Here is a 57,671-nt window from a genome sequence, read left to right as displayed (position 1 = left end):
AAATCTGGGGTAAATTGAATCCGATGAAAATCTCCCTCTACACCCTCACACAATGCTTTGACTGCGCGGGTCTTTGCAAGGCCAGGAGGACCCTCTACAAGCAGGTGTCCATCGGCAATGAGCGCGATGAGTAAATTCTCAGTTAGTGTCGGCTGTCCGAGAATAACGGTATTTAGGTATTCGCGTAGTGCGTGAAATCGGCTCAAAGGCATGATGGTACTCAATTTATTATGTATAGATACTATGGACAATCTCTATGGTAAATAATTCCATTGGGTTTTGGCTAGTGTTAAAAAACAAACAAGTGTTTAAAACTTTTCATTTAAAAGTTAGAATCAGATCACACTTTAATGGTCAGACCTGTTTGTCGAATATTAGACAGGTTTCTCAGGGATATAATAAAGCGAGCAACTTCAATGGTTAGCGACGCAGAACAAGAGGGTGGAAAATGAGTAAAAGACAGCAAGTCACTAACGCTAGAGGCGAACGAATCGCGATTGTATCGGGATTACGGACGCCATTTGCTAAACAAGCCACCGCATTTCATGGCGTATCAGCGTTAGATATGGGCAAAATGGTTGTTAATGAACTAATTTCACGTTCAGAACTTGATCCCAAGTTAATTGAACAACTGGTATATGGTCAGGTTGTGTTAATGCCAGCTGCGCCCAATATCGCACGTGAAATCGTTTTAGGCACTGGCATGGATGTGAGTACCGATGCCTATAGTGTGACTCGCGCCTGTGCGACCAGCTTTCAGTCAACGGTCAACGTTGCCGAGTCAATCATGACTGGCAATATGGAGATCGGTATTGCTGGTGGAGCAGACTCTTCTTCTGTTGTACCCATTGGTGTTTCGAGAAAGCTCGCACATGCACTCGTGGACCTTAATAAAGCGCGTACCTTTAGTCAGAAACTGTCTATTTTTCGCCGTTTAGGCTTGAAAGATTTGCTTCCTGTACCGCCTGCTGTCGCAGAATTTTCGACGGGATTGTCAATGGGGCAAACGGCTGAGCAGATGGCGAAGACCTATAACATTAGCCGTGCAGATCAAGACGCATTGGCACATCGCTCGCATACATTAGCGACCGAAACGTGGAACGCTGGCAAACTGGCCCAAGAGGTTATGACTGCCCATGTGCCTCCTTATAAAGGATTTATTGACCGCGATAATAATATCCGTGAAAACTCTACGCTTGAGTCTTACGCAAAATTACGTCCAGCATTTGACCGTAAACACGGCTCAGTGACGGCAGCAACGAGCACGCCATTAACTGATGGTGCATCTGCAGTATTGCTTATGAGCGAAGGCAGAGCCAAGGCCTTGGGTTATACGCCTATTGGTTACATAAAGAGTTATGCGTTTACTGCGATTGATGTGTGGGAAGACATGCTAATGGGCCCATCTTACGCGACGCCAATGGCGTTACAGCGTGCAGGAATGGAGCTAGAAGACCTTACACTTATTGAGATGCATGAAGCATTTGCTGCCCAAACATTAGCCAACATGCAGATGTTCGGCTCGAAGAAATTCGCCGCAGAAAAGCTAGGTCGTAACCGTGCTATTGGTGACATTGATATGAGTAAATTTAATGTATTGGGTGGTTCTTTAGCTTATGGACATCCCTTTGCAGCAACAGGTACGCGACTTATTACCCAAGTTTGTCATGAACTTAAACGCCGTGGTGGCGGAACGGGTCTCGCAACAGCATGTGCTGCGGGTGGTTTAGGTGCTGCAATGATAGTTGAAGTGGAGTAACTCAAATGGAAAAGACATTTAATTTAGATCGTCGAGAAGACGGTATTGCCATTCTGACGATGGATGTGCCAGGCGAGACAATGAACACGCTACGTAGTGAATTTGGCCCAGAGATCAGCGAAATACTTGCTGAGATCAAAGCTGACAAAAGTATCAAGGGCTTAGTACTTGTCTCAGGCAAAAAAGACTCTTTTGTGGCGGGTGCCGATATCTCTATGTTGGCTGCGTGTGAAACGGCGATGGATGCGAAGTTGCTCTCTCAGCAAGGGCATGTGGTCTTTAATGAGCTAGAAAATTTAAATATACCCGTTGTTGCAGCAATAAACGGTGCTTGTTTGGGCGGTGGTTTAGAGCTTGCGCTAGCATGTCATCAACGAGTCTGTAGCCTCAATGGCAAAACGATGATGGGCGTACCTGAAGTACAGCTTGGTTTGCTTCCTGGGGGCGGTGGTACTCAGCGATTACCGCGTTTAGTCGGGATCACTACCGCCTTGGATATGATGCTTACAGGTAAGCAAATTCGACCTAAGCAGGCATTGAAAATGGGCTTGGTTGATGATGTTGTTCCTGAGTCAATTTTGATGCGCACTGCAATTGAGATGGCATTAGCGGGCAAACGTTCTGCGAAAAAGAAAAAGCAGTCATTGATTAATAAAGTGCTTGAAGGCACTAGCGTTGGTCGTAATATTATTTTTGACCAAGCTGGCAAGCAAGTCGCTAAGAAGACACAAGGTAATTATCCTGCGCCTGCAAAGATCATTGATTGTGTTCGTCAAGGTATGACTAAAGGTTTAATCAAGGGACTAGAGGTGGAAGCAAGCCACTTTTCAGATCTGGTTATGTCTAACGAGTCTGCAGCGCTTAGAAGTATTTTCTTTGCCACTACTGAGATGAAAAAAGAGACCGGCGCGGGTGATGTTAAACCACGTAAAGTAAAAAAAGCGATGATACTGGGTGGCGGTCTAATGGGTGGCGGTATTGCTTCGGTTACAACAACCAAAGCAAAAATTCCAGCTCGAGTAAAAGATATCAGCGAAACCGGTTTGAGCAATGCATTGTCTTATGCTTATAAATTGCTGGATAAAGGGGTTAAGCGTCGTCATATGACACCAGCTGCTCGCGACAACTTAATGGCATTGATGACCACAACGACTGAATATAAAGGTATTAAAGATGCCGATATCGTTGTTGAGGCCGTATTTGAAGATCTTGCTCTTAAACATCAGATGGTGAAAGATGTTGAACGAGAGTGCGGTGAAAACACTATTTTCGCTTCCAACACCTCATCTTTGCCTATTGCTCAAATTGCGGAAGCTGCAAGTCGACCTGAGAATGTTATCGGTCTGCACTATTTCTCTCCGGTAGAAAAAATGCCATTAGTCGAAGTGATTGCACATAAGAAGACTTCTGCTGAGACGATAGCAACCACCGTTGCGTTTGCGCGTAAACAGGGTAAAACCCCCATTGTTGTGCAAGACGGCGCTGGCTTTTACGTCAACCGAATATTGGCGCTTTACATGAATGAAGCTGCGCAGCTGCTATTAGAAGGGCAGAGTGTAGAGCATTTAGATAAGGCTCTGGTTAAGTTTGGTTTTCCCGTCGGTCCAATGACGTTACTCGATGAAGTCGGTATTGATGTTGGCGCTAAGATTTCCCCTATATTGGAAGCAGAACTCGGCGAGCGCTTTAAAGCACCTGCCGCGTTTGATAAGTTATTAGCCGATGATAGAAAGGGCCGTAAAAATGGCAAAGGTTTCTATCAATACGGTAGTAAAAAGAAATCTAAAGAGGTCGACAGTAGCGTATATACCGTGCTTGGTTTAACGCCAGCTCAAAATAATGATGCTAATGAAGTGGCGCAACGATGCGTCGTGCAGATGCTGAACGAAGCGGTTAGGTGTTTAGATGAAGGGATAATCGCTTCAGCTCGTGATGGCGATATAGGCGCTATATTTGGGATCGGTTTCCCACCATTCTTAGGCGGTCCTTTCCATTATATTGACACTCTAGGTCCTGCTAAACTCGTTGAAATTCTATCGGCTTACCAATCTAGATTTGGCGACCGATTTGAACCAGCAGAGAGACTGAAACAGATGGCAAGCGAACAGAGTTTCTTTTTCAAGTAAGTTTTAAAAAGCGTCAAAAAATTAACAAGGCGGCTACATTTGGCCGCTTTGTTTTACTTCAGTGACAATAAATTGACTAAAAAACACTCACCCCTCTGCTGGTTTGACTATATAATAGGTGCCGAAATAGATATTCAGGTATGGACGCTGACTTATTTGATGTGGGGTGTAGGTAAGTGGTATTCACAATCGTATTGGTATTAGTTTTTTCAGGTTTGTTGTTAGGCTATACAGCGTTTAAAGCCGGGTTACCTGTCAAACGATGGGCTTTTGCTGGGGTTTTGTTTGGCCCTGCCGCTTATCCTTTGTTTAATTCGCATAAGCAACTGGCATACAAAAAAGCCATGGGGAAACAATCTTTTTGGTTAGAGATTTGAATTTTTAGAATCTGTATCTTATACAGAGAAACTAAAAAGGAGCATAAGCTCCTTTTTTTGTCTGTGTAATTTTAGATTCTTGTATCTAAAACTAGCTCCACCAACCTTTTGCGGTAACGATTTCCAAATGCAGTAGCCCTTCAGGAAGCTGTATTTTTTTACGTGAAGGCTTTTTTAGCCCTAACATCTGCATCAAAGAAATAAGCATGGTCGTTCTCCTTAGGCGTTAAACGGGGTGTACTAGTTCCACCAACCTTTAGCTGGAATGACTTCAAGATGATTTAACCCTTCTGGAAGTTTAACTTTCTTACGAACAGGTTTGCCCAATCCAAGTGCTTGCATTAATAAATCAAACATAATTATTCCCCTTTTATGCCGCTGCTTGGTTAATGAACTTAATATGTGGAACGCCAGCTGTTAGTAGCGGCTTAAACTTAATATGTGGAACGCCAGCAGTTTGTAGCGGCTTGAACTTAATATGTGGAACACCTGCTGTTTGTAGTGGCTTAAACTTAATATGTGGGACACCCGCTGTTTGTAGCGGCTTAAACTTAATGTGTGGAACGCCCGCAGTTTGTAGCGGCTTAAACTTAATATGTGGAACGCCCGCAGTTTGTAGCGGCAAACTTAATATGTGGAACGCCCGCAGTTTAGCGGCTTAAACTTAATGTGTGGAACGCCCGCTGTTTGTAGCGGCTTAAACTTAATATGTGGAACGCCGCAGTTTGTAGCGGCTTAAACTTAATATGTGGAACGCCCGCTGTTTGTAGCGGCTTAAACTTAATATGTGGAACGCCCGCAGTTTGTAGCGGCTTAAACTAATGTGTGGAACGCCCGCTGTTTGTAGCGGCTTAAACTTATGTGGAACGCCCGCAGTTTGTAGCGGCTTAAACTTAATATGTGGAACGCCCGCAGTTTGTAGCGGCTAAACTTAATGTGGAACGCCCGCAGTTTGTAGCGGCTTAAACTTAATATGTGGAACGCCCGCAGTTTGTAGCGGCTTAAACTTAATGTGTGGAACGCCCGCAGTTTGTAGCGGCTTAAACTTAATATGTGGAACGCCCGCTGTTTGTAGCGGCTTAAACTTAATGTGTGGAACGCCCGCTGTTTGTAGCGGCTTAAACTTAATGTGTGGAACGCCCGCAGTTTGTAGCGGCTTAAACTTAATATGTGGAACGCCAACAAGAGTAATAGCTTGCTCTTTATATAGCAGATAGTCCTTATCGTATTTTGTCACAAGGGTGTGGCTTGACGCCATCGCTGGAAGTGAACATGCGAATGCAACAGAAGCAACTAATCCATTAATTATCTTTTTCATTTTAAACCTTTTCATAGTTTCAGTCTTTTTGACTATTGAAAAGGTTATTGCAGATGTCGTGCCAATGTTCTAATTGTTGTTGAGTTTAAGTATTGTTTAGGGATATGGCTTTTAATGGGTTTGAGTTTGTATCATTTCGTAGCAGGGTTGTGAATTCAGATTCTGTTACTGCTTTACTAAATATGTAACCTTGGATCTCTTCACATTTGAGTGCTCGAAGAATACTCAGTTGAGACGCTTCTTCAACCCCTTCACCAACCACTGAAAGCCCCATGTTATGGGCGATAGTGATGATTGAATCGACCATTTTTAAATCGCGGTCGGATTTGTCGATATCATCGACAAATGCTTTATCAATTTTCAAGGTATTAATCGGGAATCGTTTTAAATATGATAGTGATGAGTAGCCTGTACCAAAATCATCTAAGGCTAAACTAACACCCATTTTTGATAACTGTTGCATTACTTTTATCGCTTTTTCTGGCTCACTAATCACGGTGCCTTCCGTTATTTCAAGCTCCAAATTGGCAGCGGGGAGTTGAGTGAGACGTAAAATTGACTCTATACGCTGTTGAAGATCGGGTAACGCGAATTGCTTTGATGATAAATTAACGGCTACGCGACCATTAAATAGTCCTAATGAGCGCCATTTTTGCGCAGCAAAACAAGCTTTCTTTAATACAATATCACCAATCTCAACGATAAGGCCGTTCTCTTCAGCTAATGGAATAAAGCTGTTTGGTGGTATTAGTCCATGTTGTGGATGATTTAGTCTAACAAGGGCTTCCATGCCTGCCATATGACCAGTCTTTAAATCGACTTTAGGCTGGTAGTAGACTTCAAATAAATCATCTTTTATAGCTTCACGGATCAGGTTTTCAACTTCGAGTTGTCTAATAGCATTCTTGTTTAGTGATTCTGAATAGAACTGGTAACGGTTTCCGCCGCCTGATTTTGCGTGATACATAGCAATATCCGCTTTTCGAAGTAATGCTTGCTCGTTTTGATCATCTTCAGGGTACAACACAATGCCGATACTGACGCCAACCACGACTTTTTCTGCTGACAGTTGAAACGAAGTTTCAAATGCGTGGATGACTGTCTTGGCGATAACAGCACTTACACCTATATCGGGATTCTTATCTATCAATATAGCGAATTCGTCACCGCCTAAACGGTAAATACTGGTGTGGTCGGGTACAGCGGCTTGTATTCGCTCGGAAACTAATATGAGTAGTTCGTCCCCAACTTGATGACCCAATGAATCGTTAATCTTTTTAAAATTATCCAAATCCAAAACCATCAAAGTATGGTGGGAATCTCTTTTAACTAAGTTACCCAGCGTGACCATCAGGTTGGAGCGGTTCGGAAGGTTAGTCAACAGATCGTTATTGGTCAGTTTTCTGAGCTCTTCCTCTTGTTGTTTTCTGCGACTGACATCTGAGAATACACCGACATAATGCGATAGCTCACCTTGTTCGTCATATATCGCATCAACGGTCAGTTCCATCAAGAAGCTAGTACCGTTGCCTCTGGCTGATTCGACTTCGTTACTCCAACGACCCTGTTGTTTTAAGATAGAGCGGATTTGCTCTGAGTAACTGTCGGGGTATAAGTCAAAGTTGAATAGGGTACCAATGAAGTCCTTCTTGCTTAGCATTGATAGATCGCAGCAAGCTTCGTTAACCTCTACGAAATTGAAATCACTATCTAAGATGAACATACCTTCAGAGATATTTTGAATCGCTCGTTCAAATAAGCGAAGTTGTTCTTCAGCTTGTTTGAAGTTATTAATATTCTTAATCGTTCCTGTCATTCGCAGTGCATTATCATTCTCATCGCGTTCAACAATCTTAGCGCGGTCTAAAATCCATACCCAGTCGTCAGATTTACCTTTGACGCGATATGCTGCCTCAAAATGATCGGTTTCACCATAGAAGTGTTTGTTTAGCGCATCACGGACGCGAGTTTGATCCATCGGATGGATATTACTCTCTTCCCCCTTTTGTCCTGAGCGTTGTCCATCTCTTGGGAACTCTAGCGATCCCCAGATATTAGAGCGATAGATTTGACCCGTTTCAATATCCCAATCCCACATCTCATCGCCACTGCCCCAGAGTGATAGTTTTAAGCGCTCTTCACTTTTGGCTATCTGTCTTTGAATCTCACGTCGTTTTAGGGATATTTTAATTATGGTTATCGACATTAATAGGGCAACAGTAAAATAGATTATCTTTGCTGGGAGTGATAACCACCAAGGGGGGGTTATCTCAATAAGTAAGTTTTTCTCTGCGCCTTGTTTACCAGAGATAGGATCAATAGCATAAACTGAAAACTCGTAATCACCGGGAGATAAATTGGTATAAGTTGCTGAGTTTATGCCTTTTGAATTGATCAATGCATCAGAAAGGCCTCGCATCTGGTAGATGTAATTAATATCTTGCAATGGGCTGTTAGGGCTGTTAAAAGTGAGTGTAAATGGGTAGTCAGAGTACTTAAGCTTGATTTTTTCAGTTTTACCAATTTGGTTTTTAAGTATATTTCCACTAGGGCTTTCTGGGATGTTAAAAATCGAAAGTTCATTTAATGTGACAGTTGGTGATTTGTGATTAGATAAGTAATCGTTTAACGTACTTAATGAGATTAGACTTACTCCAGAAATACCACCAATATAAATATTATCATTTTTCTTTAAAATAGCATGAGTATTATATTCATCTTGAATACCAAGTTCTTGAACTAAAATGTATTGATTGCCATTGTTTTTATTTTTTATAATAACTTCACTAACTGATGACGCGATAACGATGTTTTCATCTTGGGTGATTGAAAATATAGGTTTGTTATTGTTGTAGACTTCTTCTACTGTATTATTGTTTTTAGTTATCTTTTTTAAACTAGAACCAGTACCAAATAGTATATCTCCATCAAAAGTATCAATACTGAGTACCATCTGTTTTGTGTAAAGCGGGGTGACTAAATCATTTGAAAATTTAAACAATCCACCTTGAGTCGCTATCAATAGATTATTATTATATTCCTTAATATCAAACACAGGGTTGCCTTCATCAACAACATATTCTTGCACAAAACCTGTATTGATATCGTATTGTATAACGGTTCCTGAAGTTGAACCAACAAAAATACTTTCACCGTCTTTTTTAGCCTTTGCAATGAAAAACATTCCATCTATTATAGTTGCTATAACACCCGTTGCAGTGTCTAATGAAATTAAACCTTTTGCATTCGCTATATATATAAGATGGCCAATCTTAACTGCTGATTTAGGCCCTTTTACTTTTGAGTCATACTCGGAAATTATATTTAACTGCGAATCATATATGCGAATGATAGGATCGTCCGCTGTGATAATAACTTCAGTGGTGTTGTTGGGTGATATAGACCAAACATTCCCACCATCAATAAATTTCGTTTGAACTAAGTTATTACTATCATCAATGATTAAAAAACCATTGTTTTGATTTGATATAAATGTTTTAGTGCGGCCTCTGATTACTCTTGGGTACTCTAGGTTTTTTTTAGATGACTTTACATTACCTATTAATATTGGCTTTTCAATGTTATCTATATTGAAAATGGAACCATTATTTAAACCTAGATTGTAATCAGGTTTCTTCGAGATACTTGAGTATGCAGGCGTGATAAGTTTGCTTGATAAACCGTTACTGTATTTTAGTACCCCTTTGCTATTGAAAAATAATAAGTCATCATTAATAACTTTCATTGCAATAGTGTCTTTAGTTATTTCCGTTATTCTGTTGGTGACTGAGAATATACTTCCGTGATAATTCCTAATGAACATTTCGTTTTTAAAGAATAAAATATCTTTTATGAAGCCAAAACTTCCAGTGTATTTGTTCTTGATGGATAGTTTTTTATTACTTAGCTCATTTAATATATATATAGAGTTTTCTGTGCTAATAAAAATATTATTGTTATTTTCATATATGGTCCATACAGCTTGATTTAGCTCAAAGCCTAGCTTTATAGAAGAGACTATTTTGTCTTGTATTGGGTCGTATACGGATAAACCTTTATCTGTTCCAATGAACATCGACCCAGATTGACTAATATAAAGACTGCGTATAAAAGCACTGGCCAGCTCGTTTCTCTTTGATGGAAAGTAGTGGCGGAAGGTTTTACCATCGTATCTATTTAGCCCATTAAATGTTCCAACCCAAACGAACCCATCAGCATCCTCAACGATGGATGTAACGTTACTTTGAGATAGTCCTTCAGGTACACCTAGAGAGACAGAGTTTAGCGTGAATGCTAAAGAAGGCTGCATCGACGAGAAGAGCAGGAACAAAAATAGTGTAACTTTTAGCAGTGTCTTAGGCATATTTATTATTTTATTTTTAACCAATGTCTTAAGGCAACAGTATCTAATGCTCACTTTTTCAGAAAGTGACGTCATTGTCAAAAGTCTTCGTGCATTTCGTAGCTAATTATCATTACTCACATCCTTTCAGTATGATATATGTCCACTTTGTGTTTTTTTATTGTCTAAACGGGTTAACTTTAATGTTTCTCCGTTTAGACATTCCGTTTCTCATCGTTTCACTGTTTACCCAATATGCCGCGCTTTAGTAATCAAATTGTTCAGCTTTGAGTTTGAATGCACGGAGATCTAGGATCATATTATCGGACTTTAGCTGCGCTTGATCTTGATGGGACTCACCCGTGCTAAAGAGGACCAGTCGGTCACAATGTTTAGTCCGCATCTTCTTCATTATAAACTTGATTAAATCAGAGCGAGTTAACGTCTTTATTTGCTCTACAACATTTTCCCTTTGGTTAAAGGCATAGTCTTTGTTACCTATGCTAGACCAGTAACGTTGACTGCGCGTTTTAAGATTCGCATCATGTTCCATGACTTGGTTCACAAGGCCGGTTTTAGTTGATTCCCATTGCTCATTGGTGATTTGTAATATTGCATAGGTAAAATCTGCAATGAACTCGTCTATCGCCTGCAATAGAACCTGTGGTCCAGAGTTCGGTGATTGAATATAAAAAATAATACCAGGGTATCGATTCAGAGGCAGATAACCCGTGCCGACCATATAACCCAACTGTTTTTGCGTTCTTAACTCATGAAAAAACGTAGATGACATAGTGTGGTTTAGCAAGCTAAACAGCGCCATATTTTCTGGTGTCGCAGTATCAGATTGGTAGTAGACAATAATGCCACTGTCTTGATGAGAGGCTGAAACTTCTCTCAACAATGTGCCTTTATTTGAGAGGTCGATAAGCTCCCTTGAAGACTCTGAACTTGGGGAGGTGACCAAGGATAAAATTCTATTAAGCTTACAACCTAAGGCCTTAGCTTCACTTTCCAGCCAGTCGCCATAAACCAAACCTTCTAAATGTATTTTTTCATAGAAACTTTTAACATGTGCATGTAAGTCTTCTAACGTGATCTCTTCAAGTAACTCAGCCATCCGAGCGGGTTCAAAACTGCGCTTTTGCAGCGTTACCGTTAAACTGGTAAATAGCTGGGATATTGGCTTAGCTTGAGTATGATTATACCAGCTGCGTAAGATCTGCTTTTTTATCAATTCAAAGCGGTTCTGAGTAAACTTGCGCTCGCGTGCTTTTTCAATAACAAGTGAGAGCAGTGCTTCTTGTTTGCCAGAAAAACCGGTCAAATGTAAGGTGATCCCACCTTGATGAGGATAAATGTTGTAGCTCAGGCCTGCGACCTCTGCTTGATAGGTATACTCGGTGAGGTAATCAAGCAGCATTTCTACATACAGTCGTGTTAATGCAGCATGTTTGGGTGATGCAGCAGCTTGAGCTGAGTCCAAGGAAAGATAGAGATGCCCTTTGGGCACGTTAAATTCATCATCTTTTTTATGCCAAATTCGATAGCCAGGTTCTTGTGATACCACTAGTGGTACTGGCCCGTTACTTTTATCTGTTCTTGCGACGCAATGGTCAATAATGAACGGGTTAGGCGAGGGTAAGGTGAGTTCGGAGCGCACTTTAGGTGCTAACCAACGAGTGATATCTTCCGTGGCAATTTTACGGATCTGATACGGTGAGTGATACCAAGCGGCTTGTTTATCGGTCTCTAACTCAGGAGCAATAAGTTGTAAGCGCATATTAGTCGGAGTCATCATCGCTAATAACTGCTGGGTTTCGATAACATCAAGACCATCCATGCGGTAATCACCAAAAACCACATCTTCAACATCATAATGATGCATGTTGATGCTCAGATGACTTGCCAAATCCAGTGCCTTAACTTGTTCCTGATATTGAAAAGCAACTTTGAGTAAAGCAGCCCTTTCTTTGTATCGCCAGTCGCTTAACCCTGTCTCTCTGATTAAAGTAATGTACTCAAAAGTACAATCAATAACGTCTTTAAGCTTGTTCAACCCTAGATCTGTAAGTTGGATACTAATATTATAATCTTTGAAATTGTAACCGTTTACACCACCGCCAGCCGATAAGTTGTTGGCTAGTCCTCGTTCTTTTAAATAGGAGAGCAAGCTACCTTTGCCTTCGTAACCTAGAAGGTGACTAATAAATGTCAAAGGCTTACGCTTATAAAAGCGTTCAAGCGCAGGCAAAGCAAACGTAATCGCAATTCGTCGCTGTTCTTTGAGAGGAACGATGTTGATTTTTGCTTGTAATTGTTCTGCTAGATAAATTGGGGTATCTGGATATTGAGTAGGTTCTGGATGGTGGGTAATCGCAGCAAAATAAGTGTGAGCAAGCTTGGCCAAATCATCCAAAGAGGTGGGAGCCACAATGCATAATGTCATAATGTTAGCACTGTACTTTTCGTTATAAAAAGCGATTAACTCCTCTCTCAAGTTTTGTTGTTCGCCAGCCAATGTTTCTAGGTTACCCACTGAAAACTTGGAAAAGGGATGAGCCGGGTTAACCGTTTCTTTTTGCACCTGATAGACGCGTCGAATATCGTCTTTTAACTTCATACTGAATTCAGATTCGATAGCATGACGCTCGCGATCAACTAACGCTACATCAAATAATGGTGCGATGAAAAATTGACTAAAACGGTCGAGCGAAGCTTCAAATTGTGCGGCGTTGATGCTATAAAAAAAATTAGTGTGCTCAGTGCCAGTCCAGGCATTATTACTTCCGCCATGCTGGTTGATAAAGGCTGAGTATTCTCCTGAGTCAGGGAATTTTTCAGTACCAAGAAAAAGCATATGTTCAAGAAAATGTGCCATACCAGGACGAGCAACCGGGTCGTCAAAATGACCTACGGCCACAGCCATTGATGCTGCCGCTTCTGTTGACTGGAGGTCTTCAACCAATAATACCGATAACCCATTTTCTAAGGTGATATTACGGTACTTGCGATGGTCATTTGGGCTGGTGATAACTTTTTTGTTTTTTGGCAAAAGCATGGCTCCAATTGATCGAACAGCATCTAACCTAGATACTTACTTTAGTAATCACTTGTCGATAAAGCACGTAAAAAACCAATTTACATCTCTTGGTCGGCTTGTGGGATTGAGTCGATAGGCTAGCGATGTAAATGATTCTAGGTTGCTGTAATAATGTAACTTGCCATTATTTCTACTTATCTTCAAACACAAGATCTCCAAACGGTAAAATAATCTGTCGTTTGGCTGATTTTGGTTCAATTTGATGTTCAATTAACCTTTTGACTCTTTTATGGTTAGTATCTTAAAATCACCACAAGTTATATTCGACTAATTAATAACTAAAAAACGGTATGTTGCTGTTAAGATTCAGACTACAATTAGTTAATAAGAATAAAAAGTTGGGAGTAGCAAAGCGGTATGCAGCTATTTTTAATGCGACATGGTGAAGCGGGCTTTAATGCTCATTCAGATCGAGAACGCACATTAACGGATACTGGTCGCCAGCACACAGGCTTGATGAGTAATTGGCTAGGACAGAGCGTTACTGAGTTTGATTTAGTGCTTGTCAGTCCGTATCTGCGAGCGCAACAAAGTTGGCAAGAAATGCATCAGCATTTTCCTGAACCTCGTCAATGGTTAACATTAGATGAACTGGTACCTTCGGGAGACCCTGCGACAGTTGCGGAAACCGTCCTTGCTTATGCTGAACATTATAAAGCTGAAAATGTATTGGTTTTGGCACATATGCCACTGTTAGGCTATTTGGTGAGTGAGTTGGTACCAGGCTTTGAGCCGCCATTGTTTGCCACTTCAGGTGTTACGCTCATTAATAAGCAAACGACGCAAGCTTCTGTAGAATGGCAATATGCACCTCATATGATCTGCTAGCATCGTTTAGGGTTTAGGAAGGAGTGAGTCCCAAAAGACTCACTTTTTTTGTGTGCGCAGCCTTAGTCTGTATTAATTGCATTGCAAGACTACACTTAACGTCGGTACGGTTGGTCGCCAATATCAATTAACACCAGTAATGCCGCGTCGCCGCCCCATTCTTTAGTCGCTTGATGAAAGGCCTTTATGTGAGGGTGCTGTGCTAACCACATTGGAATATTCTGTTTCAACACCCCCGTACCATGCCCATGCATAATGCAGCAGCAATGGCTTTGCTGTTTAATGCAGGCTTGGATCAAAGCGGCTAGCTCAAGTTTTGCCTCTGATTGGCGTAGACCATGCAAATCCAACAATAGATCTGGCACGTAATCTCCGCGGCGCAGACGTTTTACTTCATAGCTATCAACGTCATCTCTTGCCCACTTCATCGGACCAATTTCGGGCAGTAGTGGTTGATAAGTATCAGAGAAGAAGCTGTCAGCATGTAGCTGTTGCTCTTTTTCCTCAATCACTTTGCGGTCTTTAGGGGCTGATTTAAAGTGGCGTTTGTTTTGCTCAAAAGGTTTCATTCCTTTTGTTTGCTCTGCAAATAGTGCCAAATCATCTTTATCGGTTCTTTTATTCATAAGGGTATTTTATTGAATCCGATGCCATATGAATAGAGTTCAGTTACAATGAGTCGGAATTAAAATGTTGGAGTGAATTTTGGATAAGATTTTTGTTGATGAAGCCGTTACTGAATTAAGAACAATTGGTGATATGTTACGCTGGGGTGTCAGTCGTTTTAATGATGCAAATATTTATTACGGACACGGTACCGACAATGCGTGGGACGAAGCCATTGCTTTGGTTTTTCATGCGTTGCATTTACCAGAAGAGCTCGGCCAACAAGTCATTCACTCTAATCTGACTATTAGCGAAAAACATAAAATTGTTGAACTCATTATTCGCCGTGTCAAAGAGCGTTTACCTGTTCCATATCTAACAAATAAAGTGATGTTTGCGGGTCTAGAATTTTATGTTGATGAGCGGGTATTAGTTCCTCGTTCGCCAATTGCTGAGTTAATCGCTAACCGTTTCAGCCCTTGGTTATATAACAAACAAGTTAATCGCGTAATGGACTTGTGTACAGGCAGTGCGTGCATCGCCATCGCTTGTGCTTACGAATTTGAAAATGCTGAAGTCGATGCGTTAGACATCAGCGAAGATGCCTTAGACGTGGCGCAGATTAATATTGAAACTCTTGGGGTTATGGACCGGGTGTTCCCAATGGAATCTGATCTGTTTTCTGCCATCCCTAAAGGCCCACACTACGACTTAATCGTCTCTAATCCTCCTTATGTTGATGCCGAAGATATCGGTGATATGCCGGATGAATATCATCATGAGCCTGAAATTGGTCTTGCTTCTGGTCGTGACGGTTTAGATCTCACCAAGCGTATCCTTGCCAATGCAGCTGATTATTTGACGGAAGATGGCCTGCTGGTGGTTGAAGTGGGTAATTCAATGGTGCATTTAATCGCGCTATTCCCTGATGTGCCATTCACATGGGTAAGTTTTGAAAATGGCGGAGACGGTGTTTTCATTTTAACGCGTGATCAACTTGTTGAGAATGAATCATTATTTGTTATCTATAAAGATAGTGAATAATAGAAACTAGCCACAATGCTGGTTGTATTGTGGCCATTTAATTTGTGTATCTACTTTTTAGTTGTAGATGCTCGTTTAATTTGCGTAATTGAGGTGTAGAAAGCGGATGTCGGGAAACAGTATTGGTCAAAATTTTGTAGTCACTACATTTGGTGAGAGCCACGGAGTTGCCTTAGGTTGTATTATTGATGGTTGCCCTCCTGGGATTGAGTTAAATGAAGCGGATATGCAGCATGATCTTGACCGCCGTCGCCCAGGGACCTCTCGCTATACCACCGCTCGTCGTGAGGCGGATGAAGTGCGCATTTTATCTGGCGTGTTTGAAGGTCAAACAACGGGGACTTCAATCGGTCTGTTGATTGAAAACACTGATCAGCGCAGTAAAGATTACTCGAATATTAAAGACTTGTTTCGTCCTGGGCACGCCGATTATACCTATCAACAAAAGTATGGTTTAAGAGATTACCGTGGTGGTGGTCGCTCTTCTGCGCGTGAAACAGCAATGCGAGTCGCTGCTGGTGCTGTGGCCAAAAAATACCTAAAGAAAGTTCATGGTATTGAGATAAATGGCTATTTGTCACAACTGGGTCCAATCAAAGCAGAGTCTGTTGATTTTGCCGAAATTGAGAAAAACGCATTCTTCTTCCCTGATGCGTCGAAGCTTGTGGCTTTAGACGAATACATGCGCGATCTTAAAAAAAGTGGTGATTCAATAGGCGCTAAAGTGACGGTGGTCGCCACGGGCGTTCCTGTTGGCTTGGGTGAACCTGTATTTGACCGATTAGACGCTGAAATTGCCCATGCACTCATGGGAATAAATGCTGTCAAAGGTGTTGAGATTGGTGATGGCTTTGAAGTTATCAATCAAAAAGGTTCTGAGCATCGTGATTTAATGTCGCCAGAAGGTTTTGCCTCTAACCATGCGGGTGGCATTTTAGGCGGGATTTCTTCCGGCCAACCTATCGTCGCTCATATTGCGATGAAGCCGACATCAAGCATCAGTGTGCCGGGCGAGAGTATGACTGCCCAAGGTGACATTGCTGAAGTAGTGACCAAAGGTCGACATGATCCTTGTGTGGGCATTCGTGCAGTACCCATCGCAGAAGCAATGTTAGCGATTGTATTAATGGATCACTTACTGCGTCACCGCGCACAAAATATGGATGTGAATAGCAGTACACCTGTCATTGGAATGCGTTAATGTTTCAGCCTAAAAACACAGAGCAGCAATTACGCTGGCTCTGTGCTTGTTATTTCTTTTTCTTCTCTATTCTTGGCGTCATGGTACCTTATTTAGGTGTCTTTTTTGATAGCCGCGGTTTTAATGCTCAAGAGATTGGTTTTTTATTAGCCATCCTCATGGGGACTCGCATTATCGCCCCAAATTTGTGGGCAATAGTGGCTGATAGAACCGGAATGCGCTCTGAGCTAATCAAGATAGGCGCAGGCGCTGCTGCAGTCTCTTACCTCAGTTTTTTCTATGATGGTAGCTTGATGTATCTTGCTATCAGTCTGGCGGTATATACCTTTTTTTGGAACGCTATCCTTGCCCAGTTAGAAGTGATAACACTTGAAACACTGGGGGAGAATACCACCCGTTATGGCGCAATACGGAGTTGGGGCAGTGTTGGCTATATCGTTCTTGTGGTGGGTGGTGGTTTTGCCATCGGTCATTGGGGACCACAGATCCTGCCCTATATTGGTATGGCATTATTTGTCGGTATGCTGGTCAGCGCACTCCCACTACCTGCTAACAGAGCTAAGGTGCAGCGGGATGTTAAACGTCCACCGTTAGTGTTTAATAAAGCCGTTATTTGGTTTCTTATCTCAGCGATGTTATTGCAAATGAGCGCAGGACCTTTCTATGGTTTCTTTGTTCTATATCTCAAGCAAGCGGGATATACCGAAGCCGTTGCGGGTATTTTTGTTGCCTTAGGCGTGGCGGCAGAGATCATTATGTTTATGTATGCGCCGCGACTCCTTGGACGTTTTGGGGTGAAATTTTTACTCTTTATCAGTATTGCGTTAACCGCTGTTCGTTGGTTATTACTTGCGTTTGGGGTCGACAGCTTATTGTGGCTCAGCCTAAGTCAAATATTACATGCGTTCACTTTTGGGTTAACCCACGCCGCTTCAATTCAGTTTGTACATAAGCATTTTGATATCAGTCGGCGTAGCCAAGGGCAGGCGCTCTATGCCAGCTTGAGCTTTGGTGTTGGCGGTGCATTGGGTACTTGGTTATGTGGAATAATATGGGGTGACGGCTCAGGCGCAGTAACAACGTGGATTTTTGCTGCATTCTGCGCCGTGCTTTCAATGATTGCAGTGTTATTTATTCCGTCATCGCAGCGCCCGCCGGCTAGATCGGTCACTACGGCCTAAACAGCTAATGAGTCCGTCTCTAACTGCTTTTAAATGGAGTCAATGAAGTGAGCAGGTTTCGTCTTGGTTTAATTATTAATCCACTTGCGGGTTTAGGTGGCAGTGTTGCTTTAAAAGGCAGCGATGGTGTGGCTGACTTAGCTATCGCTAAAGGCGCAGTCCCTAAATCACAGTTGCGAATGCAACAAGCTCTGCAAGTCATTTTACCCTATAAAAATCAGCTTGAGATCATCACCGCATCAGGTGATATGGGCGAATCGTTAGCCCGTAAAATGGGGTTTAATGTGCGTGTTGTCTATCATGCGCCCGCGCTCACAGCGGCGCAAGATACTCAATTGGTCGTTGAGAAGCTGCTGAGTGAAACACTCGATTTGCTTTTATTTGCAGGGGGGGACGGCACTGCAAGGGATATTTTTGCCATCGCTGACGATAATATCCCAGTGTTAGGTGTGCCCGCTGGGGTGAAGATTCATTCAGGGGTTTACGGGATAACGCCCCATGCATCAGGCGTGGTGGTCAAGATGTTGTTAGAGGGTGAATTAGTCAGCCTGATGTGCGCTGATGTGATGGATATCGATGAAGTTGCCTTTAGAACCGGCGTAGTCAAAGCCAAGCGATTTGGTGAAATGCTGGTTCCCGCTGAGCCGCGTTATGTTCAAGCGGTAAAAATGGGTGGCATAGAAACCGACGAACTCGTGCTGGCCGATATTGCTGCTGAAGCGATTGAACTCATGGAAGATGATGTCATTGTTATAGGCTCTGGCAGCACCGTTGCGGCTGTGATGGAAGAGCTTGGACTCGACAATACCTTATTGGGTGTCGATCTCGTTCAAGCGCGACAATTAGTCGCCAGTGATTTGTCGGCTGATGAATTACTAAAATTAACCGAAAACCAATCAGTTAAGCTATACATTACCCTTATCGGCGGCCAAGGCCACATTTTAGGTCGAGGTAACCAGCAGTTATCCCCCGAGCTAGTAAGACGGGTGGGTAAGAACAATATTGTTATTTTAGCGACAAAAACAAAGTTAAAAGCACTTGAAGGACGACCACTAATTGTGGATAGTGGCGACCCAGAATTAGATAAAGAACTTACAGGCTATTACAAAGTGGTGACCGGCTATCATGATTATGTGATGTATCAGGTTGCGAATCCAGATTTAGTCGAGTAATCACGACTGCAACTACTGAGTCTGTTAACTGTTATTAATTAAATGTTGGAATGATTCCAATAGTTTTGAGTATGTGGAGCCCTCAATGTTAGAGAAGTATGAGCAAACACTTCAGGATTGGATTGAAAGTATTGTTGCTGACGGTGATGATGACGCCTTATTCGCAAGCGGATATCTTCAAGGCCATTTTGCCGTTGTGTTATCGAAGTTAGAAGCCGAACATGATCAAGGTGCACAAGCACTCGAATCTAAAATGGCTGATTGTCTAGCACTTGCTAGAGAAGAGCTCGATGATAACGACTATGCATTGGTTAACGATGCTTGGTTACAGCTAAGCTGCAAGTTAGCGGCTTAACGTGTTAGGTGTTATGCCGTGGTCTTATTGCGGCAGTTAGTTTTTCGATTGAGTGATCAAGTATGAGTAGCAAACGATATAGCGCGATAGGGTTAGTGAATCCTAAAAGTCCAACCAATGTCGGGGGCGTAATGCGCGCTGCAGGATGTTATGAAGCCGAGGATGTTTTTTATACTGGCAAACGTTACCCATTGGCAGCCAGCAACGGCAATTCGCAATATAATACTGATACGCAAGCCGCTAGCGAAATCATAGCGCTAACAGGCGTAGAGTCTTTAATTGATGCTGTAGAGCCTGATGTCAGCATTGTGTGCGTTGATCTTGTAGAGGGGGCAATACCACTGCCTTCATTTGAACATCCAGAAAAAGCGCTTTATATTTTTGGACCAGAAGACGGCACTATTAATCAGCAACTTATCAATAGAGCTGACGCAGTAGTGTATGTGCCGACTGTCGGCTGCATGAACCTAGCGGCTTCAGTTAACGTGCTGCTTTATGACCGACTATCAAAGTCAAAAGCGATGATCATCGGTGATGATTTGATCCGCTCTAGTCGTGACAAAAATAATCGTATTAAAGTTAAGCGTAGTTTCAATTTCCCCAAGTGATTAACGCTTTGAAGCTTACGCGCGCTGCTAAAGGTGCGTAGGTTACAAGACTGCGTCAATTAAAGGCCACTTTAAAAAGTGGCCTTTTTTATTTAGTCAATTGCAGCTTTAGTAAATGTTAATGAGCGTTGCAGGCTGTTTTGGTGAAGTGCTTGCTCTGAAAATAAAAAATTGTGCCGATTACTTAATTGACGTATAGACCATCGCTACTCATATTTACTAGGACCATTTTAATTAAAGGATTGATTCAATGCGACTATTAAGACAACAACAAACCGTATTGCTGGCGCTATTGATAGGACTAGTAGGCTGCTCCTCAGCGCCTCCTTCAATGCAATCGGGGCCTGATGCACAAGTGACTAAAGAGGGCTTGGTTAAAATTGACAACTCGGTGTTAGATATCTCTTTCGCTAGGCCAAATGTCGATTGGAGTCAATATCGAACACTGTATTTTAAACCCGCCACGGTGACTAATGATCATCCGACTGATTATACACAGCCACGTATCGACCGAAGAGCTGATGGGCTTAATGCAACCTACGATCTGCCTGATGAAGCCCTCAAAAGAATGTCCGCTGAATTTGCGACAATGGTTGTCAGTGTGTTCAATGAAGATCAGCCGTTTGAGCTTGTTGATAAAGCAGGACCAGATACCTTAGTCATTGAAGTTGCGGTAACCGATATTCGGCTGAGTGCACCGATAGAGTCTTCAAGACGAAGCTATAACTCAATGGGAAAAACCTATACTCAAAACTCAGGCTCCATGATGTTACTGGCAATGATTAAAGACGGACAGACCGGCGAAGTGTTAGCAAAAGCGGCTGATCGGGCTGAGGGTTTTGACCAGTGGCAACTAAACACCCAAGTATTTAACTGGGGGGATGTTAAAACGGTTTATCGTCGCTGGGTCAATGACTTTAAAAATGCTTTGATGGCAGCAGGGGCTAACTAGCATCGCAACACTGGCAGAGGCTAAATGACATTATTAGAGCCACTGCAGTAGTTTGACCGCAGGTCATTGGAACCATTTAGTCTGAGGGTAACTCACTTTAGCCGCTTTCTTTGTTAGAGCTGTTACTCTTAGCATTCCTGATATGGGTCATTTACTCATTTTTATTAATGCTCTAATTAAATGTCGGCTAATTTAGTGGATCTTCGGTAAAAAATACATCGTTTTTCAGTGCCTTTATTTTTTCCACAAACCAGGCTAGTGCCTTGCCTTTATTCTCTTTTCGCCATGCTGCACACATGTCATGATTTCTGTTGTCAGGTTTTTCCAGCGTTAACGCCACCAATTGTCCGCTCTTTAATTGTTGCTGTATACGATGAACAGGCAAATAGCCGACTCCTAAGCCAAGTAGCTGAACTTCTATTTTTTGGTCAATACTGGGCACCGTAATACGCGGCTGGCCATCGAGTAAGCCTGCTGAACGTGCTGCTAGCTCTCTTGAACTATCTGCAACCACCACTGAGGGATATTTTTTAATCACTGTATTACTTAAAGGTTGTTGCTCTTGGCAAAGAGGGTGATCTTTAGCGACTGCAAAAATAAACTCAATGTCACCTATCGGATGAATATTAAAACTGTTGTCACGAGCAGTGCCCGCAGCACCAATAACGAGATCACATCGCCCCGCACTTAGCGCATCCCAGGTACCACCAAATACCTCTTCAGTGACTTTAATATCTATCCATGGGTGCGAAATCTGAAATTGTGCAATCAGTGAATAGATCGGCTGAAAGTGTAAAATACTATCGACAGCGATGCGTAACTCTAACTCCCAACCACTGGCACTCTGTTTAGCCATGTAGGTGAGTTCATCGGTGGCCTGTAAAATAAGTCGGCCCTGTTCAACAATTAAGTTGCCTACGGCAGTTAATTCCGCCTTGCGTTTACTGCGATCAAACAGCGCAATATCTAAATCCTCTTCAAGCTTATTGACGGTATAAGAGATCGCTGAAGGCACACGAAATAATTCATCGGCGGCAGCTGCAAAACTTTTTTTACGTTCAATGGCATCAAGCACCTTTAATGCATCTAGTGTGATAGGAGAATTCATTAGTTCAATCCTTTTGAATTGGTTGGTCAGTTATTACCGTTATTCATTCTTTTGGCTATTAAATATAATAGCTCCAACATTCAAAAACAATGAACTGAAGAGAATAAAATGTCTACATTACTACTGAATAAATTAACTACATCTAACCCGCACTGGTCATCGTTAGTATTGCGAATTCCAGTCGGTCTTATCTTTATGGCTCACGGTGCACAAAAATTATTCGCTTGGTTTGGTGGATATGGCCTAGAGGGTACGGGTCAGTGGATGGAATCAATTGGATTAGGCCCTGGTTATTTAATGGCATTAATGGCTGGCAGCGCAGAATTTTTTGGTGGGTTACTCCTCATTATCGGCTTGCTAACGCGGCCTACTGCACTTGTTTTAGCGTTTACCATGATCGTTGCTATTTTGACAGTGCATTTAGAAAACGGTTTATTTATGAGCAACAACGGTTACGAATTCGGCTTATCGTTAATTATCATTAGTCTTGCATTAATGTTGCAAGGTGGCGGACGTTTATCACTCGATAATATTATTGCCGACCGCACTCAATAGTATTGCTAATTAATACATCATTATTATACGCCCGGCACAGGGCTCTTTATAAACAGTGGAGTAAATCATGGGTTTAATCGTCAATGGTAAGTGGGTCGATCAATGGTATGACACAGAAAGTAGTAAAGGTGAATTTCAGCGTCAGGAGAGTCGCTTTAGACACACTATTTCAGCTGACGGCCCTTTTAAGCCTGAAGCCGGACGCTATCATCTGTATGTATCGCTGGCATGTCCTTGGGCACACCGCACGCTTATTTTCCGTCAATTAAAACAACTACAAGATATTATTACTGTCAGCGTGGTTAGGCCTGAAATGAGAGAAAATGGTTGGGAGTTTGGCGATGCGGATAGTGAATATACGGATTCACTGTTTGAAAGTGAATTTATGTATGAACTCTATTTAAAAGCTGCACCCGATTATCAAGGCCGCGTAACAGTGCCTGTTTTATGGGACAAACAAACTAATAAAATCGTTAACAACGAATCAAGTGAGATCATACGCATCTTTAATACTGCTTTTAACGACTTAACAGGTAATACAGATGATTATTACCCAGCAGCGTTACATAGTGAAATTGATACGATTAATGAGCGAATTTATCACCAAATAAATAATGGTGTATACCGTGCCGGTTTTGCAACCACTCAAGCGGCTTATGAAGCAGCTTACGATGAACTTTTTACAAGTTTAGACTGGCTCGAGGGGCACCTTGGTGAACACCGTTATTTGGTGGGCGAGTCTTTAACTGAAGCTGATTGGCGTTTATTTACTACCTTGCTTCGTTTTGATGCAGTTTACCATGGCCATTTTAAATGTAACCGTAACCGATTAAGTGAATTTCATAATATTAGCAATTACGTACGAGAGCTTTACCAGTTTGGGTCTGTGGCAGAAACAGTGGATTTGCCTTATACAAAAATTCATTACTACGCGAGCCATGACACCATTAACCCAACGTTGATTGTGCCAAAAGGGCCAGAGTTAGACTTCACTGTCAAGCATGATAGAGAAGCGCTTTCAACAAATAGTCAACGAGGATAACAACATGATTAAACATTACCCTTTTGATGAACTAGGTAAAGCGAGTCATGGTTGGTTAACCTCTAGCCACCACTTTAGTTTTGCAGATTATTACAATCCTGCGCGTATGGGGTTTGGTACGCTGAGAGTGATTAATGATGATTGGGTTAAACCAAACACAGGCTTCCCAACACATGCACACCGTAATATGGAAATTATTAGCTTTATTCGCAGTGGCGCCATCACACATAAAGATAGTAAAGGTAATAAGGGGCTAACACCTGTAGGTGAAGTTCAGGTGATGAGTGCTGGGACTGGCATCAGTCATTCTGAATATAACTTAAGCAAAGAGCCACTGACTTTTTACCAGATTTGGATTGAGCCTAATAAACATAATGTAGAACCTCGATGGGAAAGTAACCTCTATTCTAAGGACGGTGATAATAACGAGCTACCACTAATAGTCTCGGGCTACCCTGAAGATAAAAACGAAGCATTATACATAAACCAACTTGCCCGAATTTATGGGGGGAAACTGAAAAAAGGTGTTCAATATATTCAAAATATTGATCATCAAATGTATGTGTTAGCATCATCCGGGAAAATTAAAGTGAGCGATAACCAAACGTCTATAGTGATGCATAAAGGCGACGGAGCAGAGGTTACGGAGCAAAAGCTAATCACGATTGAGGTACTAGAGGACAGTGAGTTCATTTTGATCGATTCTCCTGCTCATTAAGCTGATTCCGAGAGGTGAGAGCGATCCATTCAGTTCTCAGCAAATTTTATTCAACTTGCTTACCTTTCGCAGCAAGATTTGAATTACTCATCGCTTGTTGTAGCCCTGTCATCGCACCTAATCAGAATCGAGAGGCGTTATACTCAAGGTCATACGAACGTTAAACCTTGAAGCTAAAATACAACTCGTTTTTGTCTAGAAATGTCTGGTACTTTATGACTTAGCTTATGGTTGTTGATGAAGTCTAGATTGTTTAGGGAAGACTGTCTTTCTTCCCAACATAAACATTTTTTCAAATGTTAAACTCGGATCGCAGATAGGCTCATTTATTCTGAGCCGCTCTCTACGGATTTCCCCTTCAACAGTTTACGCATCCACATTCTGTTTGGGTTTAACAGTGCGATGAAGTCAGTGCTTATTGGCATCACTTCTCCACAAATTTGAGCGGCTAGCGCTTCAGCCGCTAAAAGACCTGAACTTAATCCTCTAGAGCCCAATCCGCCTAATAAATAGAGTCCGTTATGAACGGGGGCGGCATTACTTTGCCAAAATTTTCTACTTTCTGGTGTGAGCTGATGTTTATCGTAGAGCGCCATAATGGCCTCTAGATCGGGAACGGGCCCCATCATCGGTGCGTGATCGCGAGTTACCATCCGCACGCCGACTCGGGCGCTGTGCTTGGATATATCGATATCACGATTCCAGTCCTTATTTAAATAACTCTGTTGGATCTTGTGTAAGTTATCAACTTGCTCTTGCGGACTATAATCCAAATTGGCAGCATCTTTGATATAACTGGCGCCTAAACAATGTAGGGCGTCATTCATCGGGGTCATATAGCCATTAGCACACAAAACCGTGCTTAGTTTAGACAATTTTGCTCTCGTTGGCGCATGGCTGACTTGACCTCTAAACCCGGTAACTTGTAGATGCTTAGTCTGTTCAAACCGAGTGAGTGACTTACCGTTGGCTACCACCACTGTTTTGTATGGGCCTAAACGTTGTTTATTACTGACTAAAAACCAGCCAGCATCACTTTTTTCAAGTGCTGTTATTTGGGTGTTTAAATGGATTGATACATCCGATAATCGGCTTGCTTGTTCAAGTGATGCTCTGCAGAGGTCTTGTGGCGCAACCCAACCGCCTAATGGATAGAATATTCCAGTTTCGTCAATGTCTATACCAGCTAGCTCACTCGATTGCTGTGCAGTAACGGCGTGTGCAATATTAACGCACCAATGGTGACCGTTAACAATTTTCAGCACCCGTTTTCTGCTACGCTCATCATGACCTGTGTGCAACACACCACAAAGATCAAAGTCGATTGCATGATTTTGATTGGAGAGTGAAGCTAATCGATGCAAGCTAAAAAGATAGGCCTGTTGAAAATACTGACTTAAGGTATTGTTATCAGGCGTGAGTAGTGGATAAATAGCCCCTTGTCTGTTGCCTGATGCAGCTTGGGCTAAATCACTGTCTTCACAAAATACTGCGGTTTTTTGTTTACGCTCAGCGAGCGACAACACTAAGCTTGCGCAAGCAATGCCGCCGCCAATGACAGCTATTTCATCAGCGCTATTGACTGCATGAATAGGATAGGGGGCTTGTTGACTTAATTGTTGTGCTCTAAGTGCTTGACGCTCCATCAGAGGCACATTATCGGTGTTGCTTGAATTTAAACCGTTAAAACCGACCAATTGACTCAGTTTGTATAGTTCTTGTTGAATATCGACCGGTAACTTATCTGAGATTAAGCAATCGCAGCTATCGTTACTGTGTTTGGCCATTTGCCAGAAGAGGGTCTCTTCAATGCTGTGTAAATTGATTGCGGCGGCGCAAATCCAATGCGCTATTAAATGTGTGCTGCTAACGGAGATCTGACGTAATTGCTGTTCATAATGACCAAGATGAAAATCAATGATTAGGGCACCTTGGTTTAATTTGACACGCTGACAACCTTCGATAGCCACAAGCTGAGTTTCGGGACGAGTCTGCAACAGATCTCTACATGCTTGCGATGCAAATAGTTGCTCAATATGCTCATCAATAGCGCAAAATATTTTAACTGTTAACCTGGATTTTGATGCAGATTGATACTCAATGAGATCCGTTATTGTGCTTACTGAGTCCAATCCGAGTATGGCTATGACGGCGTCTTTAGTGTTTTTAATGGCTAAGATAGACTGAATAATTTTACTCACTGTCATGATTACGTCTTTAATGTTAAATTAAACCCTCATAAAAACAGGGTAGGATTTGCTGAACTAGGGTTAAATTGTACATTTTAATCCTACAATTTAGGCAAGGATTTTACTCAATATCCCATATTAGGCATTATTTTTGTGTTCTTTATGGAAAGCTGACCACTTAAATGGAATAAAAGCGCTACCATTGGCTCAGCAAAATGGGTACTACCTGTATAGAATGGATCATTAATAATGAAAAGAGTCGTGATCACCGGACTTGGCGTTGTCTCAAGCATCGGTAATAACAAGCAAGAAGTCACTGAATCATTGAAAGCGGGTCGTAGTGGTATTACTCACTCCGATCAGTTTGAAGAAATGAAGCTGCGCAGCCATGTTTGGGGCGATATCAAGTTAGATCCTAAAGAGCACATTGATCGTAAAGCACTTCGTTTTATGGGCAATGCTGCGGCATACGCTTATATTGCAATGGCAGAAGCGATTAAAGATGCGGGTCTAACTGAAGAACAATATTCAGATCCTCGGGTCGGTATTATTGCGGGTACGGGTGGAGCATCTTCAGCCAACCAAGTACAAGCAGCTGATATTTTGCGAGAAAAAGGTGTGAAGCGCGTTGGGCCGTATATTGTGCCGCGCATCATGTCGAGCACAGCAAGTGCTTGTCTTGCAACACCATTTAAAATTAAAGGCATGAACTATTCAATTAGTTCTGCTTGTGCAACTAGCGCACATTGTATTGGCCATGCGGCTGAGCTTATCCAAATGGGTAAGCAAGACATGGTGTTTGCTGGTGGCTCAGAAGAGGTCGATTGGACGCTGACAATGGGCTTCGACGCGATGGGTGCATTGTCAACTAAGTACAATGATACACCTGAGAAAGCGTCACGCACATATGACGCAGACCGCGATGGTTTTGTTATCTCTGGTGGCGGCGGAATCGTTGTCGTTGAAGAGCTAGAACACGCGCTTGCACGTGGTGCAAAAATATACGCAGAAATTGTTGGTTATGGCGCATCATCAGATGGTTATGACATGGTTGCTCCATCAGGTGAGGGCGCTGTACGTTGTATGCAGATGGCTTTAGCTGATGTTGATACCCCAATCGATTATATCAACACACACGGCACTTCAACGCCTGTTGGTGATATGCGTGAGCTTGAAGCATTACGTGAAACATTTGGTGAAGATTTACCTCCAATTGCATCAACTAAGTCTTTGACTGGTCATGCACTCGGTGCTGCGGGTGCTCATGAGGCTATCTACAGTATGATCATGATGGAAGAAGGCTTTATTGCACCAAGCATCAATATCGATACCCTAGACGAAAAAGCAGCTGGTATGCCAGTAGTGACTGAATACCGTGAAGCTGAGCTGAACACTGTGATGAGTAACAGCTTTGGTTTTGGTGGCACAAACGCAACTTTGGTTATGCGAAAGTATAAGTAAGCCAATGGTTGTCATCTAAAAAGGAAGCTTAGGCTTCCTTTTTTTGTATCCGACTTTTATGAAACTCAACAAGCAGTCGTTCATTATTGCGATGTCCAATCTCATTGGACTTGCTAACACGTTGTCCTCGTCGTCTATCCATAAACCGAGTAAGACTAACGGCCAGTATAGTGTCTAATGCATCAACGATGCGAGCAATGAGCCAACAGTGCATATGAGATGAATACTTGACTGACGTCCTCAATAATCTACCATTACGCTGTTGTTGATATTGAATTGCTCATATGAAGAGGCTCGAAATTTAGCACCCAGTAAGATGGTTAATCTTAGTGCGCTGTAAACTGCTTATGACATGCGGTGCTGACTCATTTACGGCAGCCTTCTTGAAACCTGCCACTCATCCAAAGTATGCTTTGGATGAGTGGCACTGAGCGAAGATACAATCTATGTGGGTGACACTTCACTCTTGGTCATTACGCGATGAGTTTTTTGGTTGGCAGCACATCTCCAATGACAAAGTTTAACAGATCCTCTTTTGATAGTTCATCAAGCCCGAGTGATGCTAATGTTCTGCCTTCTGCAAAAAAGTCTCTTGTTAAAATTCCGCCACACATCTCAATCAAACGGTTACATTCAGGCATATTAATCCCTAATTTGTCACCTAATGATGATAACAAAACTAGCCCCATAGGCACATCTTCAGTTACGTAGCGGTTATCGAAACTATACGGTCCAGGAGGCGATGAAATTTTATAACTTTCAAAAACGGCTTTAGGATTTTGGTTAAGATCTTCTTCATTCCTAAATAAACAGGCTTTTAGATAGGGGATAGGTTCACAGCCCAAGGCTGTTAACACCGCCATTTTTTCAGCGTCTAATTTGTCAATCATCAACCATGCCATTTCAGTTGAAAGCGCATCCCGGTACATATAGGGGACTTCATCAGGATGATGTTTTGCACAATACTCAAGCATTGGATACATCACATACAAGCCTATTGTGTGAACAATGATATTGGGATTATGCAGTGCTGATTCAAATATATGCTTTCGAACGCTGTTCATTTCAATGTCGTAGGCCGGGAATAAGCGCGATGCTATGGTCATGCCTTCAGCTGTTCTTGTGGCGGGGAAAAACGATAGTGAGTTTCTAGCATTTTTGAACAAGACTTTCACTGTGCCAGGTGCAACAATTCTTGCATCGTTAGGAGTCGATTCTCCTTCGGCAAAGATAGGGTTATTGGTGCAATATTTTTTATAAAAGATACTACCAGCGTATCCAGGTATTAAGATAACAAGCTGATCATCCTGAAAATACTTTGCGATTCTTTCTGCTAAAGCTGGATGGTATGTGGTTTGAATAAAAACCATTACAACATCAGCTCCGTTAATCGCTTCTTTGGGATCTCGAGTAATCAATTCCAGTGGTTGAAAAGTTTTTTCGGCATCATCAGCGCTATCGGTAAAATGGCCATTTTTGGTGTTATCGATACAGTATATGCCCTTGTTTTTGACCATTGCTTCAAAATGATCATCATGAGTAATACGATTCGAAGTTTTCAGTAGTGTTACTTTATGTCCTGCCTCAGCAGCCATAAACGCACAAGCAGAACCTGCATTGCCTGCTCCAACTATGGTGATTTTCATTTTATTCCTTTGTCTTTATGTTTTTATTCAAGATGTTATTAAATTTAAGCCTCTTGAAAATATAAGCCCTTGGAAATATGAAAGCATGGAGATGTGGAAACATGGAGATGTGGAAACATGGAGATGTGGAAACATGGAGATGTGGAAACATGGAGATGTGGAAACATGGAGATGTGGAAACATGGAGATGTGGAAACATGGAGATGTGGAAACATGGATGTATCAATCTTCTATGATACTAATTAGTATTGTCATCAAGCTAACCAACGAATTTTAACTATTGAGTTGTTGATTTTACGGGGGATATTATAGCTTATATGAGCGCCACCCTGTCAGGATAGTTGTCTGTTTTTTGAGTTATGTTAGCAAGATAAGTCGGCGGAGGATGTTTTTGTAGGTTTAAATGTTGTAAAGGAATATGGCAAGTATCAAATCTAACTTTTTAATCTTATGTTGCCACTTGTAAGGGGGTTTGTAGTTAAGGTGTAAGAATGTATAACAAGTTAAATCCCAAGAAATACAGGTTCACAGCATATTTTACCGTGCTATCCAAATTTTATCTCATATAGCGAATGTTTCACCAAAGCTTCAGACTGTGCAAGCGATATCTGGGGTGGCTAAGGTATATTGAACCAATCAACCAATCAACCAATCAATCAGTCAACCAACCAATCAATCAGTTGATTAGTCAACAAGCGAAACTCGGAACAAGTCGCGCCTTATTTCCTAGCGTAATCGGCTCGTTGGGAGTTAATTCGCAAGAAAAGTAATCGAATAGTGGTATTTAGCCGTATAGGGAACTAACAGACCTGATTGAGACTCGTAAATGTTTTCTATATTTAAATCAAATCCAACAAAAAAATTGAATAAACTTCTCTCTATAAAACTTGAACAAGCTATGCATGCTCAAAGAAATGGAGACATAAAAAGTTATTCTCAACTGAGTTATGAAGCAGACCAAATAGATAAACAAATATCACTAATAGAAAGAGAAAAATAGCGAGTAAACAATGAGTAAGCTGTAGATTGCCATATACTGATATGACCTATTTAATTTCGCCATCTTCTCTATTTCGGTATAACGTTAAGATAGAAAGTTCGGAGCTACCCCTTCGGCTTTGCTATTTTTACCCTTTAGCGAGGTTAAAGAGATAGACAGCGTAACTGTATTACTACAGATGTTGAGCCGTTACTGTGTGACTCAGAAAAATAGCATTTTTATCAGTGCTGTTGACTCCTTTTAGCCGTTCGGCAGCTCTCCTAATATTTAGTTTGAATAATGACGATATTAATAACCTTTTAACGTGGCTAAACCAAACCTTCTGTGTTTGTTGTCACTTTCTCGGGTGTTGGTAATGCTTATGATTTTCTGTGTCAACCTTCTGAGCGTAACGTAACTGAGCTGAGAAAGGCTATCGGGAATAAGCTAAACCAGTCAATTAAGGGTTTTGGTAAAACATGTCTGAAAATACCTTCGGCTCGATATTCAAGTTGCAACCATCTTGCTAGAATGCACTCCTTACGGATTCAGCACACGTTTTAGGAACCATTATGAAGATCCTTGCCGATGAAAACATGCCTTATGTTCAACAGCTATTTGGCCATTTAGGCAACATAGAAACCGTTAATGGCCGAGAGTTAACTGCAGAGCAAGTTAATAACGTGGATATATTGTTGGTGCGTTCGGTTACTCAGGTGAATCAAGCATTACTCGCAGGGAATAACCAACTTAAGTTTGTCGGTAGCGCAACAATTGGCACTGACCATATTGATTTAGACTACCTTGCCAGCCGTAATATTCCATTCTCCAATGCGCCTGGCTGCAATGCGACTGCCGTTGGTGAGTTTGCCTTTATAGCCATGTTAGAACTTGCCCAGCGCTTTAAAAGTCCTTTAAAAGGTAAAGTGGTAGGGATTGTTGGCGCAGGGAATACCGGTACTGCCGTTGCCAAGTGTCTAGAAGCTTATGGGATTGAAGTATTGCTTTGTGATCCTGTACTCGAAGCAAAAGGCGACCCTCGCAGTTTTGTTTCTTTAAACTTCCTCATTGATAAATGCGATGTGATTAGTTTGCATGCGCCGATTACTAAAACGGGTGAACATAAAACATGGTATCTATTCGATGAGGCTCGTTTAAATCGTTTGCGTGAAAACACTTGGCTGCTTAACTGCTGTCGCGGTGAGGTGATTGATAATCGTGCGTTACTTAAGTTTAAACAGCAACGAGATGACATAAAAGTTGTACTTGATGTGTGGGAAGGTGAACCTCATCCAATGCCCGAGCTAGTGCCTTATATCGAATTTTGTACCCCGCACATTGCCGGTTACTCATTAGAGGGTAAAGCGCGTGGGACTTACATGCTGTATCAGCAGGTGGCTAAGGTACTAAACATTAAGGGTGAAAATAAGATGGACGCCTTGTTACCCGCATTGTGGAGTGAACAAGTGACAGTGACTGAAATCGCTACCGAAAGAGCGTTATTACAGCTGGCGAGATTTGTATATGATTTGCGCGATGATGATGAGTTATTCAGAAAAAACTTTCTTAATAACCTGGGGTTTGATCATATGAGAAAAAATCACAAGCATAGACGTGAATTTAGCGCATTAAAGGTAAGCAATATGGGACAAACTAATGTAAATTGGTTATCCAATTTAGGGTTTTCAGGAGTCGGGCTGTAATTATGTCGCAGGAATATAATGTTGTCGTATTAGGTGCATCGGGCGCAGTGGGTCAAGTTATCATTGAGATCCTCGAAGAGCGTAATTTTCCGGTTGCAAAGTTGTACCCTCTAGCCAGCAGTCGCAGCGCCGGTAATACGGTCAGCTTCCATGGTAAACAGGTCGAAATTTTGGACGTGGATACCTTTGATTGGTCGAAAGCTCAGATCGGTTTCTTCTCCGCGGGTGGTGATGTGTCTGAAAAGTGGGCGCCAATTGCTGCAGAGCAAGGCTGTGTTGTTATCGATAACACATCGCACTTTAGATATGACATTGATGTGCCACTTGTTATCCCTGAAGTTAACCCAGAAGCGATTGCCGACTTTAGAAATCGCAATATTATTGCGAATCCTAACTGTTCAACGATTCAAATGTTGGTTGCACTTAAACCGATCCATGATGCTTTCGGGATCTCGCGTATTAATGTCGCGACATATCAGTCTGTATCAGGTTCAGGTAAGAAGTCAGTAGAAGAGCTAGCGACGCAGTGTTCTAAGTTACTGCAAGGTCTGCCTGTTGAACCGAAAACCTATTCAAAACAAATTGCGTTTAACGTATTGCCGCAAATTGATAAGTTTATGGACAATGGCTACACCAAAGAAGAGATGAAAATGGTGTGGGAAACGCAAAAGATCTTCGGTGATGAAAATATCGTAGTGAACCCAACAGCAGTACGCGTACCAGTATTTTATGGTCACTCAGAAGCTATCCATCTTGAAACACTACAACCTGTCGATGCTGAAGAGGTTAAAGAAGTGTTGCGCGGTGCTCCTGGCGTTGAACTGTTTGAGTCTGATGAAGATTATCCGACTGCAGTCACCGATGGTGCGGGCTCAGATCCTGTTTATGTTGGTCGAGTCAGAAAAGATATTTCTCACGACAATGGCATAAACCTTTGGGTTGTCTCTGATAATATTCGTAAAGGCGCTGCCTTAAACAGCGTACAAATTGCAGAAGTGCTTATCAGAGATTATTATTAATCTGATCCTGCATTGAACATAATTGTTTAAAAAGCCCGCACTATGCGGGCTTTTTATGTTTTAGAGTTGTGAACAGTAGCAGGGCAACTTAATCTAGTTTATAGTAATCTCAATAAATACAATTGCCTAAAGCTTGTCACTAAACAGTGGCTCCTACGCTTCAAAGGGAAGGATTGATGAATTTTCGCACTTCACATCTTGTTGGCATTTTTGCCGTCGTTTTAACTGTCTTAACTATTGGCCCTTCGATTAATTTTGCAGTCGCAGAATCATTAAAGATCACCGGCCCTGAAGGCCAAGTTCAGTCGGTCAAGCGACAATATGGTCCTACTACATCATCTGATACCTTTTGGAGTATCGCGCAGGCTGTAAAACCGGATAATAGCGTAACGGTTTATCAAGTGATGTCGGCACTATTCGATGCTAACCCTCACGCCTTTAGCGGAAAGAATTATAATAGCTTAGAACGCGGAATGATCTTACTGGTGCCGTCAAAAGACGTCATGCAGCAGGTATCAACAACAGATGCTAAAAAACGTGCTGAATATAACGATCGTGGTTGGTTGTCAACGGCGCAAACGAAAGAGAAACCCACCGAGAGCATAGTTAAGCAACGGGTTACCCCCGCCGTCAAACCCACAGCTAAACCTGTCATCAAAGCAATTAAAACACCCACTGAAATTAAATCGCTCAGTGATAAACTTGAGCAAGCAGAAGCGCTTAATTTAGCACTGACAGATGAATTGGCTCGGGCTACAGATGAAATTACCATCAGCTCAACTGATACTGAATCCTTTCAGGAAAAGATCTCAGAGTTGAAAGCAGAAAACGCACTGCTAAAGCAGGCGTTGCAAGATAAAAATTTAGAAAATGACGCGCTTAAGAGTGACGTTACTGCTAAGCAAGAAAAGATTGATTTACTGAGTCAAGAAAAAGAGCAACCAACATCAACACTTTGGCGCTCTTTGATGGATAACCCCTTGTTGCTGATCTTCGGTGCAGTGGTTCCAGCGCTTCTTATGCTCGGGATTTTCTGGATGTTTATCCGTCGCCGTAATGACAGTGACACCCCTTTGGAAGCTAATCCAGAAACCAGTGACGCTGATGTATTGACTGAGAATGCTGCGAGCGATGAAGCGTCTGATACCGATGATAGTTTAGCAATACATTTAGATTCTGAGCAGGCTGAAAATTCAGTTGACTCAATGGATGAGATTGAACAGCCAAAGTTGAACGACTCAGCTGAATTTGTGGTTGAAGAGGCAGCAGATGAAGGGCAGTCGTTAGATGATTTGTGGGCGGAGGCGATGGGTGAGCAAGATGGCGAAGTTGAAGCCCTTGATTCACTAGAGCAACCCTCGGCAGAAAACGAAGATGACCTTGATGCCTTGTTAGCGGGTTTTGACGAAGAACCAAAAACGGTTGAAATCGCAAAAGAAGACGATCTCGATGCATTGCTAGCGGGCTTTGATGAAGACACTAAAAGTGAACCAATCGCTGATGAAGACGATCTCGACGTATTACTAGCGGGCTTTGATGAAGACACTAAAAGTGAACCAATCGCTGATGAAGACGATCTCGATGTATTACTAGCGGGCTTTGATGAAGAGACTAAAAGTGAATCAATCGCTGATGAAGACGCTCTCGATGCACTGTTAGCGGGATTTGATGAAGATAGTACCAATGAAGCGCTTAACCGCGAGCCTGAACTTGATGAACTAGACTTGCTTCTGGCGGCCAACAGCCCAGCGATAAAGGAAGACGTTACTCCTAACGATGATTTAGACTCACTGCTTGCAGAGTTTGATATCACAGCTGATGAGCAAGATACATTGGCCAATGATAGCGATATTGATGCATTGTCTGACGAAATCGCTGCTGAGCTTGAGCTGCCTTTAGAAATTGCCGCCGAGCTTGATCTTGGTGTCGATGATATAAGCGTGAATGAAGCGGACTTAGATAATGAACTGGATGCGTTACTCGCCGATTTAGACGCTCCGGTTGATGAACATGCAATTCAACTCCCGCAAGAGTCAAAAGCATTAGTTGATGATATTGCTGCAGAGTTAGCGACAGAAGTGCCAGAGCAACCCGTTGAAGAGGGTGAACTTGATAGCTTATTGGCAGAGTTTAATTTGTCAGCAACATCTGCAGATAATGTTCTTAGTGAGTTACATAGCAGCGAAGAGACCAAGAGTGTAATGACGGAGGCTGCCGATGTTGATTTCAGCTTGGATTTTGATACCTCTGCGCTAGATGGGACTGAACTTGCTGAATTCAAAAACAATGTTGAAACTGATGTCGACTCAAGCATTGATCTCAAGATAGATGTAGATGAACAGCCAGAAGCTGCCGACAACATGCTTGAGTTTACTTCTACACCGATAGAGCCAAGCGTAAAAGTTGAAAAAGACAGTGGTTTCTTTGATGATCTTAAAGGCACTAAAAAAGCTGAACCTGCAGCACTTGATTGGGATGCAGCATCCGCTGAGTTAACCAATTCGACACTAACCGATGATGAATTACTCAGTGCACTTGCTGCAACAGGGGCATCAGCTGTCGAAGGTGAAGACGAAGAGGACATTAACTCGTTTATCATCGAAGATGATAGCAAGCTAACCGTTGATCAAGCATTGGCCGCACTTGATGCTAATGAAGGAAGTATTTCCGCGAGTCATATTCCAGAGCATGACTTAACGTCTTTCCAAAAAGATAACGGCTTTATTGATATCGATAGATTACTCAATGAAGCAGACGAAGATAGTGTAGAAACGGATCTTTATAAAGAGTTAGACGTCGACATGGGCGAGCTTGATACGTTTATGGGCAATATCTCGATGGTTGACGTTGATGATGCGGAAAACTCAATCAATGCCAAACTCGACTTAGCGCGTGCTTATATTGAAATCGATGATAATGACAGCGCTCATGCTTTGCTTAAAGAGGTTGAACTCGATGGCAATGAAAGGCAGCAAGAAGAAGCGGCAGGATTGATAAAAGAGTTAGTGTAAAATAATCAGTTAAAAACGGCGCTTAAGGCGCCTTTTTTATGCTTATCGTTTGGCACTGTTATGCTAGAATCGCCGCCTATTAAATGATTTCGTTTAGCGATACTGTCGATTAATCTTTTTGACGTTGTCGTTCAAACATAGTTGAACCGAGTTAAGAGGTGTGTGATGCGGGTTGCGTTAGGTATAGAGTATGATGGTAGTCAGTATTTCGGGTGGCAACGCCAACTCGATGTCGACTCTGTGCAAGCCCAGTTAGAGAAAGCGCTCTCTATTGTTGCGAATGAACCTATTACGGTCCAATGTGCGGGAAGAACGGATACTGGCGTGCATGCAACTGGCCAAGTGGTGCATTTTGAAACGAATGCTATCCGCAAAGATACAGCTTGGACATTAGGGGTAAATGTTAATTTACCTGATAATGTCGCAGTGCGTTGGGTAAAAGTCGTGGATGACGAGTTTCATGCTCGTTTTTCGGCGACCGCAAGACGCTACCGCTATATGATTTATAACCACCAATTACGTCCGGGCATTTTAAGAAGTGGCGTTAGCCATTACCGTGGCGAAATTGATGAGAACAAGATGCACCAAGCGGCGCAGCTATTTGTCGGTGAACATGACTTTACTAGTTTTAGAGCACTTCAATGCCAGTCAAAAACACCATTTCGCAAAGTACATGAAGTGAATGTGACTCGCCAAGGTATGTATATCTGTGTTGATATCAAAGCCAATGCCTTCTTACATCACATGGTACGTAATATTGTTGGCACCTTACTTGAGATTGGTAAAGGTAAGCAGCAAGCTGAATGGGTTAATACCTTGCTCGCATTGAAAGACAGATCCAAAGCAGCAGCCACAGCAAAACCTAATGGTTTGTATCTGGTTGATGTGACTTATCCGGACCAATTCGAATTGCCTAAGTTGGCCCTAGGCCCGCTATTTATGTTGGACTAACGCTGTGATTGAATCCATGAAGCCTCTAGCCCCCAAAGCACAAGCCTCATTGAAATATTGGCTCGATTATCTGTTGGCGATTCATCCAACTGAAATTGATATGGGTCTTGAACGCGTATCAGAGGTCGCGACACGTCTAAGACTCACAGAATTGGGGACGACTAAGGTTGTTACCGTTGCGGGTACTAATGGCAAGGGGACGACCTGCGCCATGATAGAAGCGGCGTTGCAGCAGACGGGTAAAACGGTAGGGGTATACAGCTCACCCCATTTACTCAAATACAATGAGCGAGTTAGGATCAATGGCATTGATGCCACAGACGAAGCACTTGTTAGTGCATTTGAAGCTATCGAAGCCGCTCGTGCAGAGATTTCGTTAAGTTTCTTTGAATACGCAACACTCGCAGGACTGGTGCTGTTTAAGCGTGAACATCTCGATGTGATTTTACTCGAAGTGGGCTTAGGCGGACGACTCGATGCGACTAACATTATTGACGCCGATATTAGCGTCGTCACCTCGATAGACCTTGACCATCAAGAGTATTTAGGCGACACGCGCGCATTAGTGGCAGCCGAAAAAGCAGGTATATTTAGAGCGGGGCGACCTGCAATTGTGGGTGAGCCAGATTGCCCGTCAACCCTGATTGACTATGCACAAAGCATTTCGGCCGACCTGTACCGCGTTGGTCATGAGTTTAGTTATCAGTGTGATGAATCAGATTGGCACTATAGCGGTCAACTTTTCGAATTGAGTTCCTTGCCATTGCCAACGTTACCGCAACCCAATGCAGCAACTGCCATTGCGGTACTAGAGCATTTATGTCCTGAAATCGATAAAGCTTATATTGCTGATGCTGTCGGCAAGACTCAGCTTGCTGGGCGTTTAGAGCATGTCTGTGATAAGCCATCAGTCATGGTTGATGTGGCACACAATCCTCATGCCGCAAAGTATTTACGTTCTCGATTAAAAAAAATCAATAAGCAGCGCTTATTTGCTATTTGTGGCATGTTAAAGGATAAAGATGCTTTAGCTGTATTGGCTGAGTTGTCATTAGACATCACGCATTGGTATCTTATTGATTTAAATGTTGCACGTGGCTCAACGGCGTTGGCGTTAAAAGCGTTATTACCCGCCGATAGCCAAGCGAGTTGCTTTGCGAATATAAGCGCGGCCTGGGATGCTGTTAAACAAGATGCTAAAGCCGACGATATGGTTATTGTGTTCGGTTCATTTTACACCGTGGCCGGTTTTAAAGAGTTACTAAAGGGAGAGAGTTTTGTCTAGTCATTTTCAAAATCGTCTAGTAGGTGTGATTGTCATTGTCGCGTTAGGAGTCATTTTTTTACCCGATATTCTTGACGGTAAAAAACAGCGTCAAGAAGAACAGTTTGCCGAGATCCCGTTACGACCTAATGTCGAAGACGCAGCGTTACCGCAGCAAACCATTGGAACGTTAGAGCTCAATAATGAAGTGTCAGCGACTTCAAATGGTGATGACAGCTGGCAAATTGAGCCAGCACAAAAACAAGATCAAATAGCGGTTGCCGTTGAGCCTAAAACGGAGACAAAAAAAGCCGTTGTCAAAGCGGAAAGCTCCGTTGCCACAGCGAGTAAAAAAGTGGCGGCGTCTAACGCCAGTGCGTGGACAATTCAGCTGGGTAGTTTTAACAATGCTGCTAATGTACAGGCTTTAGTTAAACGCTTACGTAGCAAGGGCTTGACCGCTTATACCTTGCCGACGAAACCCATTGATGGCCAGCTAACCAAAGTGTTTGTTGGACCGAATATTTCAAAAGATAAATTAGTCGCAATGCAGGCTGATATTGAAAAGCTGACGAAGTTGAAAGGCCGCATCGTGGCGTACAACCCCGTCGAAAAATAACAAGGTGTGATTGTCCTTATCCGAGAAATAGTTATTTCGTGCCTAAAGCGTGTGAAATAACTCTGTCTCTGTTAGAATCGCGCCGTCTTAACCCCTATGCCGGATATACTCTTCAATGGTTTGGATTGATTACGCCATAATAATCGTTATTGGACTGTCTACGTTGATCAGTTTAGTACGAGGCTTTGTAATAGAGGCGATGTCTCTCGTCGTGTGGTTTTCCGCATTTTTCATCGCCAGTCAGTTTTACCTCAAACTCGCCACTTATCTTACTCAGATACAAGATGAACTCGTTCGTAATGGCGTCGCAGTCGCTATTCTATTTGTCTCAACACTCATTCTGGGTGCATTAGTTAACTATTTAATTGGCCAATTGGTCTCAAAGACCGGTTTGTCTGGCACTGATAGAGTGCTTGGCTTGTGTTTTGGTGCGCTTCGAGGCGCACTCATCGTAAGCGCAATACTATTTTTCTTGGATGCTTTTACCGGAGCGCCCAATGCAGATTGGTGGCAGAGTTCAACGCTTGTGCCCGAATTTGGAGTTGTGATCCAGTGGTTCTTTGACTACCTGGAAAATACCTCAAGCTTTGTACCTAAAATATAAAATGCACTAAAGCATTATTTGGCCTTTAGCTAAGTTAAAGCTTAACTAAAGCAAAAATATTTAAATAATAGAACATCTTACAATGAGGAAGCTTACCCATGTGTGGTATTGTCGGAATAGTTGGTCAGTCATCGGTTAATCAAACCATTTATGATGCATTGACCGTGCTTCAGCATCGTGGACAGGATGCTGCTGGCATTGTGACCGTAGACGGCTACGCGTTTAGATTGCGTAAAGCCAATGGTTTGGTCAAAGACGTATTTGAGCCAAAGCATATGCAACGCTTGCAGGGAAATGCAGGTATCGGTCATGTGCGTTACCCTACGGCAGGGAGCTCTAGTGCATCTGAAGCTCAGCCATTTTATGTTAACTCACCTTTTGGTATTTCATTAGCGCATAACGGTAACTTAACCAATACGGTTGAGCTGCATGAGCGTCTTCTCAAGCAACGTCGCCATGTTAATACGACTTCTGATTCAGAAGTGTTATTAAACTTGATTGCCGATGAGTTGCAACATACTACAACGCAACATCTCACTTCTGATGAAGTGTTCAATGCGATCACTAAAGTACATGAGCTTACACGTGGTGCTTATGCTGTCGTCGCTATGGTCATCGGCCAAGGTTTAATGGCATTTAGAGACCCATTTGGCATTCGACCATTAGTGATTGGTAAGCATGAAACTGAAACCGGTACTGAGTACATGGTTGCTTCTGAAAGCGTTGCGCTGGATGCGGTTGGTTTCGAGTTTATGCGCGATGTAGCACCTGGTGAAGCGGTTTACATTACCCTAGAAGGTGAGTTGTTTACCCGTCAATGTGCGCATACTCCAAGCTATGCACCGTGTATTTTCGAATTTGTCTATTTCGCGCGTCCTGACTCCACTATTGATAATGTTTCTGTGTATAGCAGCCGTGTTAACATGGGGACTATGCTGGGCGAGAAGATCAAGAAAGAGTGGGAAGATCATGATATTGATGTGGTTATACCCATCCCGGAAACATCTTGTGATATTGCACTAGAAATCGCACGAAATATGGACCTTCCATATCGTCAAGGCTTCGTAAAGAACCGTTATATCGGTCGTACCTTTATTATGCCAGGGCAACAAGAGCGTAAGAAGTCGGTTCGTCGTAAGTTAAATGCGATTAAAGCCGAATTCAAAGATAAGAACGTATTGCTGGTTGATGACTCTATTGTTCGTGGTACAACCTCTGAGCAGATCATTCAGATGGCACGCGATGCTGGCGCTAAGAAAGTATACTTTGCTTCTGCGGCACCAGAAATTCGTTTCCCTAACGTTTACGGAATCGATATGCCGACCACTAACGAGCTTATTGCTCACGGTCGTGATGTTGAAGAGATCACTAAGCTAATTGGCGCAGACGGCATGATTTTCCAGTCGTTGCCTGATCTGATCGCAGCGGTGCGCCAAGAAAACCCCGCCATTAAGCGTTTTGAAACATCGGTATTCGACGGCAAATATGTCACCAATGACGTTAACCAAGAATACTTAGATTATATTACCCAGCTTCGTAACGATGATGCCAAAGCTAATCGCAGCAAAGATGTCGGTACTAACTTAGAGATGCATAACGTTTGCCATCCATAAGTTAATCTAGATCTTTGACAAAAAAGCCGAGCAATAGCTCGGCTTTTTTATGCCGTAAATAGAACTTATACCAATTGCATTAAAAGTTTGACCATTCGCGGGAATTCAAAGCCCTTTAGGCAAGATGGGGGATTGAAGCTAATCGTAATTTTCGGCTCTAGCATCCTCGGTAATTGCTCCATGCATGACTCTCGATAATTGCAGCTGCATTATTCTACCTCCGTCCATCCGTGGACTCGTACCTCCTGCACTTGACCGCCATATAGGATGGGAATGTCTTATTTTGTATGGAACAAAATAGACCATTTAGTCGTAAGGGGCTTTGCCATTTGCTTTAAACGTCGGCGCTCTGAATGGGTCAAATACTTAGTGCATTGGTATTAAAAGCTAAACAGCTGAGTTACCCAAACAGCCATCCAGCTGATAAACAACAAAGAATAGGTATTTTTGCTGAACCCATGTGCCATTTTCAAGCCAATCAGGGTGCTGATGCTGGTAAGAAAAATGACCAAACTACTCAACACTAATGGTTCGACACTCGGGCTTTGCGCTAATAGCGGGGCGCATAAGATGACCCAAGCAGTCACGAGTAGAAAGTGATAGAGCAGTAACCTGTCGAGTCTTGTTGCTGGGTTGCTTAGCGTCGTCAACATTATCGTTCCTCCGAAGTAGAGTAAAGATTAAAGCTCGAATGAGAATCGTTCGCAATAAACTTTACAATCTTTGAGCAGTTAGCTGGCTTTTTATTGCACCTATGCTCCCCTCAGGTTACAGTTACTGTTAATTTATACAGTGATAGTAAATGTACACCGATGATCTTATATATTGCAGAAAAACCCAGTCTTGGTAGAGCCATCGCCGACGTGTTACCTAAACCGTTAAAAAAAGGCGAGGGCTTTATACGTGCTGCGAACGGTGACTGTGTTTCCTGGTGCGTTGGACATTTATTAGAGCAAGCAGAGCCAGATGCGTATTCGCCAGAATATAAGTCTTGGAAGTTTGAACATCTTCCGATAGTGCCAGATGTGTGGAAGATGAAGCCAAAATATAAGATGCGTGGTCAAATTGCCGTGCTGAGAGGGCTGGTTAAAGAGGCGACTCAACTGGTGAATGCCGGCGATCCTGATAGAGAAGGCCAGCTGTTGGTCGACGAGATCATTGCTCACTTAGGCGTTAAAGGCGCTAAGTTACAGCAAGCCAAACGGCTGCTCATCAGCGACTTAAATCCCCAAGCCGTGACTCGTGCCTTAGGGCAATTACGCTCAAATCGTGAGTTTATCCCATTGTCGACTTCAGCCTTAGCGCGCTCTCGCGCTGACTGGCTTTATGGGATGAACATGACTCGGGCTTACACCATCCAAGGTCGTAAAGTTGGTTATCAAGGCGTGCTCTCCGTTGGACGAGTACAAACCCCGTTATTGGGGTTAGTGGTCAGGCGTGATGAAGAGATTAACGATTTTGTATCAAAACCATTCTATGAGGTTGTGGCGCATCTAACCACAGACGCTCAACAAGCATTTACCGCCAAATGGCAACCCAGTGAGGCGTGTGAGCCTTATATGGACGAAGATGGGCGAGTGCTATCCAAAGGCCTCGCGCAGAACGTGGTCGGGCGTATAACCGGCAAAAATGGCACGGTTGAAAAAGTCACGGCGCAAAATAAAAAATTAAATGCACCGTTGCCTTACAATCTATCCTCATTACAAATTGATGCCGCTAAACGCTTCGGCATGAGCGCTAAAACGGTACTAGATACCTGTCAGTCGTTATATGAACGTCATAAACTGATCACCTATCCTCGTTCAGACAGCCGTTATTTGCCTGCAGAGCAACACGCGATGGCGCCTAGCGTCATCGCGACGGTTAATAAAGGTGCAGCAGAGCTGACGCAAGGCATTGATGCACCCAATGCTAAACTTAAGTCAAAAGCGTGGAATGATAAAAAGGTCGATGCCCACCATGCGATAATTCCCACAGAGAAAGTCGCCAACTTAGCTAGCCTCAGTCCAGCTGAAAAGCAGATTTATTTGCAAGTTGCGCGGCAATATTTAATGCAGTTTTATCCTGCGTATCTCTATAAAGAAACAGTGGTAGAGATTGTCATCGCCGGTGGATTATTTAAGACCAAAGCCAAACAAGAAAATGCGATAGGTTGGAAGCAGTTGCTGAAACAAGCTCAGTCTAATGCTAACAATGGCGCTAACTCTGTTGAGAAAGGTGATGACGAGGAGTTAGCCACCATACCGCCATTAACCCAGGGGCAATCGTTACTGTGCCAACGTGGAGAGTTATTGGAAAAGCAAACTCAACCCCCAAAGCACTTTACTGATGCGACGTTACTTGGTGCGATGACGGGGATAAACCGCTATGTTACCGACCCTGAAATTCGTAAGATCCTTAAAGACACCGATGGCCTGGGTACTGAAGCGACCCGTGCTGGCATAATTGAACTTCTATTTAAGCGCAGTTTTTTAGTGAGACAAGGTAAAACCATTATTGCGACGGATGTGGGCAAAGGTCTGATCAATAGTTTGCCGCTCAGTGCAACGACGCCAGATATGACGGCATTGTGGGAAAATACCTTAGATTCTATGAGCCGTAAGGAAACCCAGTATCAAGCCTTTATGCAGCCGCTTATCAGCAAATTAGATGAATTAATTACCCAAGCGGGCTCAGTGTTACCCACCGCCTTGCAAGGGGTTAAAAGCCCGACGCCGTTTAAGAAGAAGTCCTACGCGCGTAAGAGCACTAAAACAGCATCAACGCCAAAAAAAGCGGTTAATAAGCCACGCACGACTAAAAGCAAAGCTTAACCCTAGGATGGGTTTGCTGATGTTGACGGCTATCAATGCTTTAGACCGCGGTCATGTTTTTTAAATGTTTTGCCTTGAGCACTATTTACCTGAGATAAAAGCGGTTATCATCTGCCGTTAATAAGTAAGTCATTAGTTAATCTGTTTTAGCTTTTAGGAATATGGTTGTTTAACTCACATTTATCAATGCAGATGTTTCAGTCTAAATTGACACTAGTTTTATTACTGGTGGTATTTGTGTCGCAATTATTTCCCACTTGTGTAGCTGCAGACCTTCACAGCACTGAGCTTCACTATGCAGAGATGAGTATCAGTGAGCCTCATCACTTAGAAAACAGTTTGGCGCAAGAACTGCAACAAGACTGCTGTCACACAGGCGTTAACAACTGCAGCCATATGGTCGAAGTGAGTGATCAAGATGAACATGATAACGACTTCCATACTGCTTGCCATCCTCCTGCCCAGTTGAGCTTTTTCGCCCAATCAAATGGTGTCAAAGACAAGAGTCAGTTCCTTATTAGCTATCAAGACAGAAGCTACGCGCCACCCATTCCTCCTCCGTACTGTTAATTCCTGTTCCATTTCATTAAATCAATTTTGAGTCATTAGGTCATCGAGTGTGTCGTGCGCTGTGTGCCTTTGTGTAAAACCATTTCAAGTTAACCTTTGTTTACTGATGATGGATTACCAAGGCGTTTACTAACGTACATTACCTTGCCATACCTCCGCTCAAGTCAATAAGCCAATACGCTGTTGAGCGCTGCATGTTATTGCAGTGGCAATATCTATTGACTGAATTCACAGGAGTTTAATCTCGTGATGAGATATATAAATATCTTCTTAGTGGCATGCCAAAGGGCATTAGTCACTTTAGCTATCTGTTTCTTGGGCGTGTATAGCGCTCAAAGCATGGCAGCATCCAAACCACAACAACAGGATACTGATGCCACAACGGCTGACAATGGTATCCAGTTACCGTGGGCATTAGAGCAAGCCTTACTGCATAATATTTCGCTGCAAGCCTATCCATACTCGCTTCGAGCAAGTGAAGCACTCTCGCTGCAAGCAGGGATCACGCCTAACCCTGAGTTATCGGTTAATGTGGAAAACATTCTCGGCAGCGGTGATATGCAAGGGGTCGACAATGCGGAGATCACCTTAGCGTTGAGCCAACTTATTGAGTTAGGGGATAAGCGCCAACGTCGCATTGATTATGCTAGTGCGAATCAAAGGCAAGAATTATCCCAGTACGAAATGCTGCGGTTAGAGGTGCTGGCGCAAACGACCGAACGCTATTACCAGTTATTGCGACTACAAGCGTTACAGCAGTGGATTGAACGTCGAATCCAACTGGAGCATAAGTCACTGCAAGCGATTCAAACCCGCGCTAAAGCGGGCGCTGTTATTCAAGCCGACGTCAGTAAAATGCAGCTGCGGTTATCGCGCTCAAAGGTGATAAAGCAACGTATTGCAGGCGACTTTAATGTCGCTAAACAAAGACTAGCGGCAATGTGGTCGAGCGATGTTCAGTTCTCAATGGCTAATGACGAGCTTAATTCGCTGCATATACTGCCGACCGCTGCGAGTGTGCTCAATGCCATCGAAACTGCGCCGCAATATTTACAGTTGCTCAGTGTTGAACGCATGCTCATCGCCAAGCGTCGTATGGAAGAATCAAAAGCGAGTGCCGATATCACCGTTGGCGTAGGTCTTAAAAGCTACGACGGCTTTGATGACGGTGCGTTAATGGTTAACTTCTCAATGCCGCTGCAATTCTCAAACCCTAATGAAGGCAATATTCTGGCGGCTAAAGCTGAAGAAGACAAAGCCAACGAGCAACAACGCTTAGCCAGAGATCAGTTAAGACTGACCTTGTTAGAGCTGCATCAGTCTATGGTTAACAACGCCAAACAAGTGCAACAGCTCAAGGTGCAAGTGTTACCACTGGCCAAACAGTTACTTTCCCACACGCAAACCGCCTACCAAACAGGACAAGCCAATGTGCTGCAGCTTGCTGATGCTCAATCTGAGCTCTTTAGTATTGAACGAGAGTTGATTGAAGCTAAAACAGCCGTTTATCTGGAGCTGTTAGCGATAGAGCGGATCACAGGGCAATCAATGACGGTTGCAAACACCAATATTAAGCCTGTTGTGGCAATGGAAAATAAATAATGAATATCAATGTTAACGCATTACAAGCAAAACTCATTGCCGCCGCAATGTCTCTATCGATACTGGCTGCGGGTGCTTTTATTCCGTTCAATGCGGCTCAAGCTAGCGGTGAACACGGCCATGAAGAAGAGGAGGAGCACCATGATGATGAAGAAGGCCCACACGGTGGTCGTTTGCTCAAACATGATGACTTCGCCTTAGAAATCACCATGGCTGAATCTGGGATCCCACCAGAGATGCGGGTTTACGCTTTTTATAAAGGCAAGCCAGTGTCCCCTGAAAAGGTTGCTTTATCGGCATCGTTAACCCGTTTGGGAGGCGTTATCGACAGTGTGAGTTTTGTAGCTGAAGAGATGTACCTTGTCAGCGATAAAAGCGTCAGTGAACCACACTCTTTTGATGTTGAAATAGACGCGAGCTTCAAAGGTGAAACATATGATTTTCACTATGAGAATCATATGGGGCGAGTCACTATTAATGACCGTTTACTGGCATTGTCAGGTGTAAAAATAGGCTTCAGTGCGCCAGCAAAACTTACCTTTGTTGATAGACTTTTTGGTGTGATAGCCCCCATTTCAGATAAGCAGTTTAGTGTCTCTGCGCCCTATACAGGGGTGATTGAGCAACTTAATGTCACTATTGGCGATACCGTCGTTAAAGGCCAAGTGATTGCCACGGTTCGTAACTCAGCAACCTTACAAGGTTACGGTGTAAAAAGTCCTGCGAATGGCCAAGTGACCGCACAAATGTTAGCGGTTGGCGACAGTACTTTTAATCAAGCTCTGCTGCAAATTAGCGACCTTTCGAGCGTGTGGATTGATATGTCGGCGTTTCCAAAAAACTTAAGCAGAATCGCGTTAGGGCAGGCTGTTACGATTGGTGATGACGACCATAGTAATAGTGAAGAGGCTCACAGTGAAGGCCGTGCCAGCAGCACTATTAGTTATATTGCACCAGTAATGACCGGTGGTCATATTGCCAGAGTGCGTGCCGTTATTGCTAACCCTGAGGGCCATTGGCGTCCAGGCATGCATATTCAAGCCAACATCGAGACACGTACCAAGCAAGTGCCTTTAGCGGTGCGCGCTGATGCATTGCAAACTTTCATGGACAAACCGGCAGTGTTTGTTAAATACGGTAATACCTTCGAAGTGCGTTTGCTGACATTAGGCGAGACCGATGGCGAATTTGTTGAGGTGCTCGATGGGCTTGAGGCGAATGCCGAGTACGTCACCGAGAATAGCTATTTGTTGAAAGCTGACATCATGAAAAACGCTGCAAAGCACGTACACTAAGGACGAACTGATATGGATACAATTATCTCTTTCGCCCTCAAACGGCGATTACTGGTATTAGCAATGACACTGTTCATTGCCGCGCTGGGTGTTTATAACACCTTTAAGCTGCCGATTGATGCAGTGCCTGACATTACTAACGTACAAGTACAAATTAATACGGCCATCTCTGGTTACTCACCGCTCGAATCTGAGCAGCGGCTGACCTATGTGATTGAAAATGCCATGGCTGGGATCCCAAGCCTGTCTTACACCCGTTCAATCTCTCGCTATGGCTTATCGCAAGTCACGGTGATTTTTGAAGAGGGCACTGATATCTATTGGGCTCGTCAGCAGATCACCGAGCGCCTGCAAGGCGTGCGCAGTGAATTGCCTGTTGAGGCAGAGCCTGCACTTGGACCTGTGAGCAGTGGTTTAGGAGAAGTGTTTACTTACTCTATTCGGGCACTCGAGGGTGCGCTAAAAGAGGACGGCAGCGAATATAACGCAGAAGACTTACGCACCATTCAAGACTGGATCATTCGTCCACAGCTGGTCAAAGTTAAGGGCGTGACAGAGATTAACAGCCTCGGCGGTTATGAGCGTGAGTACCAAGTCGCGCCAGATCCAGCAAAGTTGCTGGCTTATAAAGTGACCGTCAATGATGTCATCAAGGCATTAGAGCTTAATAATCGAAATGCCGGCGCAGGTTATATCGAGCGCAGTGGTGAGCAGTGGCTCGTTCGTTCACCTGGTCAGCTTAAAGATTTGGGATCTATTCGCCAAGTCGTGGTCACCAAACGTGATGACGCTCCAGTGCGTATTGGTGATGTCGCTGAGGTCTTCTACGGTAAGCAACTGCGAACAGGCGCGGCCAGCCAAGACGGCGAAGAAACCGTGCTCGGTACCGCGTTTATGTTGCTCGGCGAGAACAGCCGCGTTGTTGCCAAAGAAGTTGGCGAAAAGCTTAAACTGGTCAATGCAAGTCTGCCACAGGGCATTGTTGCTGAAGCGGTTTACGATCGCACCACTTTAGTGGATAAAGCGATAACAACAGTACAGAAAAACCTATTTGAAGGCGCTGTGTTAGTTATTGTAGTGTTGTTTGCACTGCTAGGTAACTTCCGCGCAGCCTTGATAGCGGCATTGGTTATTCCTCTGAGTATGTTGTTTGCCATTACGGGGATGACAGCTAACCGAGTCTCAGGCAACTTGATGAGCCTTGGCGCGATAGATTTCGGTATCATTGTTGATGGGGCGGTGATCATTGTTGAAAATGCGCTGCGCCGACTAGGCATGGCACAGCATCAGCACGGTCGTTTATTAGTTCTGGAAGAGCGTATAAAAGTGGTCTTTGACGCCACTAAAGAGGTGTTTCGTCCGGCAGTATTCGGTGTATTGATCATTATGTTGGTGTACTTGCCGATTTTCGCCCTCAATGGCGTAGAAGGTAAGATGTTCCATCCAATGGCCTTTACTGTGGTTGCGGCGTTAATTGGTGCATTACTGTTTTCGGTGACTTTTGTTCCTGCTGCAATTGCCATATTCGTTAAAGGCAAAGTGAACGAGAAAGAAAACTGGTTGATGGCAAGTGCACGTAAAGCCTACGAGCCAGTGCTGTTTTTCTCACTTAAACGTCCTTTCATCATTCTTGCCGGCGCGGTTGTCCTTATCGTTGTCACAAGCGTACAGCTCAGTCGATTAGGTTCAGAGTTCTTACCTAAACTCGATGAAGGTGATATTGCCATGCATGCCATGCGCATCACTGGCACCGGGCTTGAGCAATCAATTGAGATGCAGAAAAAGCTCGAAATTATCATCGGTGAGTTAGATGAAGTGCAGCGAGTGTTCTCTAAAGTCGGTACTCCCGAGGTGGCGACCGATCCTATGCCACCAAGTGTTGCTGATACTATTTTGATCATCAAACCGCGTTCGGAGTGGGCAGATCCAAGTAAAACCAAGGCGCAGTTCATTGACGAGCTGCGCGAGCATGTTGAGCAGGTACCGGGTAATAACTATGAGTTTACCCAGCCGATTGAGATGCGCTTTAATGAGCTCATTGCTGGTGTGCGCGCGGATGTGGCATTAAGGATCTATGGAGATGATCTGGATACCTTAAAAGATGCCGGTGATCGCGCCGTTGGATTATTCCAAGGTATTGATGGTGCAACAGATGTCCGCGTTGAGCAGATGTCCGGTCTGCCAACATTATCTGTCGAGCCCAACCGCGACCATTTAGCGCTGCTAGGTTTGACCATTGTTGATGTACAGCAAGCGTTGCAAACAGCTGTCTCTGGTGTGCCCGTTGGTCTTATCTATGAAGGTGACAGGCGTTTTAAATTAGTCGTCAGAATGGCCGATAGCATCAGCCAAGATCTCGACAAGCTCGCCAATATCCCGATAGCGCTGCCAACGGAGTTAAATCCTGATTTAAGTTATGTTCCACTTGGAGAGGTGGCTGAACTTAAATTCAAAATTGGCCCCAACCAGATCAATCGTCAAAGTGGCAAGCGCCACGTGGTGGTGACCGCTAACGTTGATGGCCGCGACTTAGGTTCGTTTATTGAAGATACTAAGCAAGTGATGTCCGAGCAACTCGCACTCCCTAGTGGTTATTGGAGTGAATATGGTGGCACCTTTGAGCAGTTAGAATCGGCTTCAAACCGTTTAATGATCTTGGTACCGTTGACGTTACTGTTAATTTTCGGCTTATTATACAGTGCCTTTGGCTCTGTTCGTGATTCGCTGATCATCTTCAGTGGCGTGCCCTTAGCACTCACCGGCGGCGTGCTGGCATTGGTTCTGCGTGACATGCCATTATCAATATCGGCAGCGGTTGGCTTTATTGCGCTATCGGGGATTGCTGTTCTCAATGGTGTGGTGATGTTGAGCTTTATTAAGGAGCTTAAAGAGCAAGGTCTAGAGCTCATTGAGGCGATTAAGCAAGGGGCGAGTCAACGCCTTAGACCTGTGATGATGACGGCGCTGGTGGCAAGTCTTGGTTTTGTGCCGATGGCGCTTAATGTTGGTACTGGCGCTGAGGTGCAACGACCTTTAGCTACCGTCGTGATTGGCGGTATTATCTCATCGACGTTATTGACCTTAGTGATTTTGCCTGTGCTTTACGCATTGGTGTATCGCTATACCCGTAAGGACAGACCCGACTTGGCATAAATAGTCCGCTTAAATAGCTGCTTATAAAATATAGAGTCGCACTGGTAGCACAGTGATATTCAATTCCATATCAATAGACGATAGGGCCTTGCGCTTTATCGTCTATTTTAGGTTTCGATATTGATTGCTTAGCGCACTATAGTGAAAGCCTATGTCGGCAAGTTTAGACTCTAATAACCGTTTATCGATATCGAGTTCATAAAAGAGTGCGGCTTGATCCGCACAGGTTAAGCGCAACTTTTCGTTGACGATCCCTAGCAGTGTTTCAGCACTAAGCTGTTCAAGATGAGTAATGTCCATCAGCGATGACCGAGTAGAGGAAGGTCTGTTAAATATGGATTTCGAGGCAAAAAAAAGCAAGCCTTAAAAAGGCTTGCAAAAGGTGATACTGGGTGAGGAACAGATTACATTATGTCGTGGTAATCTTAAGTGTTTCTTAATTAACGCAAGTTTTCCCCACGATTAATTGTAATTAATCTATCTAAAATGTGCTCTCCATCCATCCGAATACCATTGTGTTCATATTCCGATGTTAACCAGTACTTTAAGTTACCCACTTTGGCGGCAGTTTCTAGGCTGTAACGCATCTCAACAAACATATCTTCACTATAGATCGCCGCTGCTACAGGCACGGTATTTTCTGCTAATACCGCCTGTTGATATAGTGCAGGCCAATCGTCCTTCATTGCGAGCGTTGTCGCGGCTTCTTTTAATGGTCTTAGATTGCTGAACTGATCAAACATCCACGGGTAGATCATCTCTCCAGTAAAGAGGAAAGGCTTATCAGACGTGTAGTTGAACTGTGGATATTGCGCTCTAACGCGATGAGCAGACCAATTTGAAGCATTATTCTGACAATAAATAGACTCATGCAACAGCGCAAAAATGGGGTTGCTATTATAGTCTAACATTTGGCAGAAATGGGCCAGAAATAGTGGGTTAACTATAGTGCCGCTAGCCGTGGTAATGAGTGCTTGTTCTAATAAGTAGTAGACGCTCTCAGGGCCTTGCTCCATGCCGATGTTGATCCCCAGCAGTTGTAACATTTCAACAGTGAGTTGCTCACCTGTCGCCAGCTTTACATCATGTTCGCTGATATGTTGCGCTACGGCTTTAATTAAACCTTGTGCGTCACTAAAACGGCTGAAAAAATCATTATTCTTAGCAATAACACGTTGATAAGTGGCTTGGTAGACTTCATCTGCGGTGCGAGTCAAAGAGGGTATACCACCCGTAATATAGGCTTCTTTAAGGCCTTGTGGTGCATCATTGAGGTACTTTAAGACACAAAAACCACCAAAGCTCTGCCCGAGAATAGACCATTTCTCATCGCCAACAAGCTGTTGACGAATAGCTTCGGCGTCGCGAATGATGTTGTCTGCACGAAAATGGCTTAGGTACTGGCTTTGCTGCGTTGTGGATAAATGTATAAGGCTAGCTGAGCTCACAGGGCTCGACAGTCCGGTGCCGCGTTGGTCGAGCAAAAGCACTCGAAACTCTTGCAGAGCTCGCTTTATCCAGCCGCCATTAGCAGCAGGTCTTACCGCGCCAAATCCGGGGCCACCTTGAAAAAAGACGATGAAAGGCAGCGCTTTATGTTGATTTTCAGGACTGACAAGCTCGCGCGCAAAAACGTTTATTGTCTCACCGTTAGGTTGCTGGTAATCAAGAGGGAGTGTGAAGGTGTGTTTACGAGCAACCATGCCTGCAAAGGTGAGATGTGTTGTCATTGAATAAGCCTTAGTTTTTTGAGTATTTTTAGGGGCAACAGAGCTGAAGATTATATACCCATCTTACCTGAAGGTGCAGGACTCAGTGGAAACCTTGGTAAAAGCAGTAACACAGACTAATGCGCCTAGAATTGAACGAGCACAAGGCCTCTGAAACGAACATCTTCTAGTCGGATGGGTATAGACCGAAATAGTCACTAGGTGAATGGTTTCAACTTATGGCTAATCAGCTTGGATCTTGTAAACGATAAATATGACATTTTGTGAGCGTTAGTTCATGTTCTATCATTTATTAATAGAGGAAATGGCCAAGGTGGCGTAATCTTTAGCCATTCCACGGCTAAATAACCTTTAGGTGAGTAACGATGAAGTATCAGTTAATACCCGTCACGCCATTTCAACAAAATTGCAGCTTAATTTGGTGTGAGCAAACCTTGAAAGGAGCTGTGGTCGATCCCGGTGGTAATCTAGAGCGTATTTTAGAAGAAGCAGCCAAAAATAATGTAGTGGTTGAGCAGGTGTTGTTGACTCACGGACATATCGATCATGTGGGCGCTGCGCAAGCTCTTGCGGAACAGTTAGATATACCGATTGTTGGCCCACACGTGGCGGATAGTTTTTGGTTAGAAACGTTACCAACACAAAGTAAGCACTTTGGTTTTGTACATTGCGATCCATTTACTCCCACTCGTTATTTAGAAGAGGGCGATGAAGTCAATGTCGGTAATCAAGTTTTATCGGTACTCCATTGTCCTGGACACACTCCTGGTCATGTGATCTTTTTTGCCAAAGAGGCAGACATTGCATGGGTTGGCGATGTGTTATTCAGAGGCTCAATAGGCCGTACTGATTTCCCTCAATCTAATCATCAAGATTTAATTAACTCTATTACTAAAAAACTCTGGCCTTTGGGTAAAGAAGTACAATTTATTCCCGGTCACGGTCCGCTGTCTACCTTTGGGGAAGAGCGGGTACAAAACCCATTTGTTGCTGATCAGCTCTTTAGTTAATGACATTTACGATTTAGTAAGCTGATGAAAAGTAAAAATCCGAGTCCTATCTCTAGGTCTCGGATTTTTTATGTCGGTTAGTACTAATACTATCGGTTTAGTTCGGCATTGAAGCGGTCAAATGCGGCGTCGAGATCGGCAATCAGATCATCGACGTTCTCCAGACCAATATGCAGCCTAATAAGCGGCTTGCTACTGTCCCATTGAGTGGCGGTACGTATTTTATCGATACCAAACACACCCAAAATAAGGCTTTCAAAGCCGCCCCATGAAAAGCCCATCTTAAAGTGCTGCATGTTTTCAACAAAAGCAGTGACGGATTGCAGGTTTCCCTGTTTTAATACAAATGAAAACAAACCATTAGAAGCTGTAAAATCACGTTTGAAAAACTCGTGACCAGGACAAGTGTCAAAAGCTGGATGACGCAGATGGTCAACTTCTGGTCGGCTATTAAGCCAGTTAGCGACTTTTAATGCGTTCTGCTCATGTTGAGCTAGACGAATACCTAGGGTACGCAGACCACGACTGGCAAGATAGACATCATCAGGTGAGGTGCATTGGCCTAAAAGGTAGCTGTTTTCGCGTAACTGTTCCCAATGTTTTTCATTGGCGGTGGATGTGCCCATCATTACATCGGAGTGGCCAACAATATATTTAGTCGCCGCTTGAATCGAAATATCGACGCCCATCTCAAATGGACGTGAGTTGATGGGGGATGCCCACGTATTATCCAGCATCACCACAATATCATGTTCATGTGCAATACGGCTTAGGGTTGGCACATCTTGAATCTCCATGGTGATAGAACCAGGAGACTCTAAAAACAACACTTTAGTGTTTGGTTGAATAAGATCGCGGATGCCTTCACCTACCATAGGATCATAGTAAGTGGTTTCAATGCCATAGCCTGCTAATAACTTATTACATAAGTCGCGGGTAGGTTCATAAGCACTGTCGACCATCAGCAGATGATCGCCCGCTTTTAAAAATGACAGCAAGCTATTGCTTATAGCTGCGCTACCAGAAGGGTAAAGTGCGGTGCCTACGCCACCTTCAAGTTCGGCAATTGCTGCTTGAAATGCAAAATGAGTCGGTCCGCCACGGCGACCGTAAAACATCTCGCCATTGGCCTTATTTTTAGCAGCAAAACGCAGTTCATCCATCGTATCAAACACCATGGTTGATGCGCGAAAAACGGGTGGGTTTATTACACCTTGGGTCCACTTTTTGTCACGGCCAAGACTAATTATCTGCGTTTCTTTTTTCATAGGGTTCTACTTCCACAATAGGGCTTTTTAGTTTTAGCCATCTTAACATCTAAACGGCTAAAGTGAAGTGTCAATATGTTCATACATTTCGCTATGCTGGTTTTTCTTTACTGATAGGCAGTTGGATTAAAATCTCAACCCCAAAAACAGCGCCTTGTTCATTGACTCTATTTTGTGCGCTGATTTTTCCTTTATGGAATAGGCTGATTAATCGAGCAATATAAAGTCCAAGTCCTAAGTGTGGCTTATCTTGGGCTTTCTGAGCCCTGACAGAGACCATAGATTCAAAGATCTGCTGTGACATATTGTCAGGCAAGGGCGTGCCATAGTTGGCTACCGATAAATGGGCAACTTTATTGTGCGCTTTAAGGCTCACTTCGATAGCACTGTCTGGGGTGCTAAATTCCAGCGCATTCGCAATAAGCTTATCCATTAGCTGCGCAATGTATTCTGGTACGCCTTCGACATACATAGCTTGTGAGTCGACATCAATCTTGAAAAGCTGATTAGGGTAGGTCATTTGATACCCTTGCATACAGCCACTAATCACTTTCTCTAGTGGGAACAGTGACTTTTCAGCATGGGTTAAACTCTCTTCGAGTCGTGTGGCTTCGCTCATATTATTGAGGATCATATTAAGGCGGTTAACACCTTCCTGTGCCCGGTCAACATATTTACGGCTATCAGGGTTAAGCGTTTGCAGACTCAGATGCTCCAGTGACGATCGAACCACAGCAACAGGCGTACGTAGCTCATGAGATAAGCGCGAAGACATGTTTTCTAGATAGTGGGTATATTCGCCTAATCGACTTACAATACTGGCAAAACTACGAGACAGATCGCCAATTTCATCACGGACCTTCGAGCCTTTAATTGCCTTTTTAATACGTCCTTGATTATCAATTGCTCGCTCGGCTTCATCACGCAGTTTACGTATTCTGCTAGAGATGTTGGACGCAAAAAAGAACAGTGCCAATGTCCCCATACTCATAATCGTTAAAATCACATTAAACAGCTTCTCTAAGGCTTTATTGCGAAGGGTGCGGATCCCATGAGTGGTTTCTTCTGCAATGACCACACCCATGACTTTATCATCGATCCAAATAGGGCTGGCAGCGGCTAAAACCACTGCTTTGTTATCGGGTGTGAGTCGCCATGTGGAGCCCTGTTTGCCCTTTAATGCTTTATTGATGTGACTGCCTTGCAGTACGGTTGAGTCTTGTAATGAATCGATAAAGTCTTTAGCAGGGATAGTTAAAATTTTATAATAAAGCGGGTATAGGTATTGCTGCTTAAACCTGTCCCAGGTGCTCTTACCCTCTTTTTCGACTGTGGAGCGCGCCCAAACACTATTGTCGGAGCGGATATCACCAGACTTGGCCAGTACTCGCCCATGCCTATCGACGACCCAGATCCTTGAGCTATTGTGGGCCATGCCCTTAATGATGCTTTCGATTTCTGGCGAAGGCACTAATACCGTGCCGAGCTTATTCACATCATCAATCGCTGAGGTGCCGACAATCGCTTCTAATTGTCGAGTATTACTGTCGTTTACATCATAGATGGCAAATCCGAGTTTACTGCCGACCATCTCGAGTGGGATCCGCAGTTCGACGTTGTAGCCTTTAGCTGATTTAAGCCATTTACCCTGAATTTTGACTTCGGGTGTCACAGGCGTTGTCAGTGCTGGATCTTCTGGTAGCTCAAATGCGCTGATCCAACCATCTTTAGTGGTGGCAACAACATAGCGGCGAAACTGTCCATCGGGGGCTAAAGTTGCAATGGCGATATGATCATTGCGGTCAATGCTTAAGCTGTTTTTACCGCGATAGATAACCTGCGGATCGGTGACTTCAAAAAAGCCATAAAGGTAACCAGCATATTTGCCCACCATATGAGTAAATTCGATGCCTAATGGCTTGGCTGGATCGTGCTTATATACTTGATAATCTTCACCATAGTGCAGTGAGCTGTGACGGTACGGCTGCCAGTCACCTAACTTGCCATCAAGTTGAATAGGGCCTGCTAATGGATAAGCGTATAGATCGCGACCTTTCTCTACCTGAGTTAGGAAGCTTGCTTGACTATCAAATAGTTTTGGCCGCTCGTGTAATGCAGTGGCAAGTGCTTGAGTGGTGCCTTCGAGGGTTTTTTCTTGGCCAAGGCGTAAATACTTTTCCATCTCCCACACATATTCGTAACCGAGCCATGGCAGACACAGCAAGAATAGAGATAAGACACCGACTTTGGCACGTAGGCCTATAGGAAGATTAAACATATATTTCTCGATATAGAATAACTATTAGCTTTGTGCGTCCCATCGATAACCCATTCCATAAACCGTATCAATGCAGTTGAACTGCGTGTCTTGGGCGAGAAACTTTTTACGGATCCGTTTTACGTGAGAAGTAATGGTTGAATCATCGACAAATATCTTAGCCTCTTGCATTAGCTCTTGGCGCTGCCTGACATGGCCTGGTCGCCTCGCAAGTGCATGCACCATCCAAAACTCGGTGACCGTCAACTCAATCTGAATGCCTGACCAATACACTTGCATGCGGTTGATATCAATCGACAGCAAACCATGTTCGACCAATGGATTATTGTCATTGCTGGTATCTTTAAGCTCTGAGCGTCTAAACAGCGCTGCAAGTCGAGCAATTAAGTGCGGAAAGCTAACATCTTTACTGAGGTAATCATCAGCGCCTAGTCGTAGACCACATACGGTATCAAAGTCACTGTCTCTTGCGGTCAAAAAGATAATCGGTACTGTACT

General features: G+C 43.3%; 44 protein-coding genes (2 of these 44 only partly in view). 29 read left to right on the top strand and 15 right to left on the bottom strand.

Going from position 1 to position 57,671, the window contains the following annotated elements:
- Nucleotides 1-212 carry the beginning of an AAA family ATPase gene (locus CXF83_RS15565; protein ID WP_101089246.1) on the bottom strand. 745 nt of this gene lie to the left of the window's left edge, so 212 of the gene's 957 nt are visible here — the first part of the coding sequence; the start codon lies at nucleotides 210-212; its stop codon lies beyond the left edge, outside the window.
- Between the two features lie 236 nt (nucleotides 213-448).
- On the opposite strand from CXF83_RS15565, the gene fadI reads away from it, so the two are divergent.
- Together fadI and fadJ are read left to right on the top strand one after the other, a co-directional pair.
- Complete coding sequence (gene fadI / locus CXF83_RS15560; protein WP_101089245.1) at nucleotides 449-1,759, top strand: acetyl-CoA C-acyltransferase FadI; 1,311 nt, start codon at nucleotides 449-451, stop codon at nucleotides 1,757-1,759.
- A gap of 5 nt (nucleotides 1,760-1,764) precedes the next feature.
- The gene (fadJ, locus tag CXF83_RS15555) at nucleotides 1,765-3,885 is read left to right on the top strand and encodes a fatty acid oxidation complex subunit alpha FadJ (RefSeq protein WP_101089244.1); all 2,121 of its coding nucleotides are present in this window, start codon (nucleotides 1,765-1,767) and stop codon (nucleotides 3,883-3,885) included.
- 747 nt (nucleotides 3,886-4,632) lie between these two features.
- Here fadJ and CXF83_RS15540 read toward each other — a convergent pair.
- From CXF83_RS15540 to CXF83_RS15525, 4 genes are all read right to left on the bottom strand, one after another.
- A complete protein-coding gene (locus CXF83_RS15540) occupies nucleotides 4,633-4,887 on the bottom strand; it encodes a hypothetical protein (RefSeq protein ID WP_101098028.1) in 255 nt (84 codons plus the stop codon).
- Between the two features lie 306 nt (nucleotides 4,888-5,193).
- Nucleotides 5,194-5,580 carry a hypothetical protein gene (locus tag CXF83_RS15535; protein WP_101098027.1) on the bottom strand — a complete coding sequence of 129 codons (387 nt, stop codon included), beginning with the start codon at nucleotides 5,578-5,580 and terminating at the stop codon, nucleotides 5,194-5,196.
- An 85-nt stretch (nucleotides 5,581-5,665) separates the two neighbouring features.
- On the bottom strand, nucleotides 5,666-9,943 hold the full coding sequence (locus CXF83_RS15530; RefSeq protein WP_101098026.1) for an EAL domain-containing protein: 4,278 nt from the start codon (nucleotides 9,941-9,943) through the stop codon (nucleotides 5,666-5,668).
- Nucleotides 9,944-10,187: 244 nt separating this feature from the next.
- A complete protein-coding gene (locus CXF83_RS15525; RefSeq protein WP_443019113.1) occupies nucleotides 10,188-12,983 on the bottom strand; it encodes an insulinase family protein in 2,796 nt (931 codons plus the stop codon).
- Nucleotides 12,984-13,382: 399 nt separating this feature from the next.
- Here CXF83_RS15525 and sixA point away from each other — a divergent pair, with 399 nt between their 5' ends.
- Nucleotides 13,383-13,853, top strand: a complete 471-nt coding sequence (gene sixA / locus CXF83_RS15520) for a phosphohistidine phosphatase SixA (protein ID WP_101091480.1) — start codon at nucleotides 13,383-13,385, stop codon at nucleotides 13,851-13,853.
- Between the two features lie 95 nt (nucleotides 13,854-13,948).
- Here the strand turns inward: sixA and smrB are convergent, their stop codons facing one another.
- Nucleotides 13,949-14,479, bottom strand: a complete 531-nt coding sequence (gene smrB, locus CXF83_RS15515; protein WP_101091481.1) for an endonuclease SmrB — start codon at nucleotides 14,477-14,479, stop codon at nucleotides 13,949-13,951.
- Nucleotides 14,480-14,558: 79 nt separating this feature from the next.
- Here smrB and prmB point away from each other — a divergent pair, with 79 nt between their 5' ends.
- The 7 genes from prmB to CXF83_RS15480 all read left to right on the top strand — a co-directional run bounded on the left by prmB (nucleotide 14,559) and on the right by CXF83_RS15480 (nucleotide 20,972).
- Nucleotides 14,559-15,503 (top strand): 50S ribosomal protein L3 N(5)-glutamine methyltransferase, encoded by a 945-nt coding sequence (prmB, locus tag CXF83_RS15510; RefSeq protein WP_101091482.1) that lies wholly within the window; start codon nucleotides 14,559-14,561, stop codon nucleotides 15,501-15,503.
- Between the two features lie 106 nt (nucleotides 15,504-15,609).
- Complete coding sequence (gene aroC, locus CXF83_RS15505; RefSeq protein ID WP_101091483.1) at nucleotides 15,610-16,704, top strand: chorismate synthase; 1,095 nt, start codon at nucleotides 15,610-15,612, stop codon at nucleotides 16,702-16,704.
- Nucleotides 16,704-17,885, top strand: a complete 1,182-nt coding sequence (locus tag CXF83_RS15500) for an MFS transporter (RefSeq protein WP_101091484.1) — start codon at nucleotides 16,704-16,706, stop codon at nucleotides 17,883-17,885. Before aroC ends, CXF83_RS15500 begins: the two co-directional genes overlap by 1 nt.
- Nucleotides 17,886-17,932: 47 nt before the next feature.
- The gene (locus CXF83_RS15495; RefSeq protein ID WP_101091485.1) at nucleotides 17,933-19,057 is read left to right on the top strand and encodes an ATP-NAD kinase family protein; all 1,125 of its coding nucleotides are present in this window, start codon (nucleotides 17,933-17,935) and stop codon (nucleotides 19,055-19,057) included.
- A gap of 85 nt (nucleotides 19,058-19,142) precedes the next feature.
- Nucleotides 19,143-19,412, top strand: coding sequence for a YfcL family protein (locus CXF83_RS15490; protein WP_101091486.1), 270 nt, complete (start codon nucleotides 19,143-19,145; stop codon nucleotides 19,410-19,412).
- A 62-nt stretch (nucleotides 19,413-19,474) separates the two neighbouring features.
- Complete coding sequence (locus CXF83_RS15485; protein WP_101091487.1) at nucleotides 19,475-20,020, top strand: RNA methyltransferase; 546 nt, start codon at nucleotides 19,475-19,477, stop codon at nucleotides 20,018-20,020.
- Nucleotides 20,021-20,270: 250 nt separating this feature from the next.
- Nucleotides 20,271-20,972, top strand: coding sequence for a DUF3313 family protein (locus CXF83_RS15480; RefSeq protein ID WP_101091488.1), 702 nt, complete (start codon nucleotides 20,271-20,273; stop codon nucleotides 20,970-20,972).
- Between the two features lie 187 nt (nucleotides 20,973-21,159).
- Here the strand turns inward: CXF83_RS15480 and CXF83_RS15475 are convergent, their stop codons facing one another.
- Nucleotides 21,160-22,080, bottom strand: coding sequence for a LysR substrate-binding domain-containing protein (locus CXF83_RS15475; protein ID WP_101091489.1), 921 nt, complete (start codon nucleotides 22,078-22,080; stop codon nucleotides 21,160-21,162).
- A gap of 108 nt (nucleotides 22,081-22,188) precedes the next feature.
- On the opposite strand from CXF83_RS15475, the gene CXF83_RS15470 reads away from it, so the two are divergent.
- From CXF83_RS15470 to CXF83_RS15460, 3 genes are all read left to right on the top strand, one after another.
- Nucleotides 22,189-22,635, top strand: a complete 447-nt coding sequence (locus CXF83_RS15470; protein WP_101091490.1) for a DoxX family protein — start codon at nucleotides 22,189-22,191, stop codon at nucleotides 22,633-22,635.
- A gap of 67 nt (nucleotides 22,636-22,702) precedes the next feature.
- Nucleotides 22,703-23,677, top strand: coding sequence for a glutathione S-transferase family protein (locus tag CXF83_RS15465; protein ID WP_101091491.1), 975 nt, complete (start codon nucleotides 22,703-22,705; stop codon nucleotides 23,675-23,677).
- Nucleotides 23,678-23,681: 4 nt separating this feature from the next.
- Nucleotides 23,682-24,395 (top strand): pirin family protein, encoded by a 714-nt coding sequence (locus CXF83_RS15460; protein WP_101091492.1) that lies wholly within the window; start codon nucleotides 23,682-23,684, stop codon nucleotides 24,393-24,395.
- 326 nt (nucleotides 24,396-24,721) lie between these two features.
- On the opposite strand, the gene mnmC is transcribed toward CXF83_RS15460, so the two are convergent.
- Entirely contained in the window at nucleotides 24,722-26,602 is a 1,881-nt protein-coding gene (gene mnmC / locus CXF83_RS15455) for an FAD-dependent 5-carboxymethylaminomethyl-2-thiouridine(34) oxidoreductase MnmC (protein ID WP_101091493.1), read from the bottom strand.
- Between the two features lie 231 nt (nucleotides 26,603-26,833).
- Here mnmC and fabB point away from each other — a divergent pair, with 231 nt between their 5' ends.
- Nucleotides 26,834-28,045: a beta-ketoacyl-ACP synthase I gene (gene fabB / locus CXF83_RS15450; protein ID WP_101091494.1), complete on the top strand. Its 1,212-nt coding sequence runs from the start codon at nucleotides 26,834-26,836 to the stop codon at nucleotides 28,043-28,045.
- 473 nt (nucleotides 28,046-28,518) lie between these two features.
- Here the strand turns inward: fabB and CXF83_RS15445 are convergent, their stop codons facing one another.
- On the bottom strand, nucleotides 28,519-29,691 hold the full coding sequence (locus tag CXF83_RS15445) for an NAD/NADP octopine/nopaline dehydrogenase family protein (RefSeq protein ID WP_101091495.1): 1,173 nt from the start codon (nucleotides 29,689-29,691) through the stop codon (nucleotides 28,519-28,521).
- A gap of 826 nt (nucleotides 29,692-30,517) precedes the next feature.
- On the opposite strand from CXF83_RS15445, the gene CXF83_RS22555 reads away from it, so the two are divergent.
- The 9 genes from CXF83_RS22555 to purF all read left to right on the top strand — a co-directional run bounded on the left by CXF83_RS22555 (nucleotide 30,518) and on the right by purF (nucleotide 41,454).
- On the top strand, nucleotides 30,518-30,691 hold the full coding sequence (locus CXF83_RS22555; protein WP_145991624.1) for a DUF6435 family protein: 174 nt from the start codon (nucleotides 30,518-30,520) through the stop codon (nucleotides 30,689-30,691).
- Between the two features lie 551 nt (nucleotides 30,692-31,242).
- On the top strand, nucleotides 31,243-32,373 hold the full coding sequence (locus CXF83_RS15440) for a 4-phosphoerythronate dehydrogenase (protein WP_101091496.1): 1,131 nt from the start codon (nucleotides 31,243-31,245) through the stop codon (nucleotides 32,371-32,373).
- 2 nt (nucleotides 32,374-32,375) lie between these two features.
- Nucleotides 32,376-33,392 (top strand): aspartate-semialdehyde dehydrogenase, encoded by a 1,017-nt coding sequence (locus tag CXF83_RS15435; RefSeq protein WP_101091497.1) that lies wholly within the window; start codon nucleotides 32,376-32,378, stop codon nucleotides 33,390-33,392.
- Nucleotides 33,393-33,568: 176 nt separating this feature from the next.
- Nucleotides 33,569-36,403, top strand: coding sequence for a FimV/HubP family polar landmark protein (locus tag CXF83_RS15430; RefSeq protein ID WP_101091498.1), 2,835 nt, complete (start codon nucleotides 33,569-33,571; stop codon nucleotides 36,401-36,403).
- A gap of 165 nt (nucleotides 36,404-36,568) precedes the next feature.
- Nucleotides 36,569-37,354, top strand: coding sequence for a tRNA pseudouridine(38-40) synthase TruA (gene truA, locus CXF83_RS15425; RefSeq protein ID WP_101091499.1), 786 nt, complete (start codon nucleotides 36,569-36,571; stop codon nucleotides 37,352-37,354).
- 16 nt (nucleotides 37,355-37,370) lie between these two features.
- Complete coding sequence (gene folC, locus CXF83_RS15420; protein ID WP_101091500.1) at nucleotides 37,371-38,639, top strand: bifunctional tetrahydrofolate synthase/dihydrofolate synthase; 1,269 nt, start codon at nucleotides 37,371-37,373, stop codon at nucleotides 38,637-38,639.
- Nucleotides 38,632-39,237 (top strand): SPOR domain-containing protein, encoded by a 606-nt coding sequence (locus CXF83_RS15415; RefSeq protein WP_101091501.1) that lies wholly within the window; start codon nucleotides 38,632-38,634, stop codon nucleotides 39,235-39,237. Before folC ends, CXF83_RS15415 begins: the two co-directional genes overlap by 8 nt.
- A 115-nt stretch (nucleotides 39,238-39,352) precedes the next feature.
- Nucleotides 39,353-39,841 carry a CvpA family protein gene (locus CXF83_RS15410; protein WP_101091502.1) on the top strand — a complete coding sequence of 163 codons (489 nt, stop codon included), beginning with the start codon at nucleotides 39,353-39,355 and terminating at the stop codon, nucleotides 39,839-39,841.
- Nucleotides 39,842-39,939: 98 nt separating this feature from the next.
- Nucleotides 39,940-41,454, top strand: coding sequence for an amidophosphoribosyltransferase (gene purF / locus CXF83_RS15405; protein ID WP_101091503.1), 1,515 nt, complete (start codon nucleotides 39,940-39,942; stop codon nucleotides 41,452-41,454).
- A 380-nt stretch (nucleotides 41,455-41,834) separates the two neighbouring features.
- Here the strand turns inward: purF and CXF83_RS15400 are convergent, their stop codons facing one another.
- Nucleotides 41,835-42,107, bottom strand: coding sequence for a hypothetical protein (locus tag CXF83_RS15400; protein WP_101091504.1), 273 nt, complete (start codon nucleotides 42,105-42,107; stop codon nucleotides 41,835-41,837).
- Between the two features lie 159 nt (nucleotides 42,108-42,266).
- Between CXF83_RS15400 and CXF83_RS15395 the strand changes: the two genes are divergently transcribed.
- The 5 genes from CXF83_RS15395 (at nucleotide 42,267) to CXF83_RS15375 (ending at nucleotide 50,887) form a co-directional block, all read left to right on the top strand.
- Nucleotides 42,267-44,267, top strand: coding sequence for a DNA topoisomerase III (locus CXF83_RS15395; protein ID WP_101091505.1), 2,001 nt, complete (start codon nucleotides 42,267-42,269; stop codon nucleotides 44,265-44,267).
- Between the two features lie 237 nt (nucleotides 44,268-44,504).
- Entirely contained in the window at nucleotides 44,505-44,837 is a 333-nt protein-coding gene (locus tag CXF83_RS15390) for a hypothetical protein (protein WP_232775125.1), read from the top strand.
- Nucleotides 44,838-45,086: 249 nt separating this feature from the next.
- Nucleotides 45,087-46,439: a TolC family protein gene (locus tag CXF83_RS15385; protein WP_232775197.1), complete on the top strand. Its 1,353-nt coding sequence runs from the start codon at nucleotides 45,087-45,089 to the stop codon at nucleotides 46,437-46,439.
- Entirely contained in the window at nucleotides 46,439-47,734 is a 1,296-nt protein-coding gene (locus tag CXF83_RS15380; RefSeq protein WP_101091508.1) for an efflux RND transporter periplasmic adaptor subunit, read from the top strand. The genes CXF83_RS15385 and CXF83_RS15380 overlap by 1 nt, the downstream gene beginning before the upstream one ends.
- Before the next feature lie 12 nt (nucleotides 47,735-47,746).
- Complete coding sequence (locus tag CXF83_RS15375; protein ID WP_101091509.1) at nucleotides 47,747-50,887, top strand: efflux RND transporter permease subunit; 3,141 nt, start codon at nucleotides 47,747-47,749, stop codon at nucleotides 50,885-50,887.
- 102 nt (nucleotides 50,888-50,989) lie between these two features.
- Here CXF83_RS15375 and CXF83_RS15370 read toward each other — a convergent pair whose 3' ends face one another.
- Together CXF83_RS15370 and CXF83_RS15365 are read right to left on the bottom strand one after the other, a co-directional pair.
- Nucleotides 50,990-51,187 (bottom strand): DUF4250 domain-containing protein, encoded by a 198-nt coding sequence (locus tag CXF83_RS15370; protein ID WP_101091510.1) that lies wholly within the window; start codon nucleotides 51,185-51,187, stop codon nucleotides 50,990-50,992.
- Nucleotides 51,188-51,327: 140 nt separating this feature from the next.
- Entirely contained in the window at nucleotides 51,328-52,617 is a 1,290-nt protein-coding gene (locus tag CXF83_RS15365; RefSeq protein ID WP_101091511.1) for an alpha/beta fold hydrolase, read from the bottom strand.
- A 365-nt stretch (nucleotides 52,618-52,982) separates the two neighbouring features.
- Between CXF83_RS15365 and CXF83_RS15360 the strand changes: the two genes are divergently transcribed.
- On the top strand, nucleotides 52,983-53,627 hold the full coding sequence (locus tag CXF83_RS15360) for an MBL fold metallo-hydrolase (RefSeq protein ID WP_101091512.1): 645 nt from the start codon (nucleotides 52,983-52,985) through the stop codon (nucleotides 53,625-53,627).
- An 89-nt stretch (nucleotides 53,628-53,716) separates the two neighbouring features.
- On the opposite strand, the gene CXF83_RS15355 is transcribed toward CXF83_RS15360, so the two are convergent.
- The 3 genes from CXF83_RS15355 to pdsR all read right to left on the bottom strand — a co-directional run.
- Nucleotides 53,717-54,895 carry a cystathionine beta-lyase gene (locus CXF83_RS15355; RefSeq protein ID WP_101091513.1) on the bottom strand — a complete coding sequence of 393 codons (1,179 nt, stop codon included), beginning with the start codon at nucleotides 54,893-54,895 and terminating at the stop codon, nucleotides 53,717-53,719.
- A gap of 91 nt (nucleotides 54,896-54,986) precedes the next feature.
- The gene (pdsS, locus tag CXF83_RS15350; RefSeq protein ID WP_101091514.1) at nucleotides 54,987-57,173 is read right to left on the bottom strand and encodes a proteobacterial dedicated sortase system histidine kinase; all 2,187 of its coding nucleotides are present in this window, start codon (nucleotides 57,171-57,173) and stop codon (nucleotides 54,987-54,989) included.
- A 24-nt stretch (nucleotides 57,174-57,197) separates the two neighbouring features.
- On the bottom strand, nucleotides 57,198-57,671 hold the 3' portion of the coding sequence (gene pdsR, locus CXF83_RS15345; protein ID WP_101091515.1) for a proteobacterial dedicated sortase system response regulator. Its footprint extends 219 nt past the window's final position; the window shows 474 of its 693 coding nt (coding positions 220-693); its start codon lies off the right edge, out of view; the stop codon is at nucleotides 57,198-57,200.

It is taken from the genome of Shewanella sp. Choline-02u-19 (genome assembly GCF_002836205.1).
Lineage (GTDB): Bacteria > Pseudomonadota > Gammaproteobacteria > Enterobacterales > Shewanellaceae > Shewanella.
This window is presented reverse-complemented; position numbering and strand designations above follow the sequence as displayed.

Excerpts from the sequence above, each read along its gene's own strand:
- fadI (WP_101089245.1), top strand. The coding sequence starts at position 449 with ATGAGTAAAAGACAGCAAGTCACTAACGCTAGAGGCGAACGAATCGCG.
- fadJ (WP_101089244.1), top strand. The coding sequence starts at position 1,765 with ATGGAAAAGACATTTAATTTAGATCGTCGAGAAGACGGTATTGCCATT.
- CXF83_RS15535 (WP_101098027.1), bottom strand. The coding sequence starts at position 5,580 with ATGAAAAAGATAATTAATGGATTAGTTGCTTCTGTTGCATTCGCATGT.
- CXF83_RS15530 (WP_101098026.1), bottom strand. The coding sequence starts at position 9,943 with ATGCCTAAGACACTGCTAAAAGTTACACTATTTTTGTTCCTGCTCTTC.
- CXF83_RS15525 (WP_443019113.1), bottom strand. The coding sequence starts at position 12,983 with ATGCTTTTGCCAAAAAACAAAAAAGTTATCACCAGCCCAAATGACCAT.
- sixA (WP_101091480.1), top strand. The coding sequence starts at position 13,383 with ATGCAGCTATTTTTAATGCGACATGGTGAAGCGGGCTTTAATGCTCAT.
- smrB (WP_101091481.1), bottom strand. The coding sequence starts at position 14,479 with ATGAATAAAAGAACCGATAAAGATGATTTGGCACTATTTGCAGAGCAA.
- aroC (WP_101091483.1), top strand. The coding sequence starts at position 15,610 with ATGTCGGGAAACAGTATTGGTCAAAATTTTGTAGTCACTACATTTGGT.
- CXF83_RS15500 (WP_101091484.1), top strand. The coding sequence starts at position 16,704 with ATGTTTCAGCCTAAAAACACAGAGCAGCAATTACGCTGGCTCTGTGCT.
- CXF83_RS15490 (WP_101091486.1), top strand. The coding sequence starts at position 19,143 with ATGTTAGAGAAGTATGAGCAAACACTTCAGGATTGGATTGAAAGTATT.
- CXF83_RS15485 (WP_101091487.1), top strand. The coding sequence starts at position 19,475 with ATGAGTAGCAAACGATATAGCGCGATAGGGTTAGTGAATCCTAAAAGT.
- CXF83_RS15480 (WP_101091488.1), top strand. The coding sequence starts at position 20,271 with ATGCGACTATTAAGACAACAACAAACCGTATTGCTGGCGCTATTGATA.
- CXF83_RS15475 (WP_101091489.1), bottom strand. The coding sequence starts at position 22,080 with ATGAATTCTCCTATCACACTAGATGCATTAAAGGTGCTTGATGCCATT.
- CXF83_RS15470 (WP_101091490.1), top strand. The coding sequence starts at position 22,189 with ATGTCTACATTACTACTGAATAAATTAACTACATCTAACCCGCACTGG.
- CXF83_RS15465 (WP_101091491.1), top strand. The coding sequence starts at position 22,703 with ATGGGTTTAATCGTCAATGGTAAGTGGGTCGATCAATGGTATGACACA.
- CXF83_RS15460 (WP_101091492.1), top strand. The coding sequence starts at position 23,682 with ATGATTAAACATTACCCTTTTGATGAACTAGGTAAAGCGAGTCATGGT.
- mnmC (WP_101091493.1), bottom strand. The coding sequence starts at position 26,602 with ATGACAGTGAGTAAAATTATTCAGTCTATCTTAGCCATTAAAAACACT.
- fabB (WP_101091494.1), top strand. The coding sequence starts at position 26,834 with ATGAAAAGAGTCGTGATCACCGGACTTGGCGTTGTCTCAAGCATCGGT.
- CXF83_RS15445 (WP_101091495.1), bottom strand. The coding sequence starts at position 29,691 with ATGAAAATCACCATAGTTGGAGCAGGCAATGCAGGTTCTGCTTGTGCG.
- CXF83_RS22555 (WP_145991624.1), top strand. The coding sequence starts at position 30,518 with ATGTTTTCTATATTTAAATCAAATCCAACAAAAAAATTGAATAAACTT.
- CXF83_RS15440 (WP_101091496.1), top strand. The coding sequence starts at position 31,243 with ATGAAGATCCTTGCCGATGAAAACATGCCTTATGTTCAACAGCTATTT.
- CXF83_RS15435 (WP_101091497.1), top strand. The coding sequence starts at position 32,376 with ATGTCGCAGGAATATAATGTTGTCGTATTAGGTGCATCGGGCGCAGTG.
- CXF83_RS15430 (WP_101091498.1), top strand. The coding sequence starts at position 33,569 with ATGAATTTTCGCACTTCACATCTTGTTGGCATTTTTGCCGTCGTTTTA.
- truA (WP_101091499.1), top strand. The coding sequence starts at position 36,569 with ATGCGGGTTGCGTTAGGTATAGAGTATGATGGTAGTCAGTATTTCGGG.
- folC (WP_101091500.1), top strand. The coding sequence starts at position 37,371 with ATGAAGCCTCTAGCCCCCAAAGCACAAGCCTCATTGAAATATTGGCTC.
- CXF83_RS15410 (WP_101091502.1), top strand. The coding sequence starts at position 39,353 with ATGGTTTGGATTGATTACGCCATAATAATCGTTATTGGACTGTCTACG.
- purF (WP_101091503.1), top strand. The coding sequence starts at position 39,940 with ATGTGTGGTATTGTCGGAATAGTTGGTCAGTCATCGGTTAATCAAACC.
- CXF83_RS15400 (WP_101091504.1), bottom strand. The coding sequence starts at position 42,107 with ATGTTGACGACGCTAAGCAACCCAGCAACAAGACTCGACAGGTTACTG.
- CXF83_RS15395 (WP_101091505.1), top strand. The coding sequence starts at position 42,267 with ATGATCTTATATATTGCAGAAAAACCCAGTCTTGGTAGAGCCATCGCC.
- CXF83_RS15385 (WP_232775197.1), top strand. The coding sequence starts at position 45,087 with ATGAGATATATAAATATCTTCTTAGTGGCATGCCAAAGGGCATTAGTC.
- CXF83_RS15380 (WP_101091508.1), top strand. The coding sequence starts at position 46,439 with ATGAATATCAATGTTAACGCATTACAAGCAAAACTCATTGCCGCCGCA.
- CXF83_RS15375 (WP_101091509.1), top strand. The coding sequence starts at position 47,747 with ATGGATACAATTATCTCTTTCGCCCTCAAACGGCGATTACTGGTATTA.
- CXF83_RS15370 (WP_101091510.1), bottom strand. The coding sequence starts at position 51,187 with ATGGACATTACTCATCTTGAACAGCTTAGTGCTGAAACACTGCTAGGG.
- CXF83_RS15365 (WP_101091511.1), bottom strand. The coding sequence starts at position 52,617 with ATGACAACACATCTCACCTTTGCAGGCATGGTTGCTCGTAAACACACC.
- CXF83_RS15360 (WP_101091512.1), top strand. The coding sequence starts at position 52,983 with ATGAAGTATCAGTTAATACCCGTCACGCCATTTCAACAAAATTGCAGC.
- CXF83_RS15355 (WP_101091513.1), bottom strand. The coding sequence starts at position 54,895 with ATGAAAAAAGAAACGCAGATAATTAGTCTTGGCCGTGACAAAAAGTGG.
- pdsS (WP_101091514.1), bottom strand. The coding sequence starts at position 57,173 with ATGTTTAATCTTCCTATAGGCCTACGTGCCAAAGTCGGTGTCTTATCT.